Origin of the sequence: Prosthecobacter sp., assembly GCF_044227185.1 — a bacterium.
In the GTDB taxonomy this organism is placed as follows: Bacteria; Verrucomicrobiota; Verrucomicrobiia; order Verrucomicrobiales; family Verrucomicrobiaceae; genus Prosthecobacter.
The window spans coordinates 625867-672178 of the sequence record NZ_JBGAFO010000003.1 but is presented as its reverse complement, the minus strand read 5'-3'; the positions used below and the strand labels follow the sequence as shown (position 1 = coordinate 672178).

41 protein-coding genes (1 of these 41 cut by a window edge) are annotated in these 46312 nt (G+C 61.3%); 30 read left to right on the top strand and 11 right to left on the bottom strand.

Translation table 11 applies throughout. The features are described 5' to 3' along the window. Positions 1-148 precede the first annotated feature (148 nt). Positions 149-1468 (bottom strand): serine/threonine-protein kinase, encoded by a 1320-nt coding sequence (locus ACILSQ_RS10580; RefSeq protein WP_395743582.1) that lies wholly within the window; start codon positions 1466-1468, stop codon positions 149-151. A 224-nt stretch (positions 1469-1692) separates the two neighbouring features. After that, on the bottom strand, positions 1693-3546 hold the full coding sequence (locus ACILSQ_RS10575) for a serine/threonine-protein kinase (protein WP_395743581.1): 1854 nt from the start codon (positions 3544-3546) through the stop codon (positions 1693-1695). A gap of 292 nt (positions 3547-3838) precedes the next feature. Between ACILSQ_RS10575 and ACILSQ_RS10570 the strand changes: the two genes are divergently transcribed. From ACILSQ_RS10570 to ACILSQ_RS10545, 6 genes are all read left to right on the top strand, one after another. Beyond that, positions 3839-4981, top strand: coding sequence for a helix-turn-helix domain-containing protein (locus tag ACILSQ_RS10570; RefSeq protein ID WP_395743580.1), 1143 nt, complete (start codon positions 3839-3841; stop codon positions 4979-4981). A gap of 127 nt (positions 4982-5108) precedes the next feature. Further along, positions 5109-7796: a right-handed parallel beta-helix repeat-containing protein gene (locus ACILSQ_RS10565; protein ID WP_395743579.1), complete on the top strand. Its 2688-nt coding sequence runs from the start codon at positions 5109-5111 to the stop codon at positions 7794-7796. A 1101-nt stretch (positions 7797-8897) separates the two neighbouring features. Continuing rightward, entirely contained in the window at positions 8898-10133 is a 1236-nt protein-coding gene (locus tag ACILSQ_RS10560; protein ID WP_395743578.1) for a HEAT repeat domain-containing protein, read from the top strand. Positions 10134-10431: 298 nt separating this feature from the next. Further along, a complete protein-coding gene (locus ACILSQ_RS10555; protein WP_395743577.1) occupies positions 10432-11538 on the top strand; it encodes a PepSY-associated TM helix domain-containing protein in 1107 nt (368 codons plus the stop codon). Positions 11539-11729: 191 nt separating this feature from the next. After that, positions 11730-14060: a tetratricopeptide repeat protein gene (locus ACILSQ_RS10550; protein WP_395743576.1), complete on the top strand. Its 2331-nt coding sequence runs from the start codon at positions 11730-11732 to the stop codon at positions 14058-14060. A 138-nt stretch (positions 14061-14198) separates the two neighbouring features. Further along, on the top strand, positions 14199-14828 hold the full coding sequence (locus ACILSQ_RS10545) for a hypothetical protein (protein WP_395743575.1): 630 nt from the start codon (positions 14199-14201) through the stop codon (positions 14826-14828). A 304-nt stretch (positions 14829-15132) separates the two neighbouring features. Here ACILSQ_RS10545 and ACILSQ_RS10540 read toward each other — a convergent pair whose 3' ends face one another. Both ACILSQ_RS10540 and ACILSQ_RS10535 read right to left on the bottom strand, forming a co-directional pair. Next, positions 15133-15771: a bifunctional nuclease family protein gene (locus tag ACILSQ_RS10540; protein ID WP_395743574.1), complete on the bottom strand. Its 639-nt coding sequence runs from the start codon at positions 15769-15771 to the stop codon at positions 15133-15135. 75 nt (positions 15772-15846) lie between these two features. Further along, a complete protein-coding gene (locus ACILSQ_RS10535; protein WP_395743573.1) occupies positions 15847-16407 on the bottom strand; it encodes a gamma carbonic anhydrase family protein in 561 nt (186 codons plus the stop codon). Between the two features lie 124 nt (positions 16408-16531). Between ACILSQ_RS10535 and ACILSQ_RS10530 the strand changes: the two genes are divergently transcribed. Beyond that, the gene (locus ACILSQ_RS10530) at positions 16532-16804 is read left to right on the top strand and encodes an HU family DNA-binding protein (protein WP_395743572.1); all 273 of its coding nucleotides are present in this window, start codon (positions 16532-16534) and stop codon (positions 16802-16804) included. A 420-nt stretch (positions 16805-17224) separates the two neighbouring features. Here the strand turns inward: ACILSQ_RS10530 and ACILSQ_RS10525 are convergent, their stop codons facing one another. The 3 genes from ACILSQ_RS10525 to ACILSQ_RS10515 are packed head-to-tail and all read right to left on the bottom strand — an operon-like array spanning position 17225 to position 18213. Further along, positions 17225-17515: a CopG family antitoxin gene (locus tag ACILSQ_RS10525; protein WP_395743571.1), complete on the bottom strand. Its 291-nt coding sequence runs from the start codon at positions 17513-17515 to the stop codon at positions 17225-17227. Positions 17516-17535: 20 nt separating this feature from the next. Continuing rightward, positions 17536-17814: a BrnT family toxin gene (locus ACILSQ_RS10520; RefSeq protein WP_395743570.1), complete on the bottom strand. Its 279-nt coding sequence runs from the start codon at positions 17812-17814 to the stop codon at positions 17536-17538. Between the two features lie 21 nt (positions 17815-17835). Continuing rightward, the gene (locus ACILSQ_RS10515; protein WP_395743569.1) at positions 17836-18213 is read right to left on the bottom strand and encodes a VOC family protein; all 378 of its coding nucleotides are present in this window, start codon (positions 18211-18213) and stop codon (positions 17836-17838) included. 864 nt (positions 18214-19077) lie between these two features. Between ACILSQ_RS10515 and ACILSQ_RS10510 the strand changes: the two genes are divergently transcribed. From ACILSQ_RS10510 to ACILSQ_RS10480, 7 genes are all read left to right on the top strand, one after another. Continuing rightward, positions 19078-19836 carry an SDR family oxidoreductase gene (locus ACILSQ_RS10510; protein WP_395743568.1) on the top strand — a complete coding sequence of 253 codons (759 nt, stop codon included), beginning with the start codon at positions 19078-19080 and terminating at the stop codon, positions 19834-19836. A gap of 515 nt (positions 19837-20351) precedes the next feature. Beyond that, positions 20352-21833: a malonate decarboxylase subunit alpha gene (locus ACILSQ_RS10505; RefSeq protein WP_395743567.1), complete on the top strand. Its 1482-nt coding sequence runs from the start codon at positions 20352-20354 to the stop codon at positions 21831-21833. A gap of 1321 nt (positions 21834-23154) precedes the next feature. Beyond that, entirely contained in the window at positions 23155-23583 is a 429-nt protein-coding gene (locus ACILSQ_RS10500) for a steroid delta-isomerase (RefSeq protein WP_395743566.1), read from the top strand. Between the two features lie 551 nt (positions 23584-24134). Next, complete coding sequence (locus ACILSQ_RS10495; RefSeq protein ID WP_395743565.1) at positions 24135-24416, top strand: pentapeptide repeat-containing protein; 282 nt, start codon at positions 24135-24137, stop codon at positions 24414-24416. Next, positions 24413-24883 carry a GNAT family N-acetyltransferase gene (locus tag ACILSQ_RS10490; RefSeq protein WP_395743564.1) on the top strand — a complete coding sequence of 157 codons (471 nt, stop codon included), beginning with the start codon at positions 24413-24415 and terminating at the stop codon, positions 24881-24883. The genes ACILSQ_RS10495 and ACILSQ_RS10490 overlap by 4 nt, the downstream gene beginning before the upstream one ends. Before the next feature lie 473 nt (positions 24884-25356). After that, positions 25357-25638, top strand: coding sequence for a pentapeptide repeat-containing protein (locus tag ACILSQ_RS10485; RefSeq protein ID WP_395743563.1), 282 nt, complete (start codon positions 25357-25359; stop codon positions 25636-25638). Next, a complete protein-coding gene (locus ACILSQ_RS10480; protein ID WP_395743562.1) occupies positions 25635-26105 on the top strand; it encodes a GNAT family N-acetyltransferase in 471 nt (156 codons plus the stop codon). Before ACILSQ_RS10485 ends, ACILSQ_RS10480 begins: the two co-directional genes overlap by 4 nt. A 1075-nt stretch (positions 26106-27180) precedes the next feature. On the opposite strand, the gene ACILSQ_RS10475 is transcribed toward ACILSQ_RS10480, so the two are convergent. After that, a complete protein-coding gene (locus tag ACILSQ_RS10475) occupies positions 27181-27681 on the bottom strand; it encodes a hypothetical protein (protein ID WP_395743561.1) in 501 nt (166 codons plus the stop codon). Between the two features lie 717 nt (positions 27682-28398). Further along, a complete protein-coding gene (locus ACILSQ_RS10470; protein WP_395743560.1) occupies positions 28399-28872 on the bottom strand; it encodes a hypothetical protein in 474 nt (157 codons plus the stop codon). Positions 28873-29171: 299 nt separating this feature from the next. Here ACILSQ_RS10470 and ACILSQ_RS10465 point away from each other — a divergent pair, with 299 nt between their 5' ends. The 6 genes from ACILSQ_RS10465 to ACILSQ_RS10440 are packed head-to-tail and all read left to right on the top strand — an operon-like array spanning position 29172 to position 33575. Then, positions 29172-29684, top strand: coding sequence for a GNAT family N-acetyltransferase (locus ACILSQ_RS10465; protein WP_395743559.1), 513 nt, complete (start codon positions 29172-29174; stop codon positions 29682-29684). Positions 29685-29715: 31 nt separating this feature from the next. Next, positions 29716-30699 (top strand): alpha/beta hydrolase fold domain-containing protein, encoded by a 984-nt coding sequence (locus tag ACILSQ_RS10460; RefSeq protein WP_395743558.1) that lies wholly within the window; start codon positions 29716-29718, stop codon positions 30697-30699. A gap of 9 nt (positions 30700-30708) precedes the next feature. Next, positions 30709-31320 (top strand): FMN-binding negative transcriptional regulator, encoded by a 612-nt coding sequence (locus ACILSQ_RS10455; RefSeq protein WP_395743557.1) that lies wholly within the window; start codon positions 30709-30711, stop codon positions 31318-31320. Beyond that, the gene (locus ACILSQ_RS10450; RefSeq protein ID WP_395743556.1) at positions 31320-31784 is read left to right on the top strand and encodes an OsmC family protein; all 465 of its coding nucleotides are present in this window, start codon (positions 31320-31322) and stop codon (positions 31782-31784) included. The genes ACILSQ_RS10455 and ACILSQ_RS10450 overlap by 1 nt, the downstream gene beginning before the upstream one ends. A 1-nt stretch (position 31785) precedes the next feature. Continuing rightward, positions 31786-32442, top strand: a complete 657-nt coding sequence (locus ACILSQ_RS10445) for a GNAT family N-acetyltransferase (RefSeq protein WP_395743555.1) — start codon at positions 31786-31788, stop codon at positions 32440-32442. Continuing rightward, positions 32439-33575, top strand: coding sequence for a prenyltransferase/squalene oxidase repeat-containing protein (locus tag ACILSQ_RS10440; protein ID WP_395743554.1), 1137 nt, complete (start codon positions 32439-32441; stop codon positions 33573-33575). Before ACILSQ_RS10445 ends, ACILSQ_RS10440 begins: the two co-directional genes overlap by 4 nt. A gap of 3 nt (positions 33576-33578) precedes the next feature. On the opposite strand, the gene ACILSQ_RS10435 is transcribed toward ACILSQ_RS10440, so the two are convergent. Then, positions 33579-34382, bottom strand: a complete 804-nt coding sequence (locus ACILSQ_RS10435; protein WP_395743553.1) for a helix-turn-helix domain-containing protein — start codon at positions 34380-34382, stop codon at positions 33579-33581. A gap of 56 nt (positions 34383-34438) precedes the next feature. On the opposite strand from ACILSQ_RS10435, the gene ACILSQ_RS10430 reads away from it, so the two are divergent. From ACILSQ_RS10430 to ACILSQ_RS10415, 4 genes are read left to right on the top strand one after another with little or no spacing between them, the layout of a single operon-like run. Beyond that, the gene (locus tag ACILSQ_RS10430; protein ID WP_395743552.1) at positions 34439-35137 is read left to right on the top strand and encodes an orotidine 5'-phosphate decarboxylase / HUMPS family protein; all 699 of its coding nucleotides are present in this window, start codon (positions 34439-34441) and stop codon (positions 35135-35137) included. Between the two features lie 20 nt (positions 35138-35157). Beyond that, entirely contained in the window at positions 35158-36183 is a 1026-nt protein-coding gene (locus ACILSQ_RS10425) for a zinc-binding dehydrogenase (RefSeq protein WP_395743551.1), read from the top strand. Positions 36184-36201: 18 nt separating this feature from the next. After that, a complete protein-coding gene (locus tag ACILSQ_RS10420) occupies positions 36202-37158 on the top strand; it encodes a hypothetical protein (RefSeq protein WP_395743550.1) in 957 nt (318 codons plus the stop codon). A gap of 54 nt (positions 37159-37212) precedes the next feature. Then, complete coding sequence (locus tag ACILSQ_RS10415) at positions 37213-37890, top strand: hypothetical protein (RefSeq protein WP_395743549.1); 678 nt, start codon at positions 37213-37215, stop codon at positions 37888-37890. A gap of 6 nt (positions 37891-37896) precedes the next feature. Here the strand turns inward: ACILSQ_RS10415 and ACILSQ_RS10410 are convergent, their stop codons facing one another. Beyond that, a complete protein-coding gene (locus tag ACILSQ_RS10410; RefSeq protein ID WP_395743548.1) occupies positions 37897-38496 on the bottom strand; it encodes a type II secretion system protein in 600 nt (199 codons plus the stop codon). A 111-nt stretch (positions 38497-38607) separates the two neighbouring features. Here ACILSQ_RS10410 and ACILSQ_RS10405 point away from each other — a divergent pair, with 111 nt between their 5' ends. The 6 genes in view from ACILSQ_RS10405 to ACILSQ_RS10380 are tightly spaced (at most 27 nt apart) and all read left to right on the top strand, a layout consistent with a single transcriptional unit that may run on beyond the window. Beyond that, a complete protein-coding gene (locus ACILSQ_RS10405; RefSeq protein WP_395743547.1) occupies positions 38608-40005 on the top strand; it encodes an FAD-dependent oxidoreductase in 1398 nt (465 codons plus the stop codon). A gap of 3 nt (positions 40006-40008) precedes the next feature. Continuing rightward, positions 40009-40809 (top strand): SDR family NAD(P)-dependent oxidoreductase, encoded by an 801-nt coding sequence (locus ACILSQ_RS10400; RefSeq protein ID WP_395743546.1) that lies wholly within the window; start codon positions 40009-40011, stop codon positions 40807-40809. 8 nt (positions 40810-40817) lie between these two features. Continuing rightward, on the top strand, positions 40818-41705 hold the full coding sequence (locus ACILSQ_RS10395; protein ID WP_395743545.1) for a sugar phosphate isomerase/epimerase family protein: 888 nt from the start codon (positions 40818-40820) through the stop codon (positions 41703-41705). 27 nt (positions 41706-41732) lie between these two features. Beyond that, a complete protein-coding gene (locus tag ACILSQ_RS10390; RefSeq protein WP_395743544.1) occupies positions 41733-43532 on the top strand; it encodes a chitobiase/beta-hexosaminidase C-terminal domain-containing protein in 1800 nt (599 codons plus the stop codon). After that, positions 43532-45265, top strand: coding sequence for a chitobiase/beta-hexosaminidase C-terminal domain-containing protein (locus ACILSQ_RS10385; RefSeq protein ID WP_395743543.1), 1734 nt, complete (start codon positions 43532-43534; stop codon positions 45263-45265). The genes ACILSQ_RS10390 and ACILSQ_RS10385 overlap by 1 nt, the downstream gene beginning before the upstream one ends. A gap of 12 nt (positions 45266-45277) precedes the next feature. Further along, positions 45278-46312 carry the 5' portion of a serine hydrolase domain-containing protein gene (locus ACILSQ_RS10380; protein WP_395743542.1) on the top strand. It continues 204 nt past the right edge of the window, so 1035 of the gene's 1239 nt are visible here — the first part of the coding sequence; it begins with the start codon at positions 45278-45280; the stop codon falls past the right edge of the window.

The following is a 46312-nucleotide window of genomic DNA, read 5'->3' as shown; positions in this document are numbered from 1 at the left end:
TCAACGCCTGCTTCAGACGAGCACAGTGCCTGATACGCCCCAACCGTTCCCTGCCTCGGCCTAAAAGGCCAAAACGCATGCCTCCTTCAGCTTATAAAATGTTGTGACCCGCTTAACTTAACGACATTGATTCCTCATTCGTCATTCGTCACTCCGCCGCCTGCTTCAGCGCCTTGATCGACGGCGCTCCCTTCAGCTTCTCCAGCTCCGCGGCCACAATCTCCGCGCGCCGCGCCGCCTCCAGCCGGTCCTTCGCCTTCGCCAGCACCGTCGCATGCTGTGCCGCGCGCAGCTTCTCCGCGGTCGGAGACCCCGGGTTCTTGTCCGCTCCCGTCGCCGCCCAGTCCTCCGCAAACGAGTTCACCATCCGCGCCAGCTCCGCATCCGTCTGCTCCAGCTTCTGCATCACCTGCCGCACCTCCGCAGGCGTCGCCTCCCCTCCCGCTCCGGCAGATGATCCATGCCCGCCCCCATGGGATGAAGGCCAGAAGATCAGCGCCAGCAGTCCCCCCATCACCACCACCACCACGCCCAGCAGCAGCATGAGCTGCTGCTGCTGCGTCAGCCGCACCGCCGGCTTTTGGGGCGGCGCCGGCGGCCGCTTTTCCTTCTCCTTCTCCGGCGCCGGCGGCGCCTCCTTCTCCGCATGCTGCTTCATCGCCGCGTTGATGTACGCGCGCAGCTCCCCCGCATCCTGGTAGCGCTTCTCCCGGTCCGCATGCGTCGCCTTGGCAATGATGTCATCCCAGCGCGTCGAAACTTTCGCAAACTCCGTCACCGAGCGCCGCGGCTCCTCCGGCACCCGCCCCGTCAGCATCTCATACAGCACCACCCCCGCCGCATAAATGTCCACCCGGTGGTCCACCACGCTCCCGCCGCGGATCTCCGGCGCCGCATAGTCCGGCGTGCCAAACGGATTTTCCTCCTCCGCCTCCCCCGTGTTCGGCCGCGCCAGCCCGAAGTCCGCCACCTTCACATGGTCCGCGTCATTCACCATGATGTTCCCCGGCTTGATGTCCCGGTGAATGATCTGGTGCTCATGCGCAAAGCTCAGCGCCTCGCACAGCTGCATCGCCAGGTTCGTCGCCTTCCTCAGCGAAAGGCTCCCCTTGTGAATCAGGTCATGCAGCGACTTCCCCTCGATCCACTCCATCACCAGGTACAAATGCCCGCCGCCCGTGATCCCAAAGTCATACACCCCCACAATGTTCGTGTGGTTCAGCTTTGCCATCGCCCGCGCCTCCACGCGAAACCGGTCCGCAAATTCCTTTTCAGCCCCAAACTCCGGCGGCAGAATCTTCACCGCCACCCGCCGGTCCAGGCTCTCCTGATACGCCTTGTACACCGCCCCCATCCCGCCGCAGGCCGCCAGCTTCTCAAACTTAAACTGCGGCAGGTACGCGCTCATGGCTTCGATGCTCGGAACATCAAACGACGGTGGCTCAGCGGAGACGGTTTCTTCAGGCATGGCCGCCACTCATACCCGCCCGCCCTCGCCGCCGCCACGAAAAAAATCCTAGCGCGCCACCTGCTAATGCACGCTCACAGACAGCGCGCCCCCAGATCCCCCGTCCCTCCAAATCACGATCAAATCCTCGCCTTCAGCCCCCCCCGGCCACCATCACTCCCCTTCCGGAAATCATAAATCATAAATCATAAATCGTAAATCATAAATCATAAATCATACATCCCTCACTTCACCGGCTCCGCCATCGTCGCCCCCGCCGGCGCTGCGGCCGCTCCCGCCGTGCCAGACACATTTTGCTTCAGCGCCTTCAGCGACGGCGCCGTCTTCAGCTTCGCCAGCTCCGCCGCCACCGCCTCCGCCCGTTTCGCCGCCTCCGCCTTGCCCGCTGCCGCCCTCTCCCGCGCCGTCTGCAGCACCAGGTCGCACTGGTCTGCGCGCAGCTTCTGCGCCGCCTCGTCCGCGCGCGTCTGGATCGCCTCCCTCTGCGCATCATACGTTTTGCGCAGCGTCTTCAGCACCGCCGGCCACAGCAGGTCAGGTTCTCCCAGCGGCTCACGGTTCGCCACGTGCGAGATCTCGCTCAGCACAAAATCACGCTGCTGCAGCACCACCCCGTTCAGGCTCCGCTGCAGCGCCGGGATGTATTTGTCCGCCAGCTCCTTCATCTCCCCTGTCATCTGGATCTTCTCGTCCGCCGCCCACTCCGCCTCGAAATCCACCACCATCTGCGCCAGTTCCGCATCACGCTCCTCCAGCCGCAGGATCGCCTCCAGCGGCGTCTCCGGCGCCGCGGGTTTGGCCGGCGCGCTCGGCGCCGCCACCGCAGGCATCGGTGCAGGTGCGGGCGCCGCTGGCGTCGGCGCTGGCTCTGCAGGCGCAGGCGTCGGCGCGGGCACAGGCACAGGCTCCACAGTCACCATTTTCTCCGGCTTCGCTTCAGGCTCCTTCGGCTTTACCTCAGGCTCCGCCGCCGCCGGTGGCGCCACCACCACCACAGGCTCCTTCTTGGCCTTCTTCTTCGGCGCCTTCTCCGCCGGCTCTTCCCCCGGCTCCGCAGCTTCTTCCCCCGCCTTGCCCTTGGCCGTCGCCACCTCCTTCTGCTTCTCAGCCACCGGCGCGTCCGGCCCTCCTTTGAAAATCACTCCCAGCACCACGGCCGTCACCACCACCGCGCCCATCAGCGCCAGGTTCAGCGGCTTCAGCAGCCCCTTCAGCTTCGGCCCCTCCTCCACCACCGCCACCACGCCCACCGCCTCCGCCGCCTGGTTGATCAGCGCCGCGATGCGCGCCCTCAGCTCCCCCACATCCTGAAAGCGCTGCGCCGGCTCCGCATGCATCGCCTTGTCGATCACCTCATCCCACTTCGTGGAAAGCGGCGCATACTCCTTCACAGAGCGCCGCGGCTGCTGCGGCACCCGCCCCGTCAGCATCTCATACAGCACCACCCCCGCCGCAAAAATATCCGCCCGCTGGTCCACCGCTCCCTTCCCCAGAATCTCCGGCGCCGCATAGTCCGGCGTACCATACGGATTCTCCTCCGCCTCTCCCGTGATCGGCCGCGCCAGCCCGAAGTCCGCCACCTTCACCTGATCATCCTCGCTGATCATGATGTTCCCCGGCTTGATGTCCCGGTGCAAAATCTTGTGGTGATGCGCAAACGCCAGCGCCTCGCACAGCTGCATCGCCAGCGTCGCCGCTTTGCGCACCGGGATGCTCCCTTTCTGGATCAGCGTGTGCAGCGTCTCCCCCTCCACCCACTCCATCACCAGGTACAAATGCCCCTCGGAGGTGATCCCGAAATCATACACCGCCACGATGTGCGTGTGGTTCAGCTTCGCCATCGCCCGCGCCTCGGACTTGAACCTCTCCGCAAAGTCCTCCTGCCTTCCAAACTCAGGCGGCAGTATCTTGATCGCCACCAGCCGGTCCAGGCTCACCTGCCGCGCACGGTACACCGCCCCCATCCCTCCAAACGCCGCCAGCTTTTCAAACGCATACTGCGGCAGCAGCGCGCCCATCTCCTCGACGCTCGGTACGTCAAATGGCGGCTGGTGCTGGGCGGGGGTGTTCTCGGACATGCGGAAAAAGCGGCGGATTGTTACCGATACGTGCCTTCTCGGCGAGTAAAATCACCGCCTCATCGCTTTGCCATCCTTTGAGCATGAACCCCATGCCTCGCCCGTGCCCGCCCCGCACAAAAAACGTCTTCGCACGAAAAGCGCCGCTCATCGTGCCCCCCTCTGGTACTTTTATCCTTCGCACACAGGCCCGGCACGTTTTTGGCGCGGATTATGCATAGCACTTCAGTCGCGCCAAATCCCCCGGTGCACGCATCTCAGTCGCACACCTCCTCATCCCCCTTCTCGTCCTATGCCACACTCCCCTGTCTCAGAAGAAAAGCTCGTCGGCTTCCCCGCCCGCTGTCTTTCCCTCCGCCAGAAGCTCCGCGTCTCCAGGCCAGAGCTCGCCCACTGGCTCGGCGTCGGCCGCAGCTACATCACCGTCATGGAAAAAGGCCGCCAGGCCCCTTCCCGCCCCGTGTTCCAGTTGATCGAAAAACTCGAAGCGGCCGCCAACCTCAAACAGCTCGCCATGCACATGCCCCAGCCCGACTCACCCGCCCCTTCCACCGAAATGGCAGGCCTCCCCCCCGCGGCCCTCGAAGCCCTGGATCGCCTCGTGCAGGAGCAGCCCCCGGAAAATCCCGCCCCCTCTTTCTCCCCCGCACCCGCCACTGCCATCACGCCCCCTCCCGCGCCCGTGAAGAAACCCATCACCCGTGAAAAGACCGCCTTCGCCCTCCGCGTCGCCGCCCTTCGCGAAAAACTCGGCCTCTCCCGCCCAAAGCTCGCCCAGCGCCTCGGCGTCTCCCGCCAGTACGTCACCAAGATCGAAAACGGCGCCCACGCCTCCCTCCCCGTCATCAAGCTCATCGAAAAACTCGAGGCCGAAGTTCAAAAAACATCCGCCCCATCCACCACCACCATCACCGCTTCCGCACCAGAGCCCACCATCACCACCAGCAGCGCAGCACCTCAGCCCGCCCCCGCGGACACCCCCGCCTTCTCCATTCCCGCCCCGCCGGCCCCCGCTCCGGTGCCAGGCATCCCGCGCATCACCGCCCTCCCCGTGCTCACCATCCCCGCCGCGCGCGAGCTCACCGCCCCCTCCCAGGCCGCCTTCTCCGCCACCGAGCACTTCGCCTTCACCGTCAGCGACCCCGACGCCTTCGCACTCCGCCTCGCCGGAGACGCCATGCTCCCCCAGCATCACGACGGCGAGCTCGCCGTCCTCTACCCCAACAGCCTCCCCCACACCGGCAACCGCGTCATCGCCCGCCTCCACGACTCCCTCGGCGGCGATGTCCTTTTCCGCATCTACAGCACCGCCGACCACGGCCACTCCATCGTCCTCTCCAGCCTCAATCCCCTCTACCCTCCCGTCACCCTCACCCCCGCCGAAATCCTCTGGCTCTACCCCGTCGCCACCACCGTCCGCCAGATGCTCATTTAGCTCCGGCCAATTTGAAATTCTCAGTTTTCAGTTCCCAGTTTACAACCTTCAGTCCTTCGAAGCCTTGGCGTAGAAGGATCCCCACCGCCCTCTTGCCGTCCCCGGCCTTCAGCGCGAATAAGTGCCCATGCTCCCGCGCACTCTCGCCCTCCTCTTCCTCTCCGCGGCCTCTCTCGCCTTCGCCTCAGACGTCGGGTTCCCCGTCGTTTCAGACGTAATTCTCTCCCCCTCGGGCCCCATCAAAACACCCCAGGCGGCCCGTGACGCCGCCCGCCCCCTCCCCAAGCCCGCACGGATCATCGTCTACTCCGGCACCTACACTCTCACCGAACCCCTCACCCTCGGTCCAGCCGACTCCGAGGTACACTGGAGCAGCGCCTTAAGCGACGACAACCCCACCTTCACCGCCGGCAAACCCATCACCGGCTGGCAGCAAACCAACGACGGCAGCGGCCTCTGGAAAGCCACCCTCCCAGAAAAAGACAAAGCCTGGACCTTCGAGCAGCTCTGGATCAATGGCCGCCGCGCCACCCTCGCCCGCTCGCCCAACAAAGGCTACTTCCACATCACCGAAGCCGTCGGCGCCGGCGTGTTCCCAGACCTCAGGGAGAACATGAACTTCCACGCCTTCTCCATCGCCCCGGAGCAGTACGAAGTTCTCAAATCCATCCCTCTCCCCGAGCGCGACTCCGTCCTCCTCACCGTCACCCACGCCTGGGCCGTGGGGCAGTGCCGCATCCAGGACATGAACGACGACACCCTCGCTGTCCGCATCAAAGGCCGCTCCCGCTACCCCTTCGTCGAGTTCGAGCCCGACCAGCGCTGGTGGGTCGAAAACTTCCGCGCCGCTCTCGACTCCCCCGGCGAGTGGTTCCTCGACCGCGCCAAAGGCGAAGTCCTCTACCTCCCCCTCCCCGGCGAAGACATGACCAAGGCCGAGGTCATCGCCCCCGTCGTCGATAAATTCCTCTCCATCAAAGGCGCGCACGATGTCAGCTTTGAAGGCATCTCCTTTCAATACAGCAATCACCTCTACCCCGCCGACGGCCTGCACGACACCCAGGCCGCCACCACCACTCAGGGCAGCATCGAAGTCGAAGACTCCAGCAGCATCCGCTTCATCCAGTGCGAAGTCGCCCACACCGGCCTCCATGCCCTCTGGTTCGAAAACGGCTGCTCCAGTTGCTCCGTCACCCACAGTCACCTCCACGATCTCGGCGGCGGCGGCGTTTACGTGGGCGAGACCGCACGCCCCGCAGACGAGCGCGTCAATCACCACATCACCATCACCGACTCCATCATCCAGCACGGCGGCCGCCTCCACCCCAGCGCCTGCGGCGTCGTCTTCACCCACACCCAGCACTGCGCCGTCCGCCATTGCGACATCGCAGACCTCTACTACACCGGCGTCAGCGCCGGATGGAACTGGGGCTACGGCGACACCGCCTCCCGCGAGACCACCGTCGAAAACAATCACATCCACCACCTCGGCTGGGCCTACCTCAGCGACATGGGCGGCTACTACGGCCTCGGCACCTCTCCCGGCACCATCGTCCGTGGCAATCACGTCCACCACGTCGCCAGCCATCGCTACGGCGGCTGGGGCCTCTACAATGACGAAGGCAGCGCCGACACCCTCATGGAAAACAACCTCGTCCACGATACCTGGAACGCCGGCTTCCACCAGCACTACGGCTACTTCAACACCGTCCGCAACAACATCTTCGCCTTCGGCCACACCGCGCAGATTCAGGCCTCCCGCAACGAAGCCCGCCTCCGCTTCCGTTACCTCAACAACATCGTCGTCTGGGACCCCGCCTCACCCCTCCTCGACGGCGGCGAATGGAACTGGAAATTCTTCGACAAAACCGACCGTGGCGATCCCAAGGACAGCCTCGTCTTCCGCAAAAATCTCTACTGGCCCACCGACGGCAAAATCCCCGCCACCCTCACCAAATCACACTTCACCTGGGACGAATGGCGCAAGATGGGCCGCGACAAAGACAGCCTCTTCGCCGATCCCCTCTTCGAAGACCTCGCCGCCCGCGACTTCCGTCTCAAGCCCAACTCCCCCGCCGCAAAGATCGGCTTCAAGCCCTGGGACCTCACCCTCGCCGGCGTTCGCAAAACCGACACCGCATGGCGCTCCCTCGCCGCCGAAGGCCACACCTACCCCACCTGGGACACCGACGCCAAACCCTGGCCCGCACCACCCTACAAAATCCAGCAAAGCTTCGAGACCACCGCCCTCGGCGCCCTGGGCATCCGCGGCGCCAAATACACCCACGAAAACAAAGGCGAATCCATCGGCGTCACCGATGAAGTCTCCTCCCCGCTCTCCCTCGGCTCCAGGCGCTGCCTCAAGATCCAGGACGCCCCCGACCTGAAGCACAGCTACGATCCCGTCCTCGACATCTACCCCACCACCTGGGACGCCGGCACCTTCCACATCGAGTTCGACGTCATGGCCCAGCCCGGCGCCGACTGGTTCTTCGAAATGCGCGGCAAAAACGGCGACTTCGGCAGCGGCCCCTACCTCCGCTGGCAGAAAGGCCAGCTCGCCGCCAGCACAGACGGCAAAGTCCAGCTCACCCAGATCCCCGCCGGCGAATGGTTCCACGTCTCCCTCACCGCCACCACCACCTCCGGCACCTGGTCTCTCGAAATCACCCGCCAGGACGACACCAGGCAGTCCTTCCCCGACCTCAAGTGCAAACCCACCTGGACCTCCGCCAGCTACCTCCTCTTCAGCGCCCTCGGCACCACCAAAACCGCCTTCTTCCTCGACAACCTGAAGTTGGAGCAGCTCAAATAACAACGAGCAGCCAAACGCCAGTCATGCAGATCCCTGAATCAAGCCCACCCCCATCGCGGCTTTCATAGACTGCCATCTCAAAAGAAACGCGACAGCGTCTTGGACTGCGGTGGCAAAGATGACTGGGCATCGCGAAGGCGACAGCAAAGTGGTCCGCACAGTCCTCTGTGCGGTATCTGGGCCGCCGTGCACGCTCGAACCGCACAGAGGACTGTGCGGACCACTATGTGCGCCAGCCTTTGGCTTGGAAAAGCCTGTGCAGGTCCGCAAGGCTATGAAATAATTTTAAATGCTCTAGGATGATCGGGGCACCTTATGCCACCACTCGCTGTGAACATCCGCCCGCACCTCGCGAAGCGCGCCGGAAAGCAATCCTCTGTGCAGCTCGCAAGACCGCTGACGCACGAGCCCCAGCCTCTCCGCAAAACCAGTTCCATCATCCGCTCATGAGGTAAACAGAAGCTCACGACAAATCACGCATACCATCCTCACCGAACCGCGTAGCGGTGGCATAACCGTAGCCGTGGGTGCAAACCCACGGTTTGCGCATTCACGATCGTTTCCAATCCGTGGAACCGCGTAGCGGTGGCACAAATCTCCGAGTTCGCCCAGCGCATAAATGCCATTCCCAATAAGTTGCGCCCATTCGCGTTGGAAACTTTGGATCCTTGACATCAATCCGGCCTCATCAATCCCCATCTCCCAGCCATCACAAAACGCCGCGTCCTCTCCGTCCTTCTTGTCCTTTTGGTCCTCTCCGTCCTTGAATAAGCGGTCCTCTTCATTCCACGCGCTGAAGGTCCGCAGTCGGCAAGTTCAGGACTTCTTGCCCCTCGCTCACCTCCTTCAAACGCGCCCTGAAGGGGCGCAGGACTCAGCCCAGGGCGCCGTCGCGCAGCGACAAGCCCTGGGTCCGCACACACACCACACCTTCCCCAAGGTCGCGCCCTGAAGGGGCGCGGGAAAACGTCCGCCACGATAGAACGTTATCGGCTCCCATCCCGCCTTGCCATTTTCCCCGCTCCCGATTTATCATGCCCGCAGCGGTATAAATCATCCATCCCAATCGGCCCAATCATAAAACCCCGCACCCTCAAACCCATGCCAGCAAAAAAACTCGCATGCGCCCTTCTGGTACTGGGGACATTTTTATCCGCCAAGCTCAATGCCAGATCTTTGGCGCTGAATTCAATTGAGTCACTAACTTGTGCGTCTCAAATCGTGGCAATCGGCACACTCAAGGAAATCAAATCGGTCAAAGGCCCCGACAACAGGGTTTTCAAAGACTATGTCTTAACTGTGAGCGAAATAATCAAAGGCTCTCATGCCAAGGAGATCTCGTTTACGTACGATGATCCATACAGCATGGATGGGAAATGGAGGAAACCTGACCAGCCATTGCTCGTGTTTTTACGCCAGCAACAGGATCACCTCACGGATGAACAGGACCGTCCACCGACTGAAGACCATGACTTCCGTGAGACACGACTCCTCAAGCGCCTCATCCTTGTTAGTGACAATTTCTTCCCGAGTGTGATTCCCCTCGCGGATCTCCCCGGATATCTTTACGACAAAGACAAACACCAAATCTCGGATGGCCAAACGCTGCTTGCGATCTGCCGTCAATGGGCCTCCTCACCCATCAAACAAACGGTTCGGTGGGTCCAGGTCGACCCCGATGTGCTCAGCCCATTCATACCTTACTCCCTGATTGTCCCCGCCGAAGAAAAACACCGCCTGCTTTTTCTTCAGCACGCCAAATCCGATGATCCCACCTTGCGCCAAACCGCCGCCGAAGAGCTATGGAAGTTTCCCGGCGATGAATCCGAGACCGCGTTGCGTTCTCTGCTCAATGACACAACCGAAAGCATCTGGTCTCTAGGACGTGGCTATATCAGTCGCATCGAATACCGAGTGCGATCAGCCGCCGTCTCCAGCCTGAAAAAACTTGGCGAACCCGTTCCCGACCTCCTTCTGCAAAGGCCGCCAACCGCCGAAGAAAAACGCAAGTATCGACAGGACGCGTGGCAACAAAGCTTTCAGGGTGCCCTCGCTAAACAGCCCTGGAAAGTAGCCGCTCTTCGCAATGGCGAAGTGCACACCAAAGACTCAGTCGATTGGACCATCCAGGAGGTCGATCTCACCCAGGGCGAAGACAAATGCACCCTCCGCCTCGTGCCAGACACCTTCGGCACCGGTTTCGGCGGCACAATGAAATATATCGGCAGGGAAAATCCATCCAACTCCTGCTCCCATCTCTTCTACGCCTCTCCATCCATCTCACCCGATCTCGAAAAAAAGCTCGTTTCCTATTTCGGCCTCGAAGCTCCCCACTGATTCGCTCAACACAGGCAGTTAATTCGAAACATAGCCCCATTTATCGGCGCTGCACCCCAAGCCCCGCCCCCTCAAAAATCAAAAATCGATTGCTCATCAATCGCCAATCACTCCCACCCACCATCCTCACAAGCCCCCTGCACTAACGCGCCCCCTTTCCTCCCCAGCAGCGAAAACTTCCGCCCCTCCCGCGTGTTATTCGCCACACACCCACCGCGTACCACCGGCTCCCCAACAACCGTCAACCACGGTAAACAACCGTAAACTCCCCCCTCCCCCCTCCCCCCACCTCCCGCCGATGATCCGCAAACTCCTCTTCTGGTCCCACCTCATCATCGGCCTCCTCACCGGCCTCTTCATCTTCCTCCTCTGCCTCACCGGCGCCATCCTCGCCTTCGAACTCCAGATCGTTGACTACGCCGAGCGCGAGTCACGCGCCCTCCCGCCATTCCCAAACGCCCAGCTCCTCTCCCCCCAGGCCCTCCTCACCAAACTCGACCGCCAGACCACCGGCCCCATCCAGTACGCCGAATGGTTCGCCGACCCCGGCATGCCCGTCCGCATCGTCACCAAAAACCGCACCGTCGCCCTCCTCAACGGCTACACCGGCGCATCCCTCGGCAGCGGCGCCACCACCCTCCGCGCCTTCATGCTCTGGACCACAAAACTGCACACGAACCTCACCACCGGCCCCATCGGCAACTGGCTCATCTCCATCGCAAACGCCGCCTTCGCCTTCCTCATCCTCTCCGGCCTCTGGCTCTGGTGGCCACGCCAGTGGCGTTGGAAGGCCCTCCGCAACTCCCTCGCCATCCGCTTCGATGTCACCGGCAAGGCCCGCGACTGGAACTGGCACAACGCCCTCGGCTTCTGGTTCCTCATCCCCCTCCTCTTCATCTGCCTCACCGGCATCGTCATGTCCTTCCGCCCGGTCGATCAATGGTGGCGCAGCTTCGGCGGCACCCAGGTTTTAGGCCCCTCGATCGCCCCCACAAAACCCGCCCCGCACCCCGAACCCGCCACCACCTGGCCCGCCTGGATGCACCGCATCCAGCAGCAATACCCCGGCTGGCGCTCCATCCTCCTTCAAAACGGCGCCAGCCCCAATCAAAACGGCCTCCTCGCCCTCACCGTCAAATACGGCACCTTCCGCCAGGTCACACGCTCCCTCGACATCAAGTTCGACACCCGCGGCGGCCAGATCATCGAAGAACGCGGCTGGAGCAGCGGAGACGGCTCAGGCCGCGCCCGCTCCATCGCCCGCCTCGGCCACACCGGCGAATTCTTCGGCACCTGGGGCCAGTGGGCCGCCCTCCTTTCCTGCCTCGCCGGCCTCGTCCTCGTTTACACCGGTCTCGCCCTCTCCTGGCGCCGCTTCTTCCGCCCCGGAGCCCTGGCACAGTAAGCAGCATCCCGCTGCCACGTCCTGGTATCCCCCCCCCGGCGCCTCCGCCTTCCCGCAAATTCGATGCGCCATGAACACAGCCCCCGCTTTCAGTGGCTCATGCCGCTCATCGCCGGCGAAACGTTTTTCCAGCACCCTCCGCCATCCTGGCATCTTGCGCCCCTGCCGCGTCCGCCTACTCTGCCGCACGCATGAAGAAAAAGACCCCGCCCGCCCCGCCACCACCCGAGAAATCATCGGGAAAGGCCCTGCTGGTCCTCGGCGGGCTGGCAGCAGGCATGGCAGCCTTGGTCGCGTGGGCGCTCTGGCCTGGGCAGCAGAAAAAAGACACACCGGCCCCCGCGTCAGCCCCCTTCGTCCTCTCCCTCGCCAAGGTGGCCCCCTACACCATGCCGGACGAAAAGGCCGTCTTCGCCCAGTACGCCGGCTCCGAGAGCTGCCGCGAATGCCACGCCGGCCAGTTCGCCAAATGGCAGGGCTCCCACCACGGCCTCGCCGAACGCCACCCCGACCCGAAGCTCGACGACCCCGCCTTCGTCCCCACCCGCACCTTCACCCACGGCACCCAGACCACCGAGACCCGCAAAAACGGAGATGCCTACGAGATCGTCGCCCTCGGTTTCGAAAACAAAATCGCCCCCTACCACGTCGAGCGCGTCATCGGCCACGATCCCCTCCGCCAGTTCCTCGTCAGCGGCGGCAGCGGTCGCCTCCAGGCCATGGAGGCCTGCTTTGATCCAAAGAAAAACGACTGGTTCAATGTCTACGGCAGCGAAGACCGCAAGCCCGGTGAATGGGGCCACTGGACCGGCCGCGGCATGGTCTGGAACCAGATGTGCGCCACCTGCCACAACACCCGCCTCCGCAAAAACTACGACGCCAAAACCGACGGCTACCACACCACCATGGCGGAGATGACCGTGAACTGCGAGGCCTGCCACGGCCCCATGAAGGCCCACAACACCTGGCAGCACGCCCACCCCCGCGCCAAGGGCGATCCCACGCTCACCAAAATGTCGCGCGACCAGCACATCGAAAACTGCGCCGGCTGCCACGCCCTGCGCAATGAAGTCACCGGCGACTTCGTCCCCGGCGAATCCTTCTGGGACCACTTCCGCCTCAGCATCACCGACCAGACCGACACCTTCTACCCAGACGGCCAGATTCGCGGAGAAGACTACGAGTTCAGCTCCTTCCTCAGCAGCCGCATGCACAATGCCGGCGTGCGTTGCATGGACTGTCACGACATGCACAGCATGAAGACCCTCCTCCCCGGCAATCAGCTCTGCATGCGCTGCCACACCCCCGGCGGCTTCCCCAATGCCCCGCCCATCATGCCAGAAGCTCACAGCTTCCACCAGACCGCCAGCACCGGAAATCAATGCGTGAACTGCCACATGCCGCAGACCGTGTACATGCAGCGCCACGGCCGCCACGACCACGGCTTCACCATCCCCGACCCCCTGCTGACGAAACAGTTCAACATCCCCAACGCCTGCAACAAATGCCACACCGACAAATCCACCGACTGGGCCCTCGAAGCCACCCAGAAATGGTGGGGCCCAAAGATGGACCGCAAGACCCGCACCCGCGCCACCCTCATCGCCCAGGCGCGCCAGGGAAATGACGAAGCCCGCGCCGGCCTCGTGGACCTCCTCGGCAGCGATGAAATCCCCCACTGGAAAGCCAGCGCCACCCTCCTGCTGGACCAGTGGATCGACCACCCCGAAGTCCAGTCCGCCGTCACCGCCCAGCTAAAGCACGCCCACCCCCTCGTGCGTGAGAGCGCCATCCGCACCCTCGAGCCCATGCTCCAAAACGGCTCCGTCCGCACCGCCATTGAGCCCCTCCTCACCGATCCCGCCCGCAGCGTCCGCGTCTCCGCCGCCTGGGCCCTGCGCGAAAGTCTGCACCTCGACTCCCCCGCCGGCAAAGACCTGCAGCACATGCTCCACTGGAACGCCGACCAGCCCAGCGGCCAGATGCAGCTCGCCCAGTTCGAGTACTCCCGTCGCAACACCACCGGCGCCATCCAGCACATGGAAACCGCCATCCGCTGGGACCCCAACTCCCCGCCCTTCCATCACGACCTCGCCATGCTCTACAACGCGACCGGCCAGACCCAGCTCGCCATCGCCAAGCTCCGCGACGCCATCAAGGTCGCCCCCAATCACGCCCAGTACTATTACGAGCTCGGCCTCGCCCTCAGCGAAACCGGAGACATGCCCGCCGTCATCCAGGCCCTCCAGGACGCCACCCGTCTCGATCCCCGCCTCTCGCGTGCCTGGTACAATCTCGGCCTCGCCAAAAACAGCCAGGGAGACATCCCCGGCGCCCTCAGTGCCCTCCAGCGCGGCGAGCTCGCCAACTCCCAGGACCCCGCCATCCCCTACGCCCGCGCCACCATCCTCGCCCGCCACAACCGCCGCCAGGAAGCCCTCGCCGCCCTCGACCGCGCCCTCACCATCTCCCCCGGCTACGGAGAAGCCCTCCAGCTCCGTGCCGCCCTCATGCAGCGCTAGCACCATCGTGGATGGATGTGGCTTTAGCTCTTCCGTCCACAAGCGTATGGCAATGCCCAATGCATACACAGCCTGCAGACCAGGCTTGGGAAAATTTTCTGTATAACGTCATCTCGCTTCAATCCCCCCGCAGCCCCCATGAACCTCAGACACCTCATCCCTTCGCTGCTCCTCCTCACCTTTACCTCCTGCTCACTCCTCCCGCCCCGGGAGATCAGCCTGCTTGAAACCGCTCCCATCATCGTCACCGAAGACAAAACCCACGCATTGAAACTTCGCGTTCGCGGATGTCTCATCTCCAGCGTTGACGTCGTCACCAGCGTCCGCTCCACCGTGCACGGCCCCACGCTCGACCTCACACCCCGCGCAGGCTGGGTGCGTTCCGGTTACGACTTTCACTTCGACTGCGAATTCCTTGTGCCAGACACCGTGAACGAAGTCCGCTTCGGCACCACCCACGCACTCATCTGGGACCGCCGCACAGGAAACAAATACCCCGCCACACGACTGGAACCCTTCTACAAAAACATCCGGCATCCCAAGGAGTCCCAAATCGACAAGCTGCTTCAGTCAGGCGTCTATGTCTTCGACTGGAACGCCTGGCTCAAAGGCACCAGCACACATCCGTTCACCCTCCCTGTCCCCGGCAAAGTCAGCCTCCGGAGCACCTCCAACGAAGATGATGTCTGGATGAAAACCAAGCCCTCAAAGTCCCTCTCCACCAAGGCATCCCAACCACCCAAACCACCCCATAAGCTCCGGCCATGACTGCCCATGACTGTTCGATGAGTGATTAAAGACCTCCCCTCCAAGCCATACGAATCAGCGCCTGCGGTGCAAACCTCCGGGCACTCCTTTGCCAGAAAGCAGGCTCCACCTCTCCCCACGGCCGCCCCCTCGCACCCCCAATCCACCCGCCCTGAGTTCAGAGACTCCGCAGCCACCTCGCCCCTTCATTCTTTTGCCAGAAACGGCGCCCATCTTTAACATGGCCACCGCCGTCACCCCCGTTCCACAATCCGAACTCCCAAATCATAAATCAAAAATCGTAAATCATAAATCCCTCCCCCTTCTACCCATCCGCCTTCTTCCACTCCTCCCCCTCCTCATCATCATCGTCCCCGCCAAAGCCGTCGTCATACTCATCATCACCCTTCCCCGGCTCAATCCCCGCGATCGTGTTGATGTCCTCATCGCTCAGCTCCTCGATGTCGTCGTCCTCCTCATCCTCCTCCGTCGTCGCCTCGGCCGCCTGCTGCGCCTCCAGCCCTTTCTTTTCAATCTGCGCCAGCGTCTCGCTCACATCCTCCACCGTGTCCCACACGTTCTTCGCCACAAAAATCGGCGCGCTCTGCTGCACCGCCATCGCGATGCTGTCGCTCGGCCGCGCATCCAGCTCGATCACCTTGCGCGTCGTCTGCAGTTCGTTCTCCGCGGAGATGATCAGCCGCGCGTGAAACACGCTGCCGTTGATGTTGTTGATCACCACCCGCTCCACCCGCGCCCCAAACGCCAGCAGCAGGTGCCCCACCAGGTCATGCGTCAGCGGCCTCTCCTTGGACACCCCCCGCATGAACATCGAGATCGCCGTGCCCACCGACTCGTCGATGTAGATCACGAAGACCTTTTTCTCATTCCCCAGGAACACGGCAAAGCTGCCCTCCAGCGGCAGCACCGCACGCACCTGCACTTCGATGACGTCCTTGTTCATTGCATGGAATAAAACCCCCGCCCCGCCCGATGGCAACCCGCACCGTGGGGTTTTTCTGCGCCTGCCTTGGTTGCCCTACACCGGCGCTTGTGGGATCTCCACCACCCCGCCGCCCAGCCCCATCTCCCGGTACCTCCGCGACACCTCCACATACTTCAGCGCCAGCTTCGCATTCGCCTTCTGCTCCTCCGCGGTCAGCGCACGCACCACCCGCGCAGGCGAGCCCACCACCAGAGACCCCTCCGGGATCACCGCGTTCTTCGTCACCAAAGCTCCCGCCGCAATGACGCTCCGCGCGCCGATCTGCGCTCCATCCAAAATGATCGCCCCCATCCCCACCAGCACCTCGTCCCCCACCGTGCACGCATGCACCACCGCGCGGTGTCCCACCGTCACACGCTCCCCCAGCACACAGGCGCAGTCATCGCTCACATGCAGCACGCTCCCGTCCTGCACATTGCTCTGCGCCCCCACCACAATGCGGTTGATGTCCCCCCGCAGCACCGCGCCATACCACACGCTGGACTGCTCCCCCAGCTCCACCGCCCCCAGCACCACCGCACCTTGTGCAATAAAGACATCCGCGGCCACAGCAGGCCGCGCCTCCGGAAGCAAGAATTTCTTTAGTGTTTCCATGGCTCGAAGAAAGATTTTATGATTGTGGATCGGAACGGAAAGCGCCATAAAAAGCGCCGCGCCGCGCCGCATTCATTCTGGAACGGACTCACCTTCAATCCAACAACGAATCTCACCCACGTTCATGAACAAAGCTCAACTCATCGACGCAGTGCAGGAAATCCTTGGCGGCGACACCTCCAAACGCGCTGCCTCAGACGCGCTCGATGCCGTCCTCCAGGCCATCACCAAGGCCGTCAAAAAAGAGCAGGTGCAGCTCATCGGCTTCGGCACCTTCAAGCCCGTCAGCCGCAACGGCCGCATGGGCCGCAATCCCAAGACCAAGGAACCCGTGGAGATCAAGCCCTCCAAGACCGTCCGTTTCGTCGCCTCCGCCGCCCTCAAAAACTCCCTCTAGCCCCGTAGGCTCCGGCCAGTTTTCAGTTCTCAGCATATACCATGAACAGTTGAAGAGGGGTCTGCATCCAAGACGCTCATTGAGAGCCCTTTTCGCCCTTTAGACGCTTCGCTCCGCCTCACATCAACCCCAAAGGGGTTGCGGAATATAGCCCAGGGTTGCCGAGCCTTGGCGAGGCTACCCTGGGTTAACCAAGCCACCGCCCGGGAAGCAAATCCACCACTCCGCAACACCCCAGGCTCGCCAGCAGCGTCTGCACAGAACTCCGCCGCGCTTTGGCTCCGCTGTCAGGTGGTGCTCCTCCTCTGCTAAAAGAGTTTCTTCGAGCGAGAAATGGACTCATTTTCAACAGATCGTGGTATCACAATCCGCCTGCGCACACCCTCTCCCTTTCAGCTCACGCTCCACCAGCCCCCCCTTCTAGTCCTTCAGCTCCTGCTCCATCCTCTCGCTCAGCCACTGCTTGATCATGCTCTGATAATTCAAATACCGCCTTCTCGCCACCCGCTTGATCCGGCTCAGCATCCGCGGGTCAAACCTCAGCGTGATCGTCGTGGACTCCCTCACATCCGAGCGGTGGATCGACGCCTGCATCAGCCGCGCATCCAGTTGGTGCGCCGCCCAGTACTTCCCCTCCGCCTCCTCAGATTCAAAGGCAGGCACATCCTTCCAGGCTCGGATCAGTTTCAAATCAGCAGGTGCGGTGTCCATGAAAGTAGTGATGCGTGGGTTCAGAGCTCCTCCGCCTTCTTGCGCTCAAAAAATTCATGCTCTCCAGGCGTCATCAGCCGCGCGTAAATCACCCGGTAGTGCTTGCCGTCGGTCCAGAACACACTGTACACCGGCTTCCCCTGCAGCGACTTCCCCAGGTTGTAATACCGCGCCTCCGCATTCTCCGGCTGCGTGTCTGGCAGCAGCTTGATCGAAAACGGGTCCTCAAACGACTCCTCAATATCCTTGGGAGGAAGTTGGGAGAGGTCAAAGGCGGCGCCGATCCAGTCGAAGTCCATGCGGGTTCTTATTTAACGAGATTATTTCCGGTATTCGATCAGTTCTATCTCATACCCCTCCGGCGCGTCAATAAACGCAAACACCCCGCTCGAGCTCGGCGTCGGTCCATCCGACAGCGGATACCCCAGCGCCGCCGCATGCTTCGCAAATTCCTCGATGCTCTCCACCTCAAACGCCAGATGCGTCAGGTCGCTGCAAAACGTCACCGGCCCGCTCGCCGGAAAGCTGCAGATCTCGATCAGCTCATCACTGTTCGGCGTCTGCAGAAACACCAGTTCCGAGCCCCGCGGAGACTTGTGCCGCCGCACCTCCTTCAGGCCCAGCACCTGCGTGTAAAAATGCACCGTCTTTTCGAGATCATTCACCCGGTACCGGGTGTGGAGAAGTTTTTTAACCATCCCCCAGCCTATGCCACAGCCTGCCCCGTGGCAAATGATCCTCCACCCGCCGCCATTCCCGGTCATTCGCAGATATTCGCGCCCATTCGCGTTGGCAGCTCTGATCACCACCACCCTCCGGGAAAAAAATTTTCTGCCCCCAATCTTTTTGCCCTGACTCCGGACCGCCCAAAACCCAGCGCCCCCTCATCACCCCATCCCCAAATCCCATCCGGCATCCGTGTCAATCCGTGCCATCCGTGGTTCCCATTTCCGGCCCTCTCTGCGTTCTCGCCAGCTTCGCACCGATCAAACCTCGGCCATTCCCTTGCTCCTTCATTCCTTTGTCAAAAAACAGCGCCCCCTTCTGCCACTGGCCTCCATCGTTACTCCCCGTTCCACGATCCATCCGCCTCGATTTCAGGTGCTCCCGAATGACTCACACCGCTTCGGCACGTCTCTCATTCAGATCTCTGCGCCCGTCCATTCTCTGCGGTTTCCTCATCCCTCTTCACCGCTGCGCCCCTCGCGCAACGCGCAAAGTGCCAAGCCCATGCCTTCCCATCACCGCCCATTCCCTTGCCAAAAAACAGCGCGCCGCCTCCTCCCAGCCCTCTCAAACACCCTCCACCGTTACCCTCCATTTCTCACTCCAGCCACCTCGAGTTCAGATGCTCTGCGGTACAAACCCCCGGCCATTCCTTTGCTCCTTCATTCCTTTGCAAAAAAACAGCCCCCTTTCACCACCCCACCTCTGATCCCCTTCCGTGTATTCCGTGTATTCCGTGTGTTCCGTAGGCACTCAAATCTGAAATCCCTCAGACGCGCTCGCTCCGCCCCACGGAAAGCTTGAACTCCCCAGCCCCGTCTCGTAAAACCTCCCCCATGATTTCCATCGATCTCACCGGCAAAGTCGCCCTCATCACCGGCGCATCCCAGGGCATCGGCTCCCAGGTCGCCCGCACCTTCCATCAGGCAGGCGCCACCGTCGTCATCAATCACCTCGGCACCCCCGCCACCACCGCGGACGCCCAGCTCCTCGCCGACCAGCTCAATCTCCTCCGCACAGACAGCGCCAGCATCATCGCCGCGGACGTCGCCAAGCCCGAGCAGGTCCGCACCATGATGGGAGACGTCCAGGCCCGCCACGGCGGCCTCGACTTCCTCATCAACAACGCCGCCATCATCAAAGACCGCACCATCTCCAAGATGACCCTCGATGAATGGGACTCCGTCATCGATGTGAATCTCTCCGGCGTCTTCCACTGCTGCAAATACGCCCTCGAAATCATGCGCGACCACGGCGCCATCGTCAGCTTCGGCAGCATCGCCGCCATCCAGGGCTTCTTCGGCCAGGCAAACTACGCCGCCGCCAAATCCGGCGTCCAGGCCATGATGCGCGTCCTCAGCCGCGAAGCCGCCCGCAAACAGATCCGCGCCAACGCCATCGCCCCCGGCGTCATCGACACCGCCATGGCCGCCACCATCCCCGAAAACGTCCGCGCCGAGATGATCAAAAACGTCCCCCTCGCCCGCTTCGGCACCACCGAAGAAGTCGCCAGCGTCGTCCTCTTCCTCTGCTCCCCCCTCGCCTCCTACGTCACCGGCCAGACCCTCGAAATCAACGGCGGCTGGCGCGGCTAGTCGCGCCCGCGTCAATCTTCCTCCTCCTCTTACTCCTGCTCCTCCTCCCGGAGCGAAGCATCGCGTCGTCCACTCTCGGTCACTCATTCGTCATTCCTCATTCTGGTTTCGTCATTCCATCCCCTTCCGCCCACGTCCCTGCGGTGCCAATCATACCAAAAACTATTGATACCCGGTCGATGCTCTTGCCTCCTCAAACTCCCCGCCCGGCACCAGCCCCAAAGGGGCGTCGGATTCAGCCCAGGGCGCAGCGAGGAACGAGCAAGCCCTGGGTCACCCACGCAAAATCCGGGGAAGCAAACCCAGCACTCCGCCACACCACGTCGGGTTCCAGCAGCGTCCGCACCGCGTCCCGCCGCACTGCTGCACCGCAGGCATCCATCGCTCTCATTGAACGATTCGCCCTATCCCCCGCGCCCCTTACCTCCGCCTCCAACATCAAAACTCATCTCTGCGGTCTTCTAATCTCTCGCGGTGTTAAATCCGTTTTCCTTACCCTCCGCAGTCTCTGAAACATGCGCGCCCCCGCCACCCTCGCCACCGCAGACGAAGCCATCGCCGCCATCCCCAGCGGCTCCACCGTCGCCATCAGCGGCTTCGTCGGCTCCGGTCATCCGGAAATGCTCACCCTCGCCCTCGAGCGCCGCTTCCTCCAGACCGGCACCCCCACAGACCTCACCCTCTTCTACTGCGCCGGCCAGGGAGACCGCATCGAGCGCGGCATGGGCCGCATCGCCCATCCCGGCCTCCTCAAACGCATCGTCGGCGGCCATTGGAATCTCGCACCCAAACTCGGCTCACTCGCCCTCGCCAACCAAGTCGAAGCCTACAATCTCCCCCAGGGCGTCCTCTCCGTCCTCACCCGTGAGATCGCCGCCAAACGCCCCGGCCTCTTCACCAAAGTCGGCCTCAATACCTTCATCGATCCCATCCACAGCGGCGGCATGCTCAATGCCCGCACCACCGAGCCCCTCGTCGAGCGCATCACCCTCGATGGCGAAACCTGGCTTCGCTACAAGTACATGCCCATCCACGTCGCCCTCATCCGCGCCACCTATGCCGATCCCCGCGGAAATCTCAGCATGGACTGCGAAGGCATCATCAGCGAAGTCCTCCCCATGGCCCAGGCCGCCAGAAATCACGGCGGCATCGTCATCGCCCAGGTCGAATCCGTCGTCGATCAATTGCCCGACCCCAAGTCCGTCCGCGTCCCCGGCCTCCTCGTCGATTACATCGTCACCTCCGGCGGCCAGTATCACGATCAAACCTTCGGCGAAGTCTTCGTCGAAGACTTCGTCGTCACCAGCCCCGGCTCCTTCACCCTCCCCCCCATGGCCGAGTGCGACCGCAAACGCATCGGCGCGCGCGCCCTCCAGGAAGTCCGCCGCGGAGACATCGTCAATCTCGGCATCGGCCTCCCCGAAGCCGTCGCCATGGTCGCCGCCGAAACCGGCCGCCTCCACGAGTTCACCCTCACCGTCGAAAGCGGCCCCACCGGCGGCGTCCCCGCCTCCGGCCTCAGCTTCGGCTGCAGCCACTTCCCCGAAGCCATCATCGACCAGCCCGCCCAGTTCGACTTCTACGACGGCGGCGGCCTCGACATCGGCGTCCTCGGCGCCGTCGAAATCGATGCCGAAGGCAGCGTCAATGTCGCCAGCTTCGCCGGCCGCTTCGCCGGCGTCGGCGGGGCCAGCAGGTCCTCTACATCACCGAACGCGCCGTCTTCGAACTCACCCCCCACGGCCTCCGCCTCATCGAAATCACCCCCGGCCTCGATCTCCAGCGCGACGTCCTCGATCAAATGCAGTTCACCCCCATCCTCGGCCTTCATCGCTCCTGAAGGGAGCAAAGAAATGAGCCGGTGGTGCAGCGAAACCGCGAAGCGGTGCAGCGTGAACCACCGGATGCCGCCCACGATCACATTCCCGCAAAAGGTCGCATGCCGGAGGTATGCGGGAGGCACTCGGCCACACAGCGTGAACTTGCCCGCTAAATAAGGCTGGCTCTCGCAGTGCACATCAACGATCACTCATCAAAGCAAACTGACCATGAGTGACCTTGCTGACAGATTGGCCGCAATGCATAAGGACTTTGCAGAAAGCGCCGGACTGGACTTGATGGCCGCAGAGTATTCCCCCGAATTTGGTGGAAGCGTATGCCTCAAATATTCCGACGGCGCTGTGTCTGTAATGGTAACGAAAAGCAGGGATGGATAGAGTACTTTTGTGCGGATGGTGATTGGCAAAAGGCCGGCTGGTACTCGTTGGACATCATTTGGAATTACTTGATGCGGAATGCCCGATACAAAAAAATGAAACCTTCACACGACCTCTCATTTCTTCGGGAAAATTTTACCCGCATTGCTGATATTTTTCAGCAGCCGGAGAAATGCCGTGCTGCATCCGCGATTCACCAGTTGGAATTAAGTCGCAGTCGATGGTTGTTCGGGCGATGAAAATGAACCCGCGCTCTGACCAATAGCGCTGAGCTTGCCGGCTTGTTGGGAATTTGAAATCAAGCCGTTTCTCGACTCGCCTCCCCCGCTTTCGGCCATCCCACTCCGCCCATTCCCTTGCCAAAAAACTCCCCTGCCCAAAAACAACGCCCCACTTCCGCCCCCGGGCCTCCATCCACACATTCCACATTTAAAAACTCTGCCCCCTCTGCACCTCTGCCTCTTCTGACTAACTACGCCTCAAATCTCCGGCCATTCCTTTGCCAAGAAATTCCTTTGCCAAAAAACAGCGCCCCCTTTCGCCACTGGCCTCCGTCGTTACTCCCCGTTCCACAGTCCATCCTCTTGGAGTTCGGCTGCTCTGCGGTGCAAATTTCCAGCCATTCCTTTGCGAAAATGAGCGCATTCTTTCTAGAACAGCGTCCGCCGTTGCTCCACGTTCCACAATCCAGTCGCCTCGAGTTCAGGTGCTCTGCGGCTAAATCGCACGTCCCCATCACTTCCTCCTTCCATTCCTTCATCCACCCATCCCATCGTTCGCACCCAGACCACACCAAAAAAGCGCAACACCCCGCCCTCCCTTGTTACAAAGCACCGCTCCAACAACTCCATCCTCATCCCTCCTCTCATTCTGGTTTCTGTGTATTCCGCGTATTCCGTAGGCCACTCAAAAATCCTGCTCCCTCCGTGTATTCCGTGTCATCCGTGGTTCCAAATTCTGATCCTCTGCGTTTATCAAATTTGCCTTCGGCTGCTTCCGCTTCGCTCCAGAGCTCACCCCTCAAAGGCCCGTCAGACCCCACAAACAAAAAAAGAAAAACCTCTGCTCCCTCTGCCTCTCTGCCCCTCTGCGGCAAAACCGAATGACCCCTCGCCCACCTGAAAACCCAGGTCCTCCGGCCTTCCTCTCCCCCATCTCCACATCCACCACGGCCTCCCCCGCCACCCTCATCCAGCAGCAGCTCGACGCCTGCAACGCCCACGACCTCGACGCCCTCCTCGCCACCTACGCCCCGGACGCCCGCCTCTTCGAACACCCGTCCCCCCTCGCACCGGCACCGCCCAGCTCCGCGAACGCTTCGCCTCCCGCCTCCCGCCTCCAGGATCCCCATCTCCTCAACCGCCTCATCATGGGCCGCTTCATCATCGGCCACCAGCGCGTCACCCGCACCTTCCTCGAAGGCCCCGGCACCCTCGAACTCATCGCCACCTACGAAGTCTCCGCCGACAACAGCCAAATCATCAACGCCTGGTTCCTCTCCGGCCCCAAAACCCTCGACCCTCAATCCTGAGATATAGCGGTTCGCAAAACTCATTTCCGTTGAGCGTGCTGTTTCTTAATCGCGGATCATGGGCTTCGATGGCGGCAGGCTGAGGACATCCAGCCCTACCTGCGCTGGACATTCGCATGCCTGCAGCGAGGTAGGGAGGCTGGTCCTCCAGCCTCCGCCGAACGTCTCCACGCGCCGCTAACCGGACATCCAGTTTGGAAAACGCCATAACCGCCCAAACAACTTCCCACTCCAGCTTCCCGACCTCTTCCCCATCGTTCATCCCAAACGCAACCAACTCACTCACTCCGCACCCGCCATCACCACTCTCAGCACCAAAGGTGCGGCCTATCGCAGCCCAGGGCAAAGCGCGTCAGTCCTTCGTACCTCGTAGAGCGAAGGAGGAAGCCTCAGCGAGCGCCGCCCTGGGTTTCCAACAACCACTCCGGGAAGCAAACCCATCATCTTCTAAACACGCCGCGCCCACCAGCAGCGTCTGCAACGCCACTCCGCACCGCCCCGTTACCGCCAGCATGCAGTCCTCAGTTCACCCCTTGCATCCCCACCTCCCCATGCCACCCAAAACCGAAAACGCCGACCTCAGCAACGCCGAGTTCCTCAACACCCGCCTCAGCTCAGCCACCTTCAACGACGTCAATCTCTCAGCCGCCCGGTTCGTAAACGTGAACCTGTCCTCCTCGCATTTGGAGGACGTCAATCTCACGGGAACCGTCATCTCCAACGCCAACTGCTCCCACATGAGCATCTCCGACGCCTGCTACGAAGGCATGCGCATCAATGGCATCCTCGTCACCGACCTGCTGAATCTTCATCGGAGCCAGTCATCCTCATGAAGACCACCGGCTGGACTCTCCTCCAAACAGAAGACACCTCGGCACCCGGCTGCGACCTCGTCCGCCAGTGGCTGCGCGAGCACAACTGGGCCGTAAACCCCGCCTTCATGGAGAAATGGCAGCAGCCGGAAAACGCAGCCCGCCCTCTCATCCTCCTCGCTCATTCCGGTGATGCCGTCGTCGGCGGCCTCCTCGCCGAAACCCAGCTCTCCTGGCTGCGCATCTCCATCATGTCCGTGCATCCCGACTGGCGCTCCAAAGGCATCGGCGCCGCCCTTCTCACCGAAGCCGAACGCCTCGCCCTCGAACGCGGCTGCAAGTACGTCTATGTCGATACCATGGACTATCAGGCCCCCCGCTTCTACCGCTCCCACGGTTTCCAAATCGTCGGCCAGATCCCCGACTGGGATTCGCATGGCCACAGCAAAATGTATCTCTCCAAGTCATTATTGAGACCCCCAAACTAGGGTGGCACGTTGCAACGCCGCTCATGCGGTCCTCTTGTCACTATTGAGGATTGCATATAGCGGTTCGCAAAACTCATTTCCATTTAGCGGGCTGTTTCTTGATCGCAGATCATGGGCTTCGACGGCGGCTGGCTGAGGACAGCCAGCCCCACCTGCGCTGGGCACTCGCATGCCTGGCGCGGGGTAGGGAGGCTGGTCCTCCAGCCTCCGCCGAACGTCTCCAAGCGCCGCTGACCGGAAATCCGTTTTGGAAAACGCTATAATAGACAGACTGCTTTGTCTCGAAGGCCAGCGGCCTTCCGGAAGACAGCCCAGGGGTCCCGAGCTTTAGCGAGTGCTCCCCTGGGTTTTGGGAGCCAGTCCAGGAAGCAAACCCAACACTCCGCCACACCCCAAGCCCACCAGCAGCGACTGCAACAAGCTCCGCCCCGCTAAAACCTCGTCGCCAGCTCCAAAACCCACGATTTACTCCCATGCCACCCAAAACCGAAAACGCCGACCTCAGCAACGCCGAGTTCCTCAACACCCGCCTCAGCTCAGCCACCTTCAACGACGTCAATCTCTCAGCCGCCCGGTTCGTAAACGTGAACCTGTCCTCCTCGCATTTGGAGGACGTCAATCTCACGGGAACCGTCATCCGCAACGCCAACTGCTCCCACATGAGCATCGAAGACGCCTGCTACGAAGGCATGCGCATCAATGGCATCCTCGTCACCGACCTGCTGAATCTTCATCGGAGCCAGTCATCCTCATGAAGACCACCGGCTGGACTCTCCTCCAAACAGAAGACACCTCGGCACCCGGCTGCGACCTCGTCCGCCAGTGGCTGCGCGAGCACAACTGGGCCGTAAACCCCGCCTTCATGGAGAAATGGCAGCAGCCGGAAAACGCAGCCCGCCCTCTCATCCTCCTCGCTCATTCCGGTGATGCCGTCGTCGGCGGCCTCCTCGCCGAAACCCAGCTCTCCTGGCTGCGCATCTCCATCATGTCCGTCCATCCCGACTGGCGCTCCCAAGGCATCGGCGCCGCCCTTCTCGCTGAAGCCGAACGCCTCGCCCTCGAACGCGGCTGCAAGTACGTCTATGTCGATACCATGGACTATCAGGCCCCCCGCTTCTACCTCTCCCACGGTTTCCAAATCGTCGGCCAGATCCCCGACTGGGACTCGCACGGACACAGCAAAATGTATCTCTCCAAGTCATTATTGAGACCCACAAAATAGGGTGGCACGTGCAACGCCGCTCACGCAGTCCTCTGTCACCAGGCCGAGTTTGAAACACCTTTGCTGAATGGCCATGGCAAGTACATGCCATCTTATGACATGCTTCAAGCCGCAAGCCTCTCCCTCCGAAAGCGCGTAGCGCTGGCACAACCGTAGCCGTGGGCGCAAGCCCACGGAGCCGAATCACCCATGCCTCCCGTTTCGTGGAACCGCGTAGCGGTGACACAAACCGCCGCCACACCCAAATCTCACCCCACAAGCGCTGTCGCGGGTTTTCAAACACCGCCTGATTCGTGCATTCGCAACCGGGGGGCATGGAAATGAGCCGGTGGCGAAGCGGGGCTTGCCGGACGAGAACCACCGGATCACGTGATGCAAGCATGCAGGATCAAGGTCGCATGCCGGAGGCATGCGAGAACCGTGCGCAGATTCATCGGGACCTCTGCGTTGCTTGAGCTTCTCGCCAGCCTCCGGCACACGGCTCTGAACATGTTGATGTCGTCTGACTGCTCCGCTGGCCGGCGGTTGTCCACCAGCGCCTTGTTCGTCCCCGTTTGGCCGTTGGCGGCATTATGAGTGACGCGCTTCCAGCATCATCCGATTCTCAGGTGTGGATACAGGGCCCCAATGCCCTCATCGAGTCGCTCCATGAGACGTGAATACTCATCCTCCGTCAGTCCTGCGTCAGTCAGGAGGTGGCGGTCGAGTGCTATCCGCCCTCTCCGGTGGAGAAGCAAATGCAGCCTCCCGTGATACCCCCGGCCAGACAGCGAACCAATCTCTGTCCATGGATAAAAGCGACGACCATAATGGACTCCCTCTGAATCGATCCGTAACTCCAGGCGAAAATCGGTCAGATAGTATCGAATCAGCATGGCGCCGAGAAAAGCGAAGAAACTCAAGAATCCCATGGGTAGGAGGCCAAATACGAACTTTCTGGGATCATGCCAGACGGCAATCCACTGCGGGAAAAGGCGGATCAGAAAGAAGGAGCAGAACGCAAACAACACCATCCCCGTGATCAATATTGGAAGACGCCGATAATGGCGGGTCCCTGTATGATAGACTTCTTGCGTCACGGTGGGCCTCCATCATCCTTTTCGTGCAGACAAACATGAGGATGGATCGGAACCACTTCTCTGCGGAGCTCTCCAAACAGCACCGCAATCTGTTCAGCACCCAGCCCTCGGGAAAGCAGAAGCTCGACGACAAAGGGATTCAGGGCTGTCGTGCAGTAAAGATCCTTCCGTCTCGTGTATTTCTCCATGATCCCGATCTCGGTGATGTCTTCCCAACGATACTTCTTCGACCCGTATGAAAGCCCGTCAGACGTGATCAACAGAACCGTCTTCGCGTTCTTGACGATCTTGGACAGGAGAAACATCCCGCCACCGAGAAATACAAAAATAAAAAGCAGGCCGCAGAGCGTGCCCATCATGTGAGTCATGCCCGTTGGCAGAATCATCTGCGGGACCCACATGCAGGCCAGACAAAGTCCAGCCGCGGTCAGAACCAGGCAGCCAGCTATCGTAGCAGGACGCCTGGCGGAAAATTCTCCTGTAAAGTATTGCTTCACTGCCTATGTCTAAGCTGTGGCGACGGCGAGCGCAAGACTTCGCTGACACGACAGACAGCCTTCGAGCCCCCTGCCTGCATCCGTTTTGTTCGCCCTTGGTTGGCCGTTAGATGTGATCTTCATCTCGTATTTTTGTCGTCCTCTCAACTGGATCAAAATAGACTGTTCGACGATGGTCGGAACTAAGCCATGTGCCCGTCTGCGTGCAGGCGATCATGGAAACCAATGATGGCAGGTGCATGGAGATACAGTCAGCGCGAATCTGGTGGCGAAGATCGCTTGGCACGGCGCAGACGTATAGAAACCAAGATGGACGAAAGCGCTCACTGTGTCGTGATACAGCAGTCGAGGCCCAGTGCCCGCTGCTGTAGCGGACGCTCAGAACTGCACATGGCCCATAAACATCGTGAAGCCAGTGGTCTCGCTCCAACCGATTGCCATGCATGAACCGCTTGAAGCGGACTAATACCGTAGGCTCTATCGAGGAGCCGAAGCCCCCGTCTATGTCTGATCGCTTCAGGCAGTATGCAAAGCCAGTGGGAATCTTCTCCTTGGACTCAGCGTATTCGAGGGGCATTTGCGACGGACTCTATTTGTTGGGCGAACGTCTCGGATCAGGCGACGGAGAGCGCAAGTCGTTGCAGACACGACAGATAGCCTTCGGGCCGTTGCCTGCATCCGTTTTGTTCGCCCTTGGTTTCTGTTGTTGGTGTCGTCTCAGGATCGCCATACGTTCACTATGGATAGTGTGGTAGGAGACTCGAAACTCCCGCTGTATGTGCAAAGGAAGCCCCAAGCCCACAAAAAACCTCGATCAGCAGTGCAGTATAGCATATGGCCCTCATCGGTAGGCACTGAAGCAGAAAACGAGAAGACGATTTGCTGATGCGAGTCGCGACGTAACTCGCAATAGCGGTCAAACTCCAATTCAATCATCTCACGCTCAACAAGGTTGGCTCTAGAATCGAGATGAAAAAATGGAGCCCAATCTGTAGCCTCACGAGATTGGAGCAGCTCTTTGATGGGATAATCAGGTCGATCTGCGACTCCCGTGAACCACTGTCCGAAACTGGAAACATCTATAGACTGCCTCCGAACCAACAGGCGGGGAGCTGTCGTGCCGCCGCTTCTGGCAATCTGATCGCTGACGAGCTGCTCAAGAATGTTGAAGCTGCTGGAATCGACAGGCATCACGAGTGACGTGTTGGGGTGGGTGAACTACTTGATGAAAAACAATTCTGTCGAGTACGTCAACAACGTTGTTGGGCGCAGATTTGTCGAGTACCACGGGGTGGCGAGTTCATGGGAGTTGCTTTTGGCGCAAGGGCGCGTCCCAGGCAACACCCTTGTTAAATATATGACGCGCGTGAACCTCATGTTCTGACACCGGCGACAGGTGCTGTGGCATAGGAAAAGGCACCGGCCTTCAGCCTATGAAAACTCACGCGCGGATGCAATATCGGGAGGTTCTCACGTCGTTGAGATGGCCCATGCCACTCCCGGACCACCACTGGCTCGAAACCGAGCGCACCCGCATGCGCCCTTTCGAGGAAGAGGATGCCGGGCATGCCTTCGCCTGGTTCTCCGACCCTTCGGTGATGCAGTTCATCCCCGGCGGTGCGGACCTCACGCCGGAGGACTCCCGCCGCCGCATCCATCGCTACCGCGAACATCAAAGACATCATGGTTTCAGCAAACGGCTGATCCTTCATCGAGAAACCGGCAAGCCCATCGGCGACAGCGGCCTCTATCACCTTCCCGACGGCAAACGCATCGAACTCGGCTTTCGCCTCGCCAAACCCTATTGGGGACAGGGTTACGCCAGTGAGGTGGGCCGCGCCTGGCTCGCATGGTTCGACACCCACCACCCCGGTACACCACTGTTCGCAGACGTGCACGCCGACCACCTGCGCTCCCGCCGCGTGCTGGAAAAACTTGGCTTTGACCTGTCCCATTCGGAAACCATTCTCGGCATGCCCATGCTGATTTACCGCCGCCGCTAGTTTCCACCACCCGCCCCGTTCTCTACCCACCATGAAACACCTCCTCCCTTTCCTCCTTCTCGTCACCTCATCCGCATGGGCCCAGGACCTGGCCGCCCAAAAACAGAACGCCCAAAACGTCGCCGAAAAAAATCAGGTCGAACTCCGCCTCGACCAGCCCTACGCCGGCAACGACAACCCCAAGCAAAAGGTCGATCTCTACCTCCCTAAAAAACGCAACACCGACAAGCCCCTCCCCGTCGTCGCCCTCATCCACGGCGGCGGCTGGGTCAATGGCGACCGCCTCGGCTACGCCGCCGCTGCCATCCAGTTCGCCCGCACCGGAGACTACGCCGCCGTCGCCGTCGGCTACCGCCTCACCAAGGAAGCCCACTGGCCCTCCCAGATCTACGACTGCAAAGCCGCCATCCGCTGGATCCGCGCCCATGCCAAAGAATACAACCTCGACCCCGACAAAATCGCCGTCATGGGCAGCTCCGCCGGCGGCCACCTCTCCTCCCTCATCGGCACCAGCGGCGACGTCAAAGAACTCGAAGGCGCCCTCGGCCCCAACACCTCGTTCAGCAGCCGCGTCCAGTGCGTCGCCAACCTCTGCGGCCCCGAAGACTTCACCCAGGCCCTCATGTTCGACAAAGACGACAAGCCCATCGCCAAAGACGACGCCGTGATCGGCCTCCTCGGCGGCACCTATGAAGAAAAACACACCGAAGCCCTCGCCGCCTCCCCCGTCACCTACGTCACCAGCGACGATCCCCCCTTCATCACCTTCCACGGCACCGCCGACAAACGCGTCGCCTTCCTCCACGCCGAAGCCATCCACGCCGCCCTCAAACAAGCCGGCGTCCCCTCCCTCCTCGTCCCCATCACCGACGGCGCCCACGGCTCCGTCAACCACCCCGAAGTCATCGCCCGCGCCAAAACCTTCATCGGCAACGTCCTCCTCGGCCAGGACACCCCGCTCGACATCACCCCCATCCCCGCCCTCCCCGAAAAGGAAAAGGAAAAGGAAAAATAGCCGCTTGAAATGTACACCCCCGGCCATTTCAAAATCGAGGACCTCGGCACCCTGCATGCATTCATGCAGCGCCACAGCTTCGCCACCCTCGTCACCCACGACGGCAACCTCCCGCATGCCACCCACCTGCCCTTTTTGCTGAATCCGACACAAAAGTCGCACGGTACTTTGATTTCCCACATGGCCCGCGCCAACCCTCAGTGGTCGCATTTCACCAAGTCTGAAGTCCTCGTCATCTTCACCGGTCCCCACGCCTACATCTCCCCCGCCTGGTACGCCACCGAGCCCAATGTCCCCACCTGGAACTACACCGCCGTCCACGCCTACGGCATCCCGCGCATCATCACGCAGCACGACCGCTTCGCCCAGATGCTTCACGACCTCGTCGAATTCTACGAATCCGGCCGCCCCAACCGCTGGAACGGGGAGCTTCCCCCCGAGTTCCGCGACGGCCTCATGAAAGGCATCGTCGGCATCGAGATCGAAATCACCCGCCTCGAAGGCAAGTTCAAGCTCAGCCAGAATCGTCCACAAGATGCGCCAGGAGTCATCTCCATGCTGCAAAACAGCACCGATCAGACCGACCGCGACACCGCCAAAATGATGCAGGAAACTCTCTGATGTCCCGCCACACCGCCACCGTCCGCTGGAAAAACCAGGGCCCTGACTTCCTCAGCCGCCGCTACTCCCGCGAACACACCCTTCACTTCGACGGCGGCGCCACAATTCCCGGCTCTCCATCCCCCCAAATCGTCCCTGCCCCCTGGTCAAACCCCGCAGGCATCGACCCCGAGGAACTCTTCATCGCTTCCGTCTCGAGCTGCCACATGCTCTGGTTTCTCCACGTCGCCTGCGACGCCGGATTTTGCGCCGAGAGCTACGACGACGCAGCCGAAGGAATCATGACGAAAAACGAACACGGCGCCCTCTGGGTCAGCCAGATCACCCTTCGCCCCCGCATCACCTGGAGCGGCGAAAAGCATCCTGATTCTGCGGAGATCGAACACCTGCATCACCTTGCCCATGAGCAGTGCTTCATCGCCAGTTCCATCAAGACAGACGTCATGGTTCACTCCCGCACCTGAGATGAAACCCCAGCCCGCCCCCCGGATTTTCGAAGGCCGCTTCGTCACCCTCACACCTCTCGATGTGGCTGCGGATGTGACAGAACTCCACGCCATTTCGCATGTCGATGAATCAACCCCCAAACTGTGGCGCTTCATGCCTCGCGGCCCTTTTGCTGATGTCGCAGACCAGGCCGCCTTTCTCCGCGAATGGCAGGCCACGCCCAATGTCATCGCCTTCACTGTACGCGCCACCGGCGCCGGCCACCCCCTGGGCAGCATCTCGCTCATGAGCATCCGCGCCGAGCACGGCGTGGCGGAGCTCGGAAACATCTGGTATTCCCCGGCAGCACAGCGCACCAAGGCGAACACCGAGTCCTGCTTCCTGCTCCTCCGTTACTGCTTCGAGCAGCTCGGTTACCGGCGCATGGAGTGGAAATGCGATGCACGCAATGAACCCAGCAGGAATGCCGCCCTGCGCCTCGGCTTCACCTTTGAAGGCATCTTCCGCCAGCACATGATCATCAAGGGCGAAAACCGCGACACCGCCTGGTTTGCCATGCTGGACCACGAGTGGCCGCAGATCTCCAAGGCGATGCACCGCTGGCTGTACGAAGACGACTCGATTTCGCTGGGGCGATTGATCGCCAGCAGTCGGAGCGTACAGGCAGGTGCATGAAGCCCATTTGTTTCCTCCTGCTCAGCACCTCCGCCGTCTTTGCCGCAGACGCGCCGAAACCAAAACCCAAGCCTGAATTCCAGTATCAGACAGAAGGCATTCAGGTCAGTCTGCCCCGGGCTGATGAGCCGAAAGTGAAGGCCTTTGGCCCTGAGACCATCAAAGCCGCCGCCAAATACCTCGACGATGGCGCCATCTGCTGGGTGCGCGAAAAGACCTGCGTGAACTGCCACACCACCGGCCCCTACCTCAGCGAACGCCCGGCCCTGGCCAGACAGCTCGGCATGCCTCTGGAGGAAGTGCTGGCGGACTTTGTGAAAACGGTGCCCGCAGAGGTCAAGCCGCAGAAAGAAACGGAAAAGGATGGCATCAAATACTACGGCGGCTCCTGGACCAGCATCTGGCGCTCCATCGGTCTCGCCGAATGGGACAAGCATGTGACAGGAAAGCTTTCTGCCCACACGGAGCGCTCCCTTCAGGAAATGCTCATGCGCCAGTCCGCCGACGGCTCCTTCGTCAGCTACGGCGAAGTCGAAATCCCGCACATCACCACCGATTTTGAGCTCACCCTGCAAGCCGCCCGCGCAGTGACCGCGGCGCCCGCGTGGCTCAGCAGCCTCAAGGACCCCGAGCTGCTCGCGCGTGTCGAGAAAATGAAGGCATGGCTGCGCAATGCACCGCCAAAAAATGACTTTGACCGCATCCTGCGCCTCCAGCTTGCATACTACATGCCCGAACTCGTGCCACAGCCCCAGCGCGATGCCGCGCTGTCTCTTCTGTCTTCCAAACAGCATGCCGACGGCGGCTGGTGCCTGCGGGACATGTCGGCCCTGAACGACTGGCATTTCAAAATGAGCGACACGGTGGTGAAACTCATCAGCGGTCTTCCAGACGCTGCCAGTCCGGAAAGCGACGCCTACATGACCTCCTTCGCCATCGTGCTCATGCGGCAGAACAACGTGCCGGTGAGCGACGAACGCATCCAGCGCGGGCTCGCCTGGCTGAAGCGGGAGCAGCGCGTCTCCGGCCGCTGGTGGATGCAGTCGCTCTATCGCGGAAACTACAGCTACATCACCTACATCGCCACGGCCCAGGCCATGAAGGCACTGGCCCTGTGCGACGAGCTGCACTGAGCCTCACCGCCGTGCACGCCGATACGCCGCCGGCGATTCGCCCATGCGCTTGCGGAAGTGCTGCGTGAAGCTGCTCGCGTCCACAAAGCCGCACTGCTGCGCCACCTCGCTGGCGGTCAGGGTCGTTCGCTCCAGCAGACGCACCGCCGCCAGCACCCGCGTCTTGATCAAAAACTCCTGCGGCGTGATGCCAAACGCGCTCTGAAACCGGCGCTGAAGCTGCCGCAATGACTGCCCGCAGGATTTCGCCACGTCTTCGATCAGGAGCGGTCTGGCGTAATCATGGCGTATGATCTCCACCGCCTGTGCCACGGTTTGAAACACCGGCAGCCTGCGCTCCGCTTCGTCCGGACGCCTCAGCGTGCCCATCACCCCCTGCACCCGGCGTTTGGCATCAAAAAGCGGAAGTTTCGTCACCAGAAACCAGTCGGGGATGCCCTGGGAGTCCCACCAGAGCTCAACCCGTTCGATCACGTCCGCTTTGCCCGCAAGAAGACGCTTGTCATCATCCACATAGGCCTGCGCCATGGTGTCGGGATTCAGGTCAAAGTCCGTGCGCCCGATGATCTCCGAGTCATCCGGCATCTGGTAGCGCTGCATCAGCCCCTCGCTGGCAAACATGAGATGCCCCGCCTTGTTCTTGGCAAAGAAGTAAACCCCTGGGATGTGGTCAAACAGCCGCTGAAACAGCAGCGTCGGCTCCAGCGCGGCCATCCATGCCGCACGCTGCCTCCGCCAGCGCGCTATTTCCGCCGCCGGGCGCTTGGGGCGCACGCGGGGCTTGAGGGGTGTCGCATTTCGCATCATCTTTGTCGTGACGACGATGCATGGTTCTGCGTTAGTCTGCAACCTACCAACCGCCCATGAAACCCATCGTCCAAATTTCCCTCGACCTCACCAACATCGACGAAGCGCTCGAAACTGCCGCGCTGGCCATGCGTGCCGGAGTGGACTGGCTGGAGGCCGGTACGCCGCTGATCCTCGCCGAAGGTCTGCACGGTGTCCGCGCCCTGCGCAAGGCTTTCCCGAATACCCCGATCGTGGCCGACCTCAAGACGATGGATGGCGGCTACCTGGAAGCCGAGATGATGGCCAAGGCCGGTGCCACCCACGTCGTGGTCATGGCCCGTGCGCATGCGGAAACCGTGAAATGCGTGGTAAACGCTGGAAAAGACTTCGGCTGCAAGGTCATGGGCGACAACATGATCTCCGAGGACATGGTCGCCGGAGCCAAATGGCTGGAGGATCTGGGCTGCGACTACGTGATTCATCACATTGGCTACGACGAGCGCCGCGGCATCGCCGCCGCCGGCAAGCGCATGCCCAGCCCGCTGGACCAGCTTCGTGAAGTCGTGAATGCCGTCAAAGTGCCCGTGCAGGCCGTGGGCGGACTCAGCCTGGAGCAGGCCATCCAGTGCCCGAAATACGGCGCTCCGCTGGTGGTGCTGGGTGCTCCGCTGACCATTGATGCTGACGCGTTTAAAACGGCGGACGGCAATCTCGAAGCTTCGCTGCGCATGATTTGCGAGGCCGTGCACGCTCAGGACGTTCCTGCTTTCTAATTCCATCTCTTTCCCAACCCATGAAATCCGCCGCCGTCGTCAATTACGCGCCTGAAAAAGGCTCCGTCGAAGTCCGTGAAATCGAAACGCCAACCATCGGCAGCGAGGACGTGCTCCTCGAAGTGGCCAATGTGGGCGTTTGTGGCTCCGATCTCCACCAGTGGACCGCCGACCACTCCTGGCCGGTGAACTACCCCGTTGTGCTCGGCCATGAGTTTGGCGGACGCATTGTGGAAGTGGGCAAGGAAGTGGAAGGCTGGAAAGTGGGCGACCGCGTGGTTTCCGAAACCGCCGCCATCATCAGCCCGAACAACCCGATGACCAAGCGCGGGCTCTACAACCTGGACCCCACCCGCAAAGGCTTCGGCTACGGCGTGAATGGCGCCATGACGAAGTATGTGCGCGTGCCCAGCCGCATCCTGCACCATGTGCCGGACCAGCTTCCCTTTGAGCAGGCGTGCCTCACCGAACCCTGCTGCGTGGCCTACAGCGCCGTGGTGAAAAACGCCCGCATCGAGCCCGGCGACCGCGTGGTCGTTCTCGGCCCAGGCACCATCGGCATTCTCTGCGCTGCCATGGCACGCCTCTGCGGTGCCCAGGTGGCCATCGTCGGCCTTCCGCAGGATGCGCATCGCCTGGAAATCGCCAAGCAGTATGGCTGCGAAGTCATCATCGGCGATGCCAAGCCCTGGGCCGCCGCCCGCGACGGCCTGGGCTGCGACGGCGTGATCGACGCTGCAGGAGCGAGCATCACGCTGAAAATCGCGCTCGACATCGTGCGCCCGGCCGGATGGATCAGCAAGGTGGGCTGGGGTCCGCAGCCTCTGGGCTTCAACCTCGACCCGCTGGTGCAGAAGAACATCACCCTGCAGGGCAGCTTCAGCCACAACTGGCCCATCTGGGAACGCGTCATCGCCCTGCTGAGCAGCGGCCAGTTTGATGTGAAGCCGATCATCGGCGGTGTCTGGCCCGTGACCGAATGGCACGAAGCCTTTGAGAAGATGCACAAGGGCGAAGTGGTGAAGAGCGTGCTACGTCCGGTGTAATCACCCCCCTTCAATCTCATGAGCATTCGACTCCTGACAGTTTTGGTGCTGTCCGTCTGTGGCTGCGTAGTCTCGGCTCAGGCACAGACGCCCAAGCCCTCGGTTTGGATCAGTCCGCCGGGGCAGGACAAGTGCCTGGCATTCCGGCAGCTTTTTGAGCAGCCGGACGCATGGAAGGAAACGAGGGCGCATACGGATGTCCTGTTCATCACAGACCTGAACCTACAGCGCCACTTCAGAGACGACGAGCTGCGCAAGTGGTTCGGCATGATGAAGGAGTGGAAGCTGCGGCTGGCGATGGAGGTCGGCGCAGTCAAGCCCTGGGGCAAGACTGGCGAAGCGTGCTTCAACGCCGAGCGCAAAAACTGGGAGCGGCTGCAGAGCCTGGGCGCGAATTTGTATGCCATCGCCATGGATGAGCCGCTGGTCTGCGCCCGGGAGCAGATTCATGAAAGCGATGAGTATGCGATGAAGGAGACCGCCAATTATATCGCGCTGGTGCGCCAGCATTTCCCGGATGTGCTCATTGGCGACATCGAGGCCTACCCGTCTGCCACCGTCGAGGAACACAAAAAGTGGATCGAAGGGCTGCAGCAGCAGCTTGCCGAGAAGAAGGTGCGTGGACTGGACTTTTACCGGCTGGATGTGGACTGGCTGCGCTTTAACGTGCAGCAGAAGGGCTCGTGGAAAGAGGTGCGGCAGCTTGAGCTTTACTGCCGCCAGAAAAAGCTGCCCTTCTCACTGATCTACTGGGCCTCGGGCTATCCCGGCATGCTGAAGCGCGGGCTGGCAGACGACAGCACCTGGTACACCTCCATCATGCAGCAGGGCTACGACTACGCTGCGGTGGACGGCAGGCCGGACCAGATGGTGATCGAGAGCTGGGTGAGCGCGCCTTCCAAGTGCCTGCCTGAAACCGGCGAATGGACCTTCACGCGCTCGGTTTTGGACTTTGCGAAGAAGTTCGTGAAATAGCTTGTGTGATGGGAGGCGGCCTGCCGTACTTGCCTCTCTCATTCCACACCCGCCATGAAATCCCTTCTTTGCCTCGCCCTGCTCTCCACGGCAGCTTTTGCCGCTGATTATCCGCGCGTCATTTTCTCCGACGATTTTAACGCCGACGGCTTCGGCAAGGCCTGGGGGCACTACAAGAGCTCCAGTGTGGTCAAAGGTGGCGTCCTGGTGGGTATCACCGCGCCGGAGTCGGATCATGCGGCGGTGGATGTGATCCGGATCGCCCCAGAGACAGATCTGGAAGTGTCGGTGAAGTTCCAGTTCGTCAGCGATCAGGCCAAGGGCTTCAACATCTGGCTGGATGACAAGGACTACAAAGGCTCGCACGCAGGGCACATCTGCAGCATCTCGGTGAATCCGAAGGCAGTCGTGGTGGCCGATGCCAAAGCCGGCACCTTCAGCAACGACATTTATGAACGCAAGAAGGCGGTTCCGCCTACGCTCACCGCCGAGGACAAGGCCAACATGCTCAAGTGGACAAAGTCTGTGCCCACCACGGTATCACTCAAAGAATGGCACACACTGACCGTGCGCACCCAAGGCGACGTGGTCGAAACCAGCATCGACGGCAAGGTCGTCAGCACTTTCCAGTCCCCTGGCGTGGCGCATGATCACAAAACGGTCGTGAGCCTCACCACCAACCGTGTTGACGTGATTTACGACGACTTCAGCATCAAGGGCGTGGCGAAGTAAGCGGACTCACCAGTTTTTGACCCACCTGGCACCGAGGCTGGCATTGGCCTCGGTGTCTTTGGATTTGGCCATGATGTTTTTCTCGTCCTCCGCATAGGACCAGAGGTCGTAGCTGGAATTGATGGTGTTTTTCTTTTCGCTGTCGGCTTTGATGTACTGAAACGGGTGACCAAAGGCATCGACGAGAAAGTAGCTGCCGCCCACCTTGCGCCGCATGCCCTCCGGCCAATCCTGCATGACGACATTCCTGATTTCCTCCGGGCCGACTTTTCCGTCCGATGAATTGTTCCCAATTCCCTTGATGGCGTCGCTGCCGTCTCCTGTCAGCGCCTGATACAGGCATCTGGCGGCGCCGATCCGATAGACTTTTCCGGGCATGAGCTCAGCCGTTTCCTCGGTGTTCACAGGTTCGGGATATTCGCCATATTGCGTCTGATAGCGCTCCAAGGCGGCCTCGATCGCCTGCCTGGTGCTTTGCGTGATCTGTCGTTTGGAAGATCCGCCATTTCCGCTGCCGATCACCAAGGCCGCCAGGAGGGCAATGATGCTGATGACGACGAGCAGTTCGACCAACGTGAAACCACGGCTGAGACGGGCGATTTTCATGGTGAAATTATATCCTGAAGGCCGGTATTTCCCCAAGCACAAAAATGCTGACGCATTTCGCACAGACTTTGTCGTGGAAGTGCCAGGCATGCCTCCGTTATGCTCACAGCCATGAATCCCAGCCCAACCAGCAGCGATCAACGCACACGGCGCTCCTTTGTGAAGGCGTCTGCCGCCGCGGCGATGACGCCCATTGCATCCACGCTGGCCGCAGATCAGGTGATGACCAAGGCGCCGATGCGCGAGATCGAGACGGACGTGCTGGTGTGCGGCGGCGGCTGCGCAGGCACGGCGGCGGCGCTAAGAGCGGCACGCAATGGCGCGAAGACGCTGCTGGTGGAAAAGGCCCCCTTTGCCGGCGGCATCATCACCAGCGTGGGCCTGCCGTATTTTGACGGTATTTCGGACATCAAGACGCACCGCGTGGTGGTGCGTGGCATCGCGCTGGAACTGCTGGCGAAGACAGGCGTGTGCAAGGCGGACGCGAAGGAAATCAAGCCGCACAACCCCACGATCCCGAACACCTTTGAGTTCAAGGTGCTGCTGGACCGCGAGCTGCAGGCCTGCGGTGACAGGCTGACCGTGCTTTTCAATTCCTTCGCCTGCGATGCGGAGTCGTCCAATGGACGCATCACCTCGGTGGTGGTCGCCAACAAGGACGGGCTGGTCCGCATCAAGCCCAAGGTGGTGATCGACTGCACCGGAGACGCCGATGTGGCCGCCTGGGCAGGCGCACCGACCGAACAGAGCGCCGAGGTGCAGCCTCTGACGCTGCATTTCCGCATCGGCAAAGTGCAGAAGGCGCCGGACATCGGCAAACTCTGCCGTGCTGCGCTGGTGAAAGCGCAGGAGCTTGGCGAGCTGCCGCATTTCTACGGCCCGGGAGTGATGTTCATGTATGCCAATGATGAGATCTACATCCACGGTGTGCGCGTGCCAGCCAACCCGACCGATGCCGCCGACCTGAGCCGCGCTGAGATGCAGGGGCGTGCCGATGCGCTGGCCATGCACCGTGCATGGAAGCGCGACATCCCTGCCTTTGCGGATTCCTATTTCCTCGAAGCGTATCCGTGGATCGGTGTGCGTGAGTCGCGCCGCCTGATCGGCCAGCATGTGCTGAATGAGAAGGAGGTGATGCAGGGCCGCCGGTTTGACGACGCGATCGCCACCGGCTGCTGGTATCTGGATCTGCACCCGAACAAAACCGTGGTGGGCAGTGCGAATGACTTCAATCCTGAGAAAGTGCAGCCCGGGCCTTATGACATCCCTTATCGCTCGCTAGTGCCGCAGAAGATCGAGAATCTCCTCGTGGCAGGCCGCTGCCACAGCGCCACGCGTGGCGCGCACGCGTCCACCCGCGTGACCGTGACCGCCATGGCCCTGGGAGAGGCGGCGGGATGTGCGGCCGCCATGAGTTTGACCGAGAAATCCGCCGTTGCCTCGCTAAATGGCCAGCGCGTGCGTGAAGCGCTCGCCCGGCAGAATGCCGGACCTTTTACTGATTCCTAAACTATGTCCCGTCTTCAAAACAAAGTCATCATCGTCACCGGCAGTGTCACTGGCATCGGCAAGGCCATCGCCAAACGCTGCGTCGCAGAAGGAGCCAAGGTCATCATCCACGGCCTGGAGCAGGATCTGGGAGAGCAGACCGTGGCCGAACTCGGCGCGGAAAATGCCGCACTCGTGATCAAGGATCTGGCGGACGAGGCGGCCCCGCAGCTTCTGGTAGATGCCGCGCTGAAGGCCTTTGGCAAACTGGATGCGGTGGTGAACAACGCCGCGCAGGTAGGCACGGGCAACATCCAGACCACGGACGGCGCGTGGTTCCGCCGCATGCTGGAGATCAACTGTGTGGTCCCCTACCTGATCACCCGTGCCGCATTGCCGCATCTGAGCGCAACGCATGGCAGCATCATCAACATCGGCAGCGTGAACGCCTACAGCGGCGAGCCCAACCTGATGCCCTACAGCGTGAGCAAAGGCGCGCTGATGACCCTGACCCGCAACCTGGGCGACACGCTGATGCGTGAAAACGGCGTGCGCGTGAACCAGATCAATCCCGGCTGGGTGCTGACGGAAAACGAAGCCAAGCGCAAACGCGAGCACGGCCTGCGCGAGGACTGGTATGCCGACCTGCCCAAGGTGTACGCCCCCGCCGGACGCATCCTCTGGCCCGACGAGATCGCCGCCTGCGCCGCGTGGCTGCTGGCCGACGAGTGCGGCCCGGTCAGCGGCCAGGTCTTTGACCTGGAGCAGCATCCCTTCATCGGCCGCAATCCGCCGAAAGACGCCTCCACCATTCCTTCCAAATAACACCCACCATGCCCAAGCTCGCCGCCTTCCCCAAAGCCTTCATGCAGGCCCTCTGCAAAGAAGGAACCATGACCGTCTCCGAATGGATCCAGCTCGCCTCCAAGCTCGATGTTCAGGGCCTGGAATGGTACGCCGGTTTCCTTGAAATGGCCGATGAGAAAAACTGGCCGCGCTTCCGCAAGGAAGTCGAGGACACCGGCAAGGTGATCCCGATGATGTGCTGCTCGCCCGATTTCACGCACCCGGACGCCGCCTTCCGCGAGAAGGAGATCGCCAAGCAGAAGCGCTGGATCGACATGACGCACACGCTCGGTGGCTCCTACTGCCGCGTGCTCAGCGGTCAGCGCCGCCCGGAGCTGAGCATTGATGAAGGTGTCAAACTCGCTGCTGAATCGATCTACGCCTGCCTGCCTTATGCGCAGGAGCGGGGCATCACGCTGATCATTGAGAACCACTACAAGGATGACTTCTGGGAGTATCCCGAATTCGCGCAGAAGATGGACGTCTTCTGCAAGCTGGTGGATGCGGTGAACCATCCGAACTTCGGGGTGAACTACGATCCTTCGAACACCTACCTCGCGGGCGAGGATCCGATTGAGCTGCTGAAGCGTGTGTCTCATCGCGTGGTGACCATGCACGCCAGCGACCGTTACCTTGCCGAAGGCACCATCGAAGACCTGCGAAAAGAAGAAGGCGGCGCGCTCGGCTATGCGAAGCGCCTGCGCCATGGCGAGATCGGCAAAGGACTCAATGATTATGACGCCATCTTCACCGAGCTGAAGAGCAAAGGCTTCAACGGCTGGATCAGCATCGAAGACGGTGTGGATGGCATGGAGCAGCTCGCGCGCAGCGTGGAGTTCCTGAAAAAGAAGATCGCCCTCCACTGGCCGCAGTAGTCCCTCCGCCACATCACCCTTTTGTTTATGAAAACAAACCCAACCCATCACCTGGGAGGCCTCTCCCTGCTCATCTCACTCTGGCTGACCGCGGCCGCACTCGGCGCGGACAAGCCCCTCCCCGCCTGCAACCGCCTGCGATTCGAGCCTCTTCCCGGAACGGAGCAGGCCATGGTGGGAGCGAAGCTCGAAGGCTCCAACAGTTCGCGCACGGAAGGTTATGTCACTCTGGCGACGGTCAAAGATGCCCCTGCCGCCAAGGCCTGGACCGAGGTGAAGTTTGACAACGCGAAGCTCTACCGCTGGGTGCGTCTTTCCATGCCTGCGGGTGCGACGGTGAAGATGGGAAAGGTGGAGGTCTATGCGGGAGACCAGCTTCTCGCAGGCAACGAAAACAGGGGTGCTATTTTCACCCCTTTCATTGAAGGCAAGGATGCGGTGAATGAAAGCGCGATCGGCTTTGACCTGTTTGCCACCGCCACGCCAGGCCGTCCTGGGTTTACACCAGCGGGGAGCGATCTGGACCAGCCCGCGGATGTGAAGCTAAGCGGACCGCGTGACGCCGTGATCCGCTACACCCTGGATGGCAGCACGCCCACGGCCGAGCATGGAGAGACATACACCAAGCCGATCCATGTGGAGAAGAACACCACGATCACAGCGGTCACGATCGATCCCAACCGCGCAGCGCCGAGCCTGGCGGTGCCGGTGACGTATCTGCTGAAGGGGCAGACAAAGCCGGGGCTCTTCACCGCTCATGTGGGCAACAGCCTCACCGGCACCTGCGGGGGCTTCTGGCGCTATGCGCGCACGGCGGGCTATGCGCACCATCAGGAATCGTTCCTGCGCCCCGGTGCGCTGACACGCGAGAACTGGGCCGTGGCGACGGGTGACTACAAAAATGACAAGCTGGCGAATGCCAAGGAGACGCAGGCGCTGAAACGCGGCACCGCAAGCTGGGACGACTACTGGAGCAAGATTGGCAAGGTGGATCTCATCACCCTTCAGCCGCGCGATTTCGATCTGGACAAGGAGATCGCCGCCGAGATCAGCTTCATCCGCAAATTCCGCGAGAAGTCGCCGGAGCTGCAACCGTGGCTTTACTGCGAGTGGGTGGAAATGAAGCGCGCGCGCCCGAGCGACCAGGGCGCCGTGCCGAGCTACCAGATGAAGAAGACCTTCCCCGCGCTGACCTGGGAGGAATCCATGAGCGCCATGCTGCTCTATGTGGAGGAACTGCAGCACCGGCTGAACCCGCAGATCGCAGATGGCAAACCGGCGCGCATCATCCCCAGCGCACTGGCCATGGGCTGGATTAAAAACATGATTGATCACAATCAGGTTCCCGGCGTAAAGCCTGGCTCGTTCTATCCGCTGCTCTTCAATGACCAGGTGCATCCTGCTAGCGGGCCGATCCATAATTCGGCGAACGGTGCGTATCTGGTGGATCTCACCTGGTATTCCGCTTTTTACCGTGAAGCGCCGGAGGGCAAAACGCTTCCTATTGAAACCACTTTCAAGCCGGAGCAGGCCAGGATCATCGAACGCCTCGCCTGGGATGTGGTGAAGAACTACCCCGACTGCGGCCTGTATGAAGAAGGAAAGGAGCCCTGCGGCAAACCGGAATTCAGCAACGACGGCAAGATCATCACGCTCAAATCTTCCACGTCCGGCGCCTGGTTCCGCTACACGCTCGATGGCACCAGACCCACACGTACGCGTGGCTATGTGTACTGCGGTGCGATCAGCGTGCAGCCTGGCATCAAGGTGCAGGCGGTCGCGTACAAAAGCGGCATGGCAGACAGCGAACCCGTGGAGATGCAATGATGAACACACGCCATGTGAGACACCTTCTGGTGGCGGCGGCTTTGGCGTGGCAATGCGCAGCGGCTGAGCCTGCCGCATTGCCGGTCAACCGCGTCCGCTATTTCCCTGCAGCGGGAATGGAACAGGCGATGGCCGGTGGGAAGATCAGCGGTTCCAATGTCTCCGACCGCGAAGGCTTCGAACCGATTGCCACCATCGCCACCGCACCCTTGGCAGGTCAGTGGAGTGAGGTCACTTTTTCAAACACGAGGCTCTACCGCTGGGTCCGCTACGAAGCGCCGCCGGGATCTCACGGCGAAGTGGCGGAGCTGGAGTTTTACTCTGGCCAGCGGCTGCTGCTGGGGAAGACCTTCGGCTCCTTCGGCTGGAAGGGATTGCACAACTGGCCACGCGCCTTTGACAAGAAAACCGACACCTATTTCGACTCGGACATCGCCGACGGACAATTTGTGGGCGTGGATGTTGGCGAGCTGGCCACGGCTCAAACGCCACGAATGGATCCACCAGCGAACGCGGTGAAGACCAGCGGTCCGCTTGACCTCAAACTAAGCTGCAACACACCCGGCGCTGTGATCCGCTATGCGTTTGATGGCACACCGGGGCCTGACAGCGGGCTCGTCTACGACAAGCCGATCCACCTGGACCGGCTTTCCACGGTCTTTGCAGTGGCATTCAAAGAAGGCCTGCCCCCGAGCCCCGTGGCCAGCGGCACCTATGCAGCGGGCATCGCCGCAAAGGCCGGCTTTCATTCCATGCATGTGGGCAACAGCCTTACCGCCTCGCTGCTGCCCTTTCCCAATTACGCCCGTGCTGCCGGCCGGACACACGACTTCCACTCCTGGCTGAAAGACGGCGGCAACACCACAGCCATCTGGAACAACACCCAGACCAAAAGCAAGGCCGACTGGGACAAGGAAATCGCCTCGATGCCCGTCATCGATCACTTCTCGGTGCAGCCACGCCTGCCGGGCTTCACGGATGCCGATCTCGCCAATGAGGCCAACCATGACGCGCTGTTTTTCGAGCTCATTCGCACCAAGTCACCGCAGGTGCAGCCGTGGATTTATTCCGAGTGGCCTTCGCGCAGGCCGGGGTTCAACGGGTGGGTGCCGCCCTTCACCACCTATGAAGAAGCCTGTGCTGCTTTGATGATGAGCACCGAGACCATCCAAACCAAAGTCTCCGAAATCAGCAAAGCAGGCAAACGCGTGCGCATTTTGCCCTGCACACTCGCCGTGGTGCATCTCAAGAACCGGCTGGAGCAGGGACTGATCCCTGGCCTCGCTGCACGCGATTTCGATCCCATCATGTTTTACGACAACGTCCACCCCGGCGATGCCGGCCGCTACCTGCTGTGCATGGTCTGGTATGCTGCCTTCTACGGGGAGTCTCCGGTTGGGAAGATGCCGCCTGTGAATGCCAGCCTCACCGCGGAGCAGGCCGCCGCCTTGCAGCAGCTCGCCTGGGACGTGGTGAAAAATTACCCTGACTGCGGCCTGTATGAAGATGGCAAGAACGAATGCGCCAGCCCACAGTTTGGCAGCGACGGCAAAACCCTCACGCTTTCTTCGTCCACACCCGGCACGTGGTTTCGCTACACACTCGACGGCTCCACCCCGACACGCACGCATGGTTACATCTACTGCGGCAAAATCACTCCGCAGCCGGGCATTCAGATCAAGGCCATCGCCTACAAAAGCGGCATGGCGGACAGCGCCGTCACCTCTCCATAAAACTCCACCCCCATGAAGATCCCCGCATTTATCAGCCTTCTCGCATTCGCAACGCTTTCACATGCGGAGAGCCCTCTCCGGCCTGTGCTGCAGTCTCTGGTGGACGGGCACATCGCTCCCGGCGTGGTCACGCTGGTCGCCAGCAAAGACAAGGTGCTCGACCTTGAGGCCGCTGGCTGCGCCAGCCTCATCAACAAGACCCCCATGCGCAAAGATGCAGTTTTTTGGATCGCCTCCATGAGCAAGTCTCTCACAGGCGCCGCCCTGATGATGCTCGTGGACGAGGGCAAGGTGAGCCTGGATGATCCGGTGGAAAAGTTTCTCCCCGAATTCAAAGGGCAGCAGGTGAAGGCTGCCGATGGCTCGCTGCATCCACCGAAGCACCCGATCACCGTGCGCGAAGTGATGTGCCACACCAGCGGACTTGTGCTGGCGAATGAGAAAGGGCTGAAGCAGACCCAGTCCCTGCAGGAAAACGTGGGGCTCTATGCCAGATACCCTCTGCGCCAGGAGCCGGGCACCAAGTACGAATACAACAACTGCGGCATCAACACCGGAGGCCGCATCATCGAAGTCATCAGTGGCATGGGCTACTCTGACTTCATGCAGAAGCGCTTGTTTGATCCGCTCAGCATGAAGGACACCACCTTCTGGCCGAATAAAGAGCAGGCGTCCCGCCTCGCGCACACCGCGCGCTTCACAGCTGACAAAAAAGGCCTGGAAGAGATCAAGCAGGACAAGGATGTGGAGCAGCGCATCATCGACAAATGGAGCGAAGGCGTGCATGTGCCGCGTGCCATCACCGCAGACATGGGAGCGGGCATCGCCTTCAATTACGCCAAACACTATGGCGAACCCGCCGGGGGATTCTTTTCCACCGCGTCTGATGTGGGAACCTTTTGCCGCATGCTGCTCAGCGGGGGCTCTCTGAATGGCACGCGCTTTCTCTCTGAGCATGCTGTGAAGCAATTGTCTTCCATTCAGACGGGCGACACCCCGGTGAGCCCTGATTCGGCTTATGGCGTTGGTTTTTCCATCAAGCTCAAG

Excerpts from the sequence above, each read along its gene's own strand:
- ACILSQ_RS10555 (WP_395743577.1), top strand. The coding sequence starts at position 10,432 with ATGATCCGCAAACTCCTCTTCTGGTCCCACCTCATCATCGGCCTCCTC.
- ACILSQ_RS10495 (WP_395743565.1), top strand. The coding sequence starts at position 24,135 with ATGCCACCCAAAACCGAAAACGCCGACCTCAGCAACGCCGAGTTCCTC.
- ACILSQ_RS10530 (WP_395743572.1), top strand. The coding sequence starts at position 16,532 with ATGAACAAAGCTCAACTCATCGACGCAGTGCAGGAAATCCTTGGCGGC.
- ACILSQ_RS10425 (WP_395743551.1), top strand. The coding sequence starts at position 35,158 with ATGAAATCCGCCGCCGTCGTCAATTACGCGCCTGAAAAAGGCTCCGTC.
- ACILSQ_RS10450 (WP_395743556.1), top strand. The coding sequence starts at position 31,320 with ATGTCCCGCCACACCGCCACCGTCCGCTGGAAAAACCAGGGCCCTGAC.
- ACILSQ_RS10570 (WP_395743580.1), top strand. The coding sequence starts at position 3,839 with ATGCCACACTCCCCTGTCTCAGAAGAAAAGCTCGTCGGCTTCCCCGCC.
- ACILSQ_RS10390 (WP_395743544.1), top strand. The coding sequence starts at position 41,733 with ATGAAAACAAACCCAACCCATCACCTGGGAGGCCTCTCCCTGCTCATC.
- ACILSQ_RS10400 (WP_395743546.1), top strand. The coding sequence starts at position 40,009 with ATGTCCCGTCTTCAAAACAAAGTCATCATCGTCACCGGCAGTGTCACT.
- ACILSQ_RS10490 (WP_395743564.1), top strand. The coding sequence starts at position 24,413 with ATGAAGACCACCGGCTGGACTCTCCTCCAAACAGAAGACACCTCGGCA.
- ACILSQ_RS10575 (WP_395743581.1), bottom strand. The coding sequence starts at position 3,546 with ATGTCCGAGAACACCCCCGCCCAGCACCAGCCGCCATTTGACGTACCG.
- ACILSQ_RS10465 (WP_395743559.1), top strand. The coding sequence starts at position 29,172 with ATGCCACTCCCGGACCACCACTGGCTCGAAACCGAGCGCACCCGCATG.
- ACILSQ_RS10470 (WP_395743560.1), bottom strand. The coding sequence starts at position 28,872 with ATGCCTGTCGATTCCAGCAGCTTCAACATTCTTGAGCAGCTCGTCAGC.
- ACILSQ_RS10420 (WP_395743550.1), top strand. The coding sequence starts at position 36,202 with ATGAGCATTCGACTCCTGACAGTTTTGGTGCTGTCCGTCTGTGGCTGC.
- ACILSQ_RS10565 (WP_395743579.1), top strand. The coding sequence starts at position 5,109 with ATGCTCCCGCGCACTCTCGCCCTCCTCTTCCTCTCCGCGGCCTCTCTC.
- ACILSQ_RS10460 (WP_395743558.1), top strand. The coding sequence starts at position 29,716 with ATGAAACACCTCCTCCCTTTCCTCCTTCTCGTCACCTCATCCGCATGG.
- ACILSQ_RS10395 (WP_395743545.1), top strand. The coding sequence starts at position 40,818 with ATGCCCAAGCTCGCCGCCTTCCCCAAAGCCTTCATGCAGGCCCTCTGC.
- ACILSQ_RS10505 (WP_395743567.1), top strand. The coding sequence starts at position 20,352 with ATGCGCGCCCCCGCCACCCTCGCCACCGCAGACGAAGCCATCGCCGCC.
- ACILSQ_RS10550 (WP_395743576.1), top strand. The coding sequence starts at position 11,730 with ATGAAGAAAAAGACCCCGCCCGCCCCGCCACCACCCGAGAAATCATCG.
- ACILSQ_RS10430 (WP_395743552.1), top strand. The coding sequence starts at position 34,439 with ATGAAACCCATCGTCCAAATTTCCCTCGACCTCACCAACATCGACGAA.
- ACILSQ_RS10520 (WP_395743570.1), bottom strand. The coding sequence starts at position 17,814 with ATGGACTTCGACTGGATCGGCGCCGCCTTTGACCTCTCCCAACTTCCT.
- ACILSQ_RS10540 (WP_395743574.1), bottom strand. The coding sequence starts at position 15,771 with ATGAACAAGGACGTCATCGAAGTGCAGGTGCGTGCGGTGCTGCCGCTG.
- ACILSQ_RS10500 (WP_395743566.1), top strand. The coding sequence starts at position 23,155 with ATGACCCCTCGCCCACCTGAAAACCCAGGTCCTCCGGCCTTCCTCTCC.
- ACILSQ_RS10510 (WP_395743568.1), top strand. The coding sequence starts at position 19,078 with ATGATTTCCATCGATCTCACCGGCAAAGTCGCCCTCATCACCGGCGCA.
- ACILSQ_RS10480 (WP_395743562.1), top strand. The coding sequence starts at position 25,635 with ATGAAGACCACCGGCTGGACTCTCCTCCAAACAGAAGACACCTCGGCA.
- ACILSQ_RS10440 (WP_395743554.1), top strand. The coding sequence starts at position 32,439 with ATGAAGCCCATTTGTTTCCTCCTGCTCAGCACCTCCGCCGTCTTTGCC.
- ACILSQ_RS10410 (WP_395743548.1), bottom strand. The coding sequence starts at position 38,496 with ATGAAAATCGCCCGTCTCAGCCGTGGTTTCACGTTGGTCGAACTGCTC.
- ACILSQ_RS10435 (WP_395743553.1), bottom strand. The coding sequence starts at position 34,382 with ATGATGCGAAATGCGACACCCCTCAAGCCCCGCGTGCGCCCCAAGCGC.
- ACILSQ_RS10445 (WP_395743555.1), top strand. The coding sequence starts at position 31,786 with ATGAAACCCCAGCCCGCCCCCCGGATTTTCGAAGGCCGCTTCGTCACC.
- ACILSQ_RS10455 (WP_395743557.1), top strand. The coding sequence starts at position 30,709 with ATGTACACCCCCGGCCATTTCAAAATCGAGGACCTCGGCACCCTGCAT.
- ACILSQ_RS10545 (WP_395743575.1), top strand. The coding sequence starts at position 14,199 with ATGAACCTCAGACACCTCATCCCTTCGCTGCTCCTCCTCACCTTTACC.
- ACILSQ_RS10385 (WP_395743543.1), top strand. The coding sequence starts at position 43,532 with ATGAACACACGCCATGTGAGACACCTTCTGGTGGCGGCGGCTTTGGCG.
- ACILSQ_RS10485 (WP_395743563.1), top strand. The coding sequence starts at position 25,357 with ATGCCACCCAAAACCGAAAACGCCGACCTCAGCAACGCCGAGTTCCTC.
- ACILSQ_RS10415 (WP_395743549.1), top strand. The coding sequence starts at position 37,213 with ATGAAATCCCTTCTTTGCCTCGCCCTGCTCTCCACGGCAGCTTTTGCC.
- ACILSQ_RS10515 (WP_395743569.1), bottom strand. The coding sequence starts at position 18,213 with ATGGTTAAAAAACTTCTCCACACCCGGTACCGGGTGAATGATCTCGAA.
- ACILSQ_RS10580 (WP_395743582.1), bottom strand. The coding sequence starts at position 1,468 with ATGCCTGAAGAAACCGTCTCCGCTGAGCCACCGTCGTTTGATGTTCCG.
- ACILSQ_RS10560 (WP_395743578.1), top strand. The coding sequence starts at position 8,898 with ATGCCAGCAAAAAAACTCGCATGCGCCCTTCTGGTACTGGGGACATTT.
- ACILSQ_RS10535 (WP_395743573.1), bottom strand. The coding sequence starts at position 16,407 with ATGGAAACACTAAAGAAATTCTTGCTTCCGGAGGCGCGGCCTGCTGTG.
- ACILSQ_RS10525 (WP_395743571.1), bottom strand. The coding sequence starts at position 17,515 with ATGGACACCGCACCTGCTGATTTGAAACTGATCCGAGCCTGGAAGGAT.
- ACILSQ_RS10405 (WP_395743547.1), top strand. The coding sequence starts at position 38,608 with ATGAATCCCAGCCCAACCAGCAGCGATCAACGCACACGGCGCTCCTTT.